The organism is Kitasatospora sp. NPDC004745, assembly GCF_042873275.1.
GTDB lineage: Bacteria > Actinomycetota > Actinomycetes > Streptomycetales > Streptomycetaceae > Kitasatospora.
Window position 1 is genome coordinate 359,567 of record NZ_JBIALK010000001.1, and the last position, 47,370, is coordinate 406,936.

Annotated in this window: 94 protein-coding genes and 2 pseudogenes (2 of these 96 only partly in view); 28 read left to right on the forward strand and 68 right to left on the reverse strand. The window is 69.9% G+C overall.

Features of this window, described 5'->3' with window-relative positions; translation table 11 throughout:
- The 17 genes and pseudogenes from ACFYUY_RS01415 to ACFYUY_RS01495 form a co-directional block, all read right to left on the reverse strand.
- Positions 1-90 carry the 5' end (the start) of a hypothetical protein gene (locus ACFYUY_RS01415; RefSeq protein ID WP_387896968.1) on the reverse strand. 246 nt of this gene lie to the left of the window's left edge, so the window shows 90 of its 336 coding nt (coding positions 1-90); its start codon is at positions 88-90; its stop codon lies off the left edge, out of view.
- Positions 91-110: 20 nt separating this feature from the next.
- A complete protein-coding gene (locus ACFYUY_RS01420) occupies positions 111-368 on the reverse strand; it encodes a hypothetical protein (RefSeq protein ID WP_387896969.1) in 258 nt (85 codons plus the stop codon).
- Between the two features lie 24 nt (positions 369-392).
- Positions 393-599 carry a hypothetical protein gene (locus tag ACFYUY_RS01425; protein ID WP_387896970.1) on the reverse strand — a complete coding sequence of 69 codons (207 nt, stop codon included), beginning with the start codon at positions 597-599 and terminating at the stop codon, positions 393-395.
- A 10-nt stretch (positions 600-609) separates the two neighbouring features.
- On the reverse strand, positions 610-1,200 hold the full coding sequence (locus ACFYUY_RS01430) for a hypothetical protein (RefSeq protein ID WP_387896971.1): 591 nt from the start codon (positions 1,198-1,200) through the stop codon (positions 610-612).
- Between the two features lie 84 nt (positions 1,201-1,284).
- A complete protein-coding gene (locus ACFYUY_RS01435; RefSeq protein ID WP_387896972.1) occupies positions 1,285-1,500 on the reverse strand; it encodes a hypothetical protein in 216 nt (71 codons plus the stop codon).
- Positions 1,501-1,540: 40 nt separating this feature from the next.
- Positions 1,541-2,002, reverse strand: a complete 462-nt coding sequence (locus ACFYUY_RS01440) for a hypothetical protein (RefSeq protein WP_387896973.1) — start codon at positions 2,000-2,002, stop codon at positions 1,541-1,543.
- 88 nt (positions 2,003-2,090) lie between these two features.
- On the reverse strand, positions 2,091-2,303 hold the full coding sequence (locus ACFYUY_RS01445; protein WP_387896974.1) for a hypothetical protein: 213 nt from the start codon (positions 2,301-2,303) through the stop codon (positions 2,091-2,093).
- An 11-nt stretch (positions 2,304-2,314) separates the two neighbouring features.
- On the reverse strand, positions 2,315-2,530 hold the full coding sequence (locus ACFYUY_RS01450) for a hypothetical protein (protein ID WP_387896976.1): 216 nt from the start codon (positions 2,528-2,530) through the stop codon (positions 2,315-2,317).
- Between the two features lie 49 nt (positions 2,531-2,579).
- Positions 2,580-2,879 (reverse strand): hypothetical protein, encoded by a 300-nt coding sequence (locus tag ACFYUY_RS01455; RefSeq protein WP_387896977.1) that lies wholly within the window; start codon positions 2,877-2,879, stop codon positions 2,580-2,582.
- Positions 2,880-3,074 (reverse strand): hypothetical protein, encoded by a 195-nt coding sequence (locus tag ACFYUY_RS01460; RefSeq protein ID WP_387896978.1) that lies wholly within the window; start codon positions 3,072-3,074, stop codon positions 2,880-2,882.
- Positions 3,074-3,259, reverse strand: a complete 186-nt coding sequence (locus tag ACFYUY_RS01465) for a hypothetical protein (protein WP_387896980.1) — start codon at positions 3,257-3,259, stop codon at positions 3,074-3,076. The genes ACFYUY_RS01460 and ACFYUY_RS01465 overlap by 1 nt, the downstream gene beginning before the upstream one ends.
- 26 nt (positions 3,260-3,285) lie before the next feature.
- Complete coding sequence (locus ACFYUY_RS01470) at positions 3,286-3,588, reverse strand: hypothetical protein (RefSeq protein WP_387896981.1); 303 nt, start codon at positions 3,586-3,588, stop codon at positions 3,286-3,288.
- Entirely contained in the window at positions 3,585-3,785 is a 201-nt protein-coding gene (locus tag ACFYUY_RS01475; RefSeq protein ID WP_387896983.1) for a hypothetical protein, read from the reverse strand. Before ACFYUY_RS01475 ends, ACFYUY_RS01470 begins: the two co-directional genes overlap by 4 nt.
- Complete coding sequence (locus tag ACFYUY_RS01480; protein ID WP_387896984.1) at positions 3,785-4,006, reverse strand: hypothetical protein; 222 nt, start codon at positions 4,004-4,006, stop codon at positions 3,785-3,787. Before ACFYUY_RS01480 ends, ACFYUY_RS01475 begins: the two co-directional genes overlap by 1 nt.
- Entirely contained in the window at positions 4,006-4,170 is a 165-nt protein-coding gene (locus ACFYUY_RS01485; protein ID WP_387896986.1) for a hypothetical protein, read from the reverse strand. The genes ACFYUY_RS01480 and ACFYUY_RS01485 overlap by 1 nt, the downstream gene beginning before the upstream one ends.
- A 205-nt stretch (positions 4,171-4,375) precedes the next feature.
- Entirely contained in the window at positions 4,376-4,603 is a 228-nt protein-coding gene (locus tag ACFYUY_RS01490) for a hypothetical protein (protein ID WP_387896987.1), read from the reverse strand.
- Positions 4,603-4,812: pseudogene (locus ACFYUY_RS01495) on the reverse strand (helix-turn-helix domain-containing protein); the annotation flags it as partial. The gene ACFYUY_RS01490 and the pseudogene ACFYUY_RS01495, both read right to left, overlap by 1 nt.
- Before the next feature lie 148 nt (positions 4,813-4,960).
- Between ACFYUY_RS01495 and ACFYUY_RS01500 the strand changes: the two are divergent.
- The 3 genes from ACFYUY_RS01500 (at position 4,961) to ACFYUY_RS01510 (ending at position 6,886) form a co-directional block, all read left to right on the forward strand.
- Positions 4,961-5,503, forward strand: a complete 543-nt coding sequence (locus ACFYUY_RS01500) for a GntR family transcriptional regulator (protein WP_387896988.1) — start codon at positions 4,961-4,963, stop codon at positions 5,501-5,503.
- A gap of 1 nt (position 5,504) precedes the next feature.
- Complete coding sequence (locus tag ACFYUY_RS01505) at positions 5,505-6,314, forward strand: GntR family transcriptional regulator (RefSeq protein ID WP_387896990.1); 810 nt, start codon at positions 5,505-5,507, stop codon at positions 6,312-6,314.
- Between the two features lie 149 nt (positions 6,315-6,463).
- On the forward strand, positions 6,464-6,886 hold the full coding sequence (locus ACFYUY_RS01510) for a hypothetical protein (protein ID WP_387896991.1): 423 nt from the start codon (positions 6,464-6,466) through the stop codon (positions 6,884-6,886).
- 52 nt (positions 6,887-6,938) lie between these two features.
- On the opposite strand, the gene ACFYUY_RS01515 is transcribed toward ACFYUY_RS01510, so the two are convergent.
- The 4 genes from ACFYUY_RS01515 to ACFYUY_RS01530 form a co-directional block, all read right to left on the reverse strand.
- Positions 6,939-7,406 (reverse strand): hypothetical protein, encoded by a 468-nt coding sequence (locus ACFYUY_RS01515; protein ID WP_387896993.1) that lies wholly within the window; start codon positions 7,404-7,406, stop codon positions 6,939-6,941.
- Positions 7,403-7,858: a Panacea domain-containing protein gene (locus tag ACFYUY_RS01520; protein ID WP_387896994.1), complete on the reverse strand. Its 456-nt coding sequence runs from the start codon at positions 7,856-7,858 to the stop codon at positions 7,403-7,405. The genes ACFYUY_RS01515 and ACFYUY_RS01520 overlap by 4 nt, the downstream gene beginning before the upstream one ends.
- A gap of 153 nt (positions 7,859-8,011) precedes the next feature.
- A complete protein-coding gene (locus ACFYUY_RS01525; protein WP_387896995.1) occupies positions 8,012-8,257 on the reverse strand; it encodes a hypothetical protein in 246 nt (81 codons plus the stop codon).
- Between the two features lie 128 nt (positions 8,258-8,385).
- Positions 8,386-8,670 (reverse strand): hypothetical protein, encoded by a 285-nt coding sequence (locus ACFYUY_RS01530; RefSeq protein ID WP_387896997.1) that lies wholly within the window; start codon positions 8,668-8,670, stop codon positions 8,386-8,388.
- Between the two features lie 358 nt (positions 8,671-9,028).
- Here ACFYUY_RS01530 and ACFYUY_RS01535 point away from each other — a divergent pair, with 358 nt between their 5' ends.
- From ACFYUY_RS01535 to ACFYUY_RS01580, 10 genes are all read left to right on the forward strand, one after another.
- The gene (locus tag ACFYUY_RS01535; RefSeq protein WP_387896999.1) at positions 9,029-9,223 is read left to right on the forward strand and encodes a hypothetical protein; all 195 of its coding nucleotides are present in this window, start codon (positions 9,029-9,031) and stop codon (positions 9,221-9,223) included.
- The gene (locus ACFYUY_RS01540) at positions 9,220-9,438 is read left to right on the forward strand and encodes a hypothetical protein (RefSeq protein ID WP_387897000.1); all 219 of its coding nucleotides are present in this window, start codon (positions 9,220-9,222) and stop codon (positions 9,436-9,438) included. Before ACFYUY_RS01535 ends, ACFYUY_RS01540 begins: the two co-directional genes overlap by 4 nt.
- Positions 9,435-9,632, forward strand: a complete 198-nt coding sequence (locus ACFYUY_RS01545; RefSeq protein WP_387897001.1) for a hypothetical protein — start codon at positions 9,435-9,437, stop codon at positions 9,630-9,632. Before ACFYUY_RS01540 ends, ACFYUY_RS01545 begins: the two co-directional genes overlap by 4 nt.
- 96 nt (positions 9,633-9,728) lie before the next feature.
- Positions 9,729-10,670 (forward strand): hypothetical protein, encoded by a 942-nt coding sequence (locus ACFYUY_RS01550; protein ID WP_387897002.1) that lies wholly within the window; start codon positions 9,729-9,731, stop codon positions 10,668-10,670.
- The gene (dnaB, locus tag ACFYUY_RS01555; protein WP_387897003.1) at positions 10,667-12,037 is read left to right on the forward strand and encodes a replicative DNA helicase; all 1,371 of its coding nucleotides are present in this window, start codon (positions 10,667-10,669) and stop codon (positions 12,035-12,037) included. Before ACFYUY_RS01550 ends, dnaB begins: the two co-directional genes overlap by 4 nt.
- Before the next feature lie 27 nt (positions 12,038-12,064).
- Positions 12,065-12,673 (forward strand): hypothetical protein, encoded by a 609-nt coding sequence (locus ACFYUY_RS01560; protein ID WP_387897005.1) that lies wholly within the window; start codon positions 12,065-12,067, stop codon positions 12,671-12,673.
- A gap of 104 nt (positions 12,674-12,777) precedes the next feature.
- Entirely contained in the window at positions 12,778-13,062 is a 285-nt protein-coding gene (locus ACFYUY_RS01565; protein ID WP_387897006.1) for a hypothetical protein, read from the forward strand.
- Positions 13,059-13,304, forward strand: a complete 246-nt coding sequence (locus ACFYUY_RS01570; protein ID WP_387897008.1) for a hypothetical protein — start codon at positions 13,059-13,061, stop codon at positions 13,302-13,304. Before ACFYUY_RS01565 ends, ACFYUY_RS01570 begins: the two co-directional genes overlap by 4 nt.
- Positions 13,305-13,621: 317 nt before the next feature.
- Positions 13,622-13,939 (forward strand): hypothetical protein, encoded by a 318-nt coding sequence (locus ACFYUY_RS01575; RefSeq protein WP_387897010.1) that lies wholly within the window; start codon positions 13,622-13,624, stop codon positions 13,937-13,939.
- Positions 13,936-14,364, forward strand: a complete 429-nt coding sequence (locus ACFYUY_RS01580) for a hypothetical protein (RefSeq protein WP_387897012.1) — start codon at positions 13,936-13,938, stop codon at positions 14,362-14,364. Before ACFYUY_RS01575 ends, ACFYUY_RS01580 begins: the two co-directional genes overlap by 4 nt.
- Positions 14,365-14,488: 124 nt before the next feature.
- On the opposite strand, the gene ACFYUY_RS01585 is transcribed toward ACFYUY_RS01580, so the two are convergent.
- Together ACFYUY_RS01585 and ACFYUY_RS01590 are read right to left on the reverse strand one after the other, a co-directional pair.
- Positions 14,489-14,959, reverse strand: a complete 471-nt coding sequence (locus tag ACFYUY_RS01585) for an endonuclease domain-containing protein (RefSeq protein WP_387897014.1) — start codon at positions 14,957-14,959, stop codon at positions 14,489-14,491.
- Entirely contained in the window at positions 14,956-15,177 is a 222-nt protein-coding gene (locus ACFYUY_RS01590; RefSeq protein ID WP_387897016.1) for a type II toxin-antitoxin system prevent-host-death family antitoxin, read from the reverse strand. The genes ACFYUY_RS01585 and ACFYUY_RS01590 overlap by 4 nt, the downstream gene beginning before the upstream one ends.
- An 89-nt stretch (positions 15,178-15,266) precedes the next feature.
- Here ACFYUY_RS01590 and ACFYUY_RS01595 point away from each other — a divergent pair, with 89 nt between their 5' ends.
- From ACFYUY_RS01595 to ACFYUY_RS01630, 8 genes are all read left to right on the forward strand, one after another.
- The gene (locus tag ACFYUY_RS01595; protein ID WP_387897017.1) at positions 15,267-15,809 is read left to right on the forward strand and encodes a hypothetical protein; all 543 of its coding nucleotides are present in this window, start codon (positions 15,267-15,269) and stop codon (positions 15,807-15,809) included.
- A gap of 66 nt (positions 15,810-15,875) precedes the next feature.
- Positions 15,876-16,142 carry a hypothetical protein gene (locus ACFYUY_RS01600; RefSeq protein WP_387897018.1) on the forward strand — a complete coding sequence of 89 codons (267 nt, stop codon included), beginning with the start codon at positions 15,876-15,878 and terminating at the stop codon, positions 16,140-16,142.
- 213 nt (positions 16,143-16,355) lie between these two features.
- Complete coding sequence (locus tag ACFYUY_RS01605; RefSeq protein ID WP_387897019.1) at positions 16,356-17,027, forward strand: HNH endonuclease family protein; 672 nt, start codon at positions 16,356-16,358, stop codon at positions 17,025-17,027.
- A complete protein-coding gene (locus ACFYUY_RS01610) occupies positions 17,024-17,266 on the forward strand; it encodes a hypothetical protein (protein WP_387897020.1) in 243 nt (80 codons plus the stop codon). Before ACFYUY_RS01605 ends, ACFYUY_RS01610 begins: the two co-directional genes overlap by 4 nt.
- A 477-nt stretch (positions 17,267-17,743) precedes the next feature.
- On the forward strand, positions 17,744-18,283 hold the full coding sequence (locus tag ACFYUY_RS01615) for a hypothetical protein (protein ID WP_387897021.1): 540 nt from the start codon (positions 17,744-17,746) through the stop codon (positions 18,281-18,283).
- 30 nt (positions 18,284-18,313) lie between these two features.
- On the forward strand, positions 18,314-19,102 hold the full coding sequence (locus ACFYUY_RS01620) for a hypothetical protein (protein ID WP_387897023.1): 789 nt from the start codon (positions 18,314-18,316) through the stop codon (positions 19,100-19,102).
- A complete protein-coding gene (locus ACFYUY_RS01625; protein ID WP_387897024.1) occupies positions 19,099-19,905 on the forward strand; it encodes a hypothetical protein in 807 nt (268 codons plus the stop codon). Before ACFYUY_RS01620 ends, ACFYUY_RS01625 begins: the two co-directional genes overlap by 4 nt.
- Positions 19,902-20,777 carry a hypothetical protein gene (locus ACFYUY_RS01630; RefSeq protein ID WP_387897026.1) on the forward strand — a complete coding sequence of 292 codons (876 nt, stop codon included), beginning with the start codon at positions 19,902-19,904 and terminating at the stop codon, positions 20,775-20,777. Before ACFYUY_RS01625 ends, ACFYUY_RS01630 begins: the two co-directional genes overlap by 4 nt.
- A 566-nt stretch (positions 20,778-21,343) precedes the next feature.
- Here ACFYUY_RS01630 and ACFYUY_RS01635 read toward each other — a convergent pair.
- Positions 21,344-21,634: a hypothetical protein gene (locus ACFYUY_RS01635; protein WP_387897028.1), complete on the reverse strand. Its 291-nt coding sequence runs from the start codon at positions 21,632-21,634 to the stop codon at positions 21,344-21,346.
- 116 nt (positions 21,635-21,750) lie between these two features.
- Here ACFYUY_RS01635 and ACFYUY_RS01640 point away from each other — a divergent pair, with 116 nt between their 5' ends.
- The gene (locus ACFYUY_RS01640; protein ID WP_387897030.1) at positions 21,751-22,089 is read left to right on the forward strand and encodes a hypothetical protein; all 339 of its coding nucleotides are present in this window, start codon (positions 21,751-21,753) and stop codon (positions 22,087-22,089) included.
- 27 nt (positions 22,090-22,116) lie between these two features.
- On the opposite strand, the gene ACFYUY_RS01645 is transcribed toward ACFYUY_RS01640, so the two are convergent.
- The 22 genes from ACFYUY_RS01645 to ACFYUY_RS01750 form a co-directional block, all read right to left on the reverse strand.
- Entirely contained in the window at positions 22,117-22,314 is a 198-nt protein-coding gene (locus ACFYUY_RS01645) for a hypothetical protein (protein WP_387897031.1), read from the reverse strand.
- 129 nt (positions 22,315-22,443) lie between these two features.
- Entirely contained in the window at positions 22,444-22,905 is a 462-nt protein-coding gene (locus ACFYUY_RS01650; RefSeq protein ID WP_387897033.1) for a hypothetical protein, read from the reverse strand.
- Entirely contained in the window at positions 22,902-23,234 is a 333-nt protein-coding gene (locus ACFYUY_RS01655; protein WP_387897035.1) for a response regulator transcription factor, read from the reverse strand. Before ACFYUY_RS01655 ends, ACFYUY_RS01650 begins: the two co-directional genes overlap by 4 nt.
- Positions 23,231-23,401: a hypothetical protein gene (locus ACFYUY_RS01660; RefSeq protein ID WP_387897036.1), complete on the reverse strand. Its 171-nt coding sequence runs from the start codon at positions 23,399-23,401 to the stop codon at positions 23,231-23,233. The genes ACFYUY_RS01655 and ACFYUY_RS01660 overlap by 4 nt, the downstream gene beginning before the upstream one ends.
- Positions 23,398-23,784 (reverse strand): hypothetical protein, encoded by a 387-nt coding sequence (locus tag ACFYUY_RS01665; protein WP_387897037.1) that lies wholly within the window; start codon positions 23,782-23,784, stop codon positions 23,398-23,400. The genes ACFYUY_RS01660 and ACFYUY_RS01665 overlap by 4 nt, the downstream gene beginning before the upstream one ends.
- Positions 23,781-24,017, reverse strand: a complete 237-nt coding sequence (locus tag ACFYUY_RS01670) for a hypothetical protein (RefSeq protein ID WP_387897039.1) — start codon at positions 24,015-24,017, stop codon at positions 23,781-23,783. The genes ACFYUY_RS01665 and ACFYUY_RS01670 overlap by 4 nt, the downstream gene beginning before the upstream one ends.
- A 214-nt stretch (positions 24,018-24,231) precedes the next feature.
- Entirely contained in the window at positions 24,232-24,549 is a 318-nt protein-coding gene (locus ACFYUY_RS01675) for a hypothetical protein (protein WP_387897040.1), read from the reverse strand.
- Between the two features lie 56 nt (positions 24,550-24,605).
- On the reverse strand, positions 24,606-24,791 hold the full coding sequence (locus ACFYUY_RS01680) for a hypothetical protein (RefSeq protein WP_387897042.1): 186 nt from the start codon (positions 24,789-24,791) through the stop codon (positions 24,606-24,608).
- Entirely contained in the window at positions 24,788-25,459 is a 672-nt protein-coding gene (locus ACFYUY_RS01685) for an SAM-dependent methyltransferase (protein WP_387897044.1), read from the reverse strand. The genes ACFYUY_RS01680 and ACFYUY_RS01685 overlap by 4 nt, the downstream gene beginning before the upstream one ends.
- Positions 25,460-25,471: 12 nt before the next feature.
- Complete coding sequence (locus ACFYUY_RS01690; protein ID WP_387897045.1) at positions 25,472-25,729, reverse strand: hypothetical protein; 258 nt, start codon at positions 25,727-25,729, stop codon at positions 25,472-25,474.
- On the reverse strand, positions 25,726-25,971 hold the full coding sequence (locus ACFYUY_RS01695) for a hypothetical protein (protein ID WP_387897047.1): 246 nt from the start codon (positions 25,969-25,971) through the stop codon (positions 25,726-25,728). The genes ACFYUY_RS01690 and ACFYUY_RS01695 overlap by 4 nt, the downstream gene beginning before the upstream one ends.
- 126 nt (positions 25,972-26,097) lie before the next feature.
- Positions 26,098-27,030 (reverse strand): hypothetical protein, encoded by a 933-nt coding sequence (locus ACFYUY_RS01700; RefSeq protein WP_387897049.1) that lies wholly within the window; start codon positions 27,028-27,030, stop codon positions 26,098-26,100.
- Complete coding sequence (locus ACFYUY_RS01705; protein ID WP_387897051.1) at positions 27,027-27,263, reverse strand: hypothetical protein; 237 nt, start codon at positions 27,261-27,263, stop codon at positions 27,027-27,029. Before ACFYUY_RS01705 ends, ACFYUY_RS01700 begins: the two co-directional genes overlap by 4 nt.
- On the reverse strand, positions 27,260-27,580 hold the full coding sequence (locus ACFYUY_RS01710; protein WP_387897053.1) for a hypothetical protein: 321 nt from the start codon (positions 27,578-27,580) through the stop codon (positions 27,260-27,262). Before ACFYUY_RS01710 ends, ACFYUY_RS01705 begins: the two co-directional genes overlap by 4 nt.
- Positions 27,577-27,783, reverse strand: coding sequence for a hypothetical protein (locus ACFYUY_RS01715; RefSeq protein ID WP_387897055.1), 207 nt, complete (start codon positions 27,781-27,783; stop codon positions 27,577-27,579). The genes ACFYUY_RS01710 and ACFYUY_RS01715 overlap by 4 nt, the downstream gene beginning before the upstream one ends.
- Entirely contained in the window at positions 27,780-27,965 is a 186-nt protein-coding gene (locus tag ACFYUY_RS01720; RefSeq protein ID WP_387897057.1) for a hypothetical protein, read from the reverse strand. The genes ACFYUY_RS01715 and ACFYUY_RS01720 overlap by 4 nt, the downstream gene beginning before the upstream one ends.
- Positions 27,962-28,417, reverse strand: a complete 456-nt coding sequence (locus tag ACFYUY_RS01725; protein ID WP_387897059.1) for a DUF4326 domain-containing protein — start codon at positions 28,415-28,417, stop codon at positions 27,962-27,964. The genes ACFYUY_RS01720 and ACFYUY_RS01725 overlap by 4 nt, the downstream gene beginning before the upstream one ends.
- A 10-nt stretch (positions 28,418-28,427) precedes the next feature.
- Complete coding sequence (gene dnaN / locus ACFYUY_RS01730) at positions 28,428-29,558, reverse strand: DNA polymerase III subunit beta (RefSeq protein ID WP_387897060.1); 1,131 nt, start codon at positions 29,556-29,558, stop codon at positions 28,428-28,430.
- Entirely contained in the window at positions 29,555-29,701 is a 147-nt protein-coding gene (locus tag ACFYUY_RS01735) for a hypothetical protein (RefSeq protein WP_387897062.1), read from the reverse strand. Before ACFYUY_RS01735 ends, dnaN begins: the two co-directional genes overlap by 4 nt.
- A gap of 70 nt (positions 29,702-29,771) precedes the next feature.
- A complete protein-coding gene (locus tag ACFYUY_RS01740) occupies positions 29,772-30,107 on the reverse strand; it encodes a hypothetical protein (protein ID WP_387897064.1) in 336 nt (111 codons plus the stop codon).
- A gap of 46 nt (positions 30,108-30,153) precedes the next feature.
- Positions 30,154-30,438 (reverse strand): hypothetical protein, encoded by a 285-nt coding sequence (locus tag ACFYUY_RS01745; RefSeq protein WP_387897065.1) that lies wholly within the window; start codon positions 30,436-30,438, stop codon positions 30,154-30,156.
- 9 nt (positions 30,439-30,447) lie between these two features.
- Positions 30,448-30,813 carry a hypothetical protein gene (locus ACFYUY_RS01750; protein ID WP_387897066.1) on the reverse strand — a complete coding sequence of 122 codons (366 nt, stop codon included), beginning with the start codon at positions 30,811-30,813 and terminating at the stop codon, positions 30,448-30,450.
- A 75-nt stretch (positions 30,814-30,888) separates the two neighbouring features.
- On the opposite strand from ACFYUY_RS01750, the gene ACFYUY_RS01755 reads away from it, so the two are divergent.
- Positions 30,889-31,260: a hypothetical protein gene (locus ACFYUY_RS01755; protein WP_387897068.1), complete on the forward strand. Its 372-nt coding sequence runs from the start codon at positions 30,889-30,891 to the stop codon at positions 31,258-31,260.
- Positions 31,261-31,319: 59 nt separating this feature from the next.
- Here the strand turns inward: ACFYUY_RS01755 and ACFYUY_RS01760 are convergent, their stop codons facing one another.
- From ACFYUY_RS01760 to ACFYUY_RS01860, 21 genes are all read right to left on the reverse strand, one after another.
- Positions 31,320-31,841, reverse strand: a complete 522-nt coding sequence (locus tag ACFYUY_RS01760) for an SLOG family protein (protein ID WP_387897069.1) — start codon at positions 31,839-31,841, stop codon at positions 31,320-31,322.
- Positions 31,766-32,050 (reverse strand): hypothetical protein, encoded by a 285-nt coding sequence (locus ACFYUY_RS01765; RefSeq protein WP_387897525.1) that lies wholly within the window; start codon positions 32,048-32,050, stop codon positions 31,766-31,768. The genes ACFYUY_RS01760 and ACFYUY_RS01765 overlap by 76 nt, the downstream gene beginning before the upstream one ends.
- A 20-nt stretch (positions 32,051-32,070) precedes the next feature.
- Positions 32,071-32,457 (reverse strand): hypothetical protein, encoded by a 387-nt coding sequence (locus ACFYUY_RS01770; RefSeq protein WP_387897070.1) that lies wholly within the window; start codon positions 32,455-32,457, stop codon positions 32,071-32,073.
- Between the two features lie 183 nt (positions 32,458-32,640).
- Positions 32,641-32,817: a hypothetical protein gene (locus ACFYUY_RS01775; RefSeq protein ID WP_387897071.1), complete on the reverse strand. Its 177-nt coding sequence runs from the start codon at positions 32,815-32,817 to the stop codon at positions 32,641-32,643.
- The gene (locus ACFYUY_RS01780) at positions 32,814-34,148 is read right to left on the reverse strand and encodes an AAA family ATPase (protein WP_387897073.1); all 1,335 of its coding nucleotides are present in this window, start codon (positions 34,146-34,148) and stop codon (positions 32,814-32,816) included. The genes ACFYUY_RS01775 and ACFYUY_RS01780 overlap by 4 nt, the downstream gene beginning before the upstream one ends.
- Positions 34,148-35,125: a hypothetical protein gene (locus ACFYUY_RS01785; RefSeq protein WP_387897075.1), complete on the reverse strand. Its 978-nt coding sequence runs from the start codon at positions 35,123-35,125 to the stop codon at positions 34,148-34,150. Before ACFYUY_RS01785 ends, ACFYUY_RS01780 begins: the two co-directional genes overlap by 1 nt.
- 12 nt (positions 35,126-35,137) lie before the next feature.
- Complete coding sequence (locus ACFYUY_RS01790; RefSeq protein ID WP_387897077.1) at positions 35,138-35,491, reverse strand: hypothetical protein; 354 nt, start codon at positions 35,489-35,491, stop codon at positions 35,138-35,140.
- A 45-nt stretch (positions 35,492-35,536) separates the two neighbouring features.
- The gene (locus ACFYUY_RS01795; RefSeq protein ID WP_387897079.1) at positions 35,537-36,010 is read right to left on the reverse strand and encodes a single-stranded DNA-binding protein; all 474 of its coding nucleotides are present in this window, start codon (positions 36,008-36,010) and stop codon (positions 35,537-35,539) included.
- A gap of 103 nt (positions 36,011-36,113) precedes the next feature.
- On the reverse strand, positions 36,114-36,389 hold the full coding sequence (locus ACFYUY_RS01800) for a WhiB family transcriptional regulator (protein WP_387897080.1): 276 nt from the start codon (positions 36,387-36,389) through the stop codon (positions 36,114-36,116).
- Positions 36,386-37,000, reverse strand: coding sequence for a hypothetical protein (locus ACFYUY_RS01805; protein WP_387897082.1), 615 nt, complete (start codon positions 36,998-37,000; stop codon positions 36,386-36,388). The genes ACFYUY_RS01800 and ACFYUY_RS01805 overlap by 4 nt, the downstream gene beginning before the upstream one ends.
- The gene (locus tag ACFYUY_RS01810; RefSeq protein WP_387897084.1) at positions 36,993-37,178 is read right to left on the reverse strand and encodes a hypothetical protein; all 186 of its coding nucleotides are present in this window, start codon (positions 37,176-37,178) and stop codon (positions 36,993-36,995) included. The genes ACFYUY_RS01805 and ACFYUY_RS01810 overlap by 8 nt, the downstream gene beginning before the upstream one ends.
- Entirely contained in the window at positions 37,175-37,624 is a 450-nt protein-coding gene (locus tag ACFYUY_RS01815; protein ID WP_387897086.1) for a hypothetical protein, read from the reverse strand. The genes ACFYUY_RS01810 and ACFYUY_RS01815 overlap by 4 nt, the downstream gene beginning before the upstream one ends.
- Positions 37,605-37,877 (reverse strand): hypothetical protein, encoded by a 273-nt coding sequence (locus tag ACFYUY_RS01820; RefSeq protein ID WP_387897088.1) that lies wholly within the window; start codon positions 37,875-37,877, stop codon positions 37,605-37,607. The genes ACFYUY_RS01815 and ACFYUY_RS01820 overlap by 20 nt, the downstream gene beginning before the upstream one ends.
- Complete coding sequence (locus ACFYUY_RS01825; RefSeq protein ID WP_387897090.1) at positions 37,874-38,623, reverse strand: exonuclease domain-containing protein; 750 nt, start codon at positions 38,621-38,623, stop codon at positions 37,874-37,876. The genes ACFYUY_RS01820 and ACFYUY_RS01825 overlap by 4 nt, the downstream gene beginning before the upstream one ends.
- A gap of 81 nt (positions 38,624-38,704) precedes the next feature.
- The gene (locus tag ACFYUY_RS01830) at positions 38,705-39,478 is read right to left on the reverse strand and encodes an ERF family protein (RefSeq protein WP_387897092.1); all 774 of its coding nucleotides are present in this window, start codon (positions 39,476-39,478) and stop codon (positions 38,705-38,707) included.
- The gene (locus ACFYUY_RS01835) at positions 39,475-40,509 is read right to left on the reverse strand and encodes a YqaJ viral recombinase family protein (protein ID WP_387897093.1); all 1,035 of its coding nucleotides are present in this window, start codon (positions 40,507-40,509) and stop codon (positions 39,475-39,477) included. Before ACFYUY_RS01835 ends, ACFYUY_RS01830 begins: the two co-directional genes overlap by 4 nt.
- Positions 40,506-40,826 carry a hypothetical protein gene (locus ACFYUY_RS01840; RefSeq protein ID WP_387897095.1) on the reverse strand — a complete coding sequence of 107 codons (321 nt, stop codon included), beginning with the start codon at positions 40,824-40,826 and terminating at the stop codon, positions 40,506-40,508. Before ACFYUY_RS01840 ends, ACFYUY_RS01835 begins: the two co-directional genes overlap by 4 nt.
- A gap of 79 nt (positions 40,827-40,905) precedes the next feature.
- Positions 40,906-41,349: a hypothetical protein gene (locus ACFYUY_RS01845; protein ID WP_387897097.1), complete on the reverse strand. Its 444-nt coding sequence runs from the start codon at positions 41,347-41,349 to the stop codon at positions 40,906-40,908.
- The gene (locus ACFYUY_RS01850; RefSeq protein ID WP_387897099.1) at positions 41,346-41,693 is read right to left on the reverse strand and encodes a hypothetical protein; all 348 of its coding nucleotides are present in this window, start codon (positions 41,691-41,693) and stop codon (positions 41,346-41,348) included. Before ACFYUY_RS01850 ends, ACFYUY_RS01845 begins: the two co-directional genes overlap by 4 nt.
- A gap of 87 nt (positions 41,694-41,780) precedes the next feature.
- A complete protein-coding gene (locus ACFYUY_RS01855) occupies positions 41,781-41,972 on the reverse strand; it encodes a hypothetical protein (protein WP_387897101.1) in 192 nt (63 codons plus the stop codon).
- Entirely contained in the window at positions 41,969-42,187 is a 219-nt protein-coding gene (locus tag ACFYUY_RS01860; protein ID WP_387897103.1) for a helix-turn-helix transcriptional regulator, read from the reverse strand. Before ACFYUY_RS01860 ends, ACFYUY_RS01855 begins: the two co-directional genes overlap by 4 nt.
- 228 nt (positions 42,188-42,415) lie before the next feature.
- On the opposite strand from ACFYUY_RS01860, the gene ACFYUY_RS01865 reads away from it, so the two are divergent.
- From ACFYUY_RS01865 to ACFYUY_RS01885, 5 genes and pseudogenes are all read left to right on the forward strand, one after another.
- Positions 42,416-42,847: a multiprotein-bridging factor 1 family protein gene (locus ACFYUY_RS01865; protein ID WP_387897105.1), complete on the forward strand. Its 432-nt coding sequence runs from the start codon at positions 42,416-42,418 to the stop codon at positions 42,845-42,847.
- A 12-nt stretch (positions 42,848-42,859) separates the two neighbouring features.
- The gene (locus ACFYUY_RS01870; protein ID WP_387897107.1) at positions 42,860-43,393 is read left to right on the forward strand and encodes a hypothetical protein; all 534 of its coding nucleotides are present in this window, start codon (positions 42,860-42,862) and stop codon (positions 43,391-43,393) included.
- A gap of 13 nt (positions 43,394-43,406) precedes the next feature.
- Positions 43,407-44,957 carry a recombinase family protein gene (locus ACFYUY_RS01875; protein ID WP_387897109.1) on the forward strand — a complete coding sequence of 517 codons (1,551 nt, stop codon included), beginning with the start codon at positions 43,407-43,409 and terminating at the stop codon, positions 44,955-44,957.
- A 27-nt stretch (positions 44,958-44,984) separates the two neighbouring features.
- A pseudogene (locus ACFYUY_RS01880) lies at positions 44,985-46,238 on the forward strand (NCS1 family nucleobase:cation symporter-1); the annotation flags it as partial.
- A 194-nt stretch (positions 46,239-46,432) separates the two neighbouring features.
- Complete coding sequence (locus ACFYUY_RS01885) at positions 46,433-47,050, forward strand: hypothetical protein (RefSeq protein WP_387897111.1); 618 nt, start codon at positions 46,433-46,435, stop codon at positions 47,048-47,050.
- Between the two features lie 92 nt (positions 47,051-47,142).
- Here the strand turns inward: ACFYUY_RS01885 and ACFYUY_RS01890 are convergent, their stop codons facing one another.
- Positions 47,143-47,370, reverse strand: the end of a protein-coding gene (locus tag ACFYUY_RS01890; RefSeq protein ID WP_387897113.1) for a glycosyltransferase. It continues 1,017 nt past the right edge of the window; the window shows 228 of its 1,245 coding nt (coding positions 1,018-1,245); its start codon lies off the right edge, out of view; its stop codon occupies positions 47,143-47,145.

Genomic DNA, 47,370 nt, shown 5'->3' on the forward strand with positions numbered 1-47,370 from the left:
CCCGGGGGTCTGGGTCGCGGCCAGGCTGGCGAAGGCCAGGCTGATGGTGGTGAGGGCCTGCTGTTCTGCTGGGGCGGCGGTGCGGGCCATGGCGGCCTCCGGCTGGTCGGTTACGGGCTGGTCAGGGCGTAGACAGCGGTGACGGTCAAGAGCAGGGCGAGCAGCGTGAATCCGGCGAGGGCCCAGGCTTCGCCGCGGGCGAGGGCGGTGGCGTAGGCGTCCTTGACGGCCTGGCTCGCGCTGGCCTCGCGATCTCCCGCGTCGGCGCCGATCGCGACCAGACGGCCGGCGGTGCCGATGCTGAGACCGAACTCGCGCTGCACCTGCTCGATCATCTGGCGGCGGTCGCGGGGCGTGCTGTCAGCCATGAGGGGCTTCGACTGCGGTCACGCCTACCGCTGGGTGATGACCAGGTCGACCACGTTCCCGGGCACGCGGTGCAGGGCGGCGAGGCCAGCGGCGAGCGAGCCGAGAGTGTGCGGGGAGGTGATCGTGTTGGTGGAGGTGTGGTTTCCACGGTCGGTGTGGAGGGTCGTCAGGTAGCGGCCGAGCGGGACGGGGGTGGAGGCTCCGTGGTGGAGCAGGGACATGGTGGACATGGTGTTCCTCTCAGGAGGTGGCTGCGGTGCGCAGCAGGTGGTGGACGTCGTGCTGGGTCCGGCCGGGGCTGTCGTTCCAGGTGTCGACCGGCACCGGGTGGCCAGCACGGCCGAGGGCGTTGCCGATCAGGAGGCGGGCCTGCCACGCGGTCGCCGGGGTGCCGTAGCCCGCGGCCAGCACCCGGACGTGGGCGCCGAGGATGCACACCGCGCCGTCGCCGTCCCACAGCCGGCCCTGCGTCCAGCCGTGGGCCGCGATGTAGCGGTCCATCAGATCCAGGTGCTGGCGGGCGGTGACCGGGGCGGTCGGGCGCCGACGCAGGATCCGGTCCGCCAGCGTGGGCGCGGGGGTGGGGTAGCCGTCCCACCAGGGTCCGGCCGGGACGGTGTCGGTGCGGTCAGGCGTCGGCGAGGTGACGTCGGCCTGGAGGTGCTGGGCGATGCGGTACCAGGCCGGTCCCGGCAGGGCGCCCGGCCGCGGTGCGGGGGACGGGGGCTGCCGGCGGGCGGCGGTGGCGAGGTAGGCCTCGACTTCGGCGACGAGGAGGGGGCCGAGCAGCTCGGCGAGGTCGACGTCGAGGGCGGCTGTCGTGGTGGGCATCTCGGCCTCCTTCCTGGTCAGCTGGTGTGCGAGAGGTGCGAGTGCTGCGGTGTCTCGCACGGCCCTGTGCTGTTGGGCTGGTGGTCAGCTCCCGTGGCGGTTGCAGCGGCGTACGGTGATCGGGCCGTAGCCGGGGGAGGAGGTGACGGTGCACCAGCAGGACTCGCAGACGGCTCCGGGGACCGGCAGAGTGTTGGTGGCGTGGGCGACGCGCGCGGACTGCCCGCAACAGACGAGGTTGTCGTAGCCGGTGGGCGGCAGCACCGCACCGTCGGTGAGCTGGGTGATGGTCTGGCTCATGTGTCCTCTTTCTCCTAGTTTGCGGGGCCTGTCTGCCGGGTCAGGCGGCCTGGAGCAGCTTCACGCTGGCCGGGTAGAGCCGCTCGGCCTCGTCGAGAACCTTCTGCGCGGTGAACCGGTCCCACGCAGCGGCCTGCAGGCCGGCGCCGAGCGACGCGGACAGCTCCTCGTCGCGGGCCCGCTGGTCGGCGTGCGTCCACTGCGCGGCCAGGGTCAGCGGACCCAGCTCCCACCACAGGCCCCAGGAGGCGGTGCCGCCGGCGGTCTCCAGCTGGCCGCGGTACCGACCGTGCTGGATGCGGCGGGTGAAGACGAACGCGGAATGGGTCGGGACCCCCGCGGAGATCCCCGACGTCGGGCGGGCGGTGTAGTACGTCGCGCCGAGCTTGGCGTCGGCGGCCCAGCGGGCGTGCTCCTCCTGCACCCGGTGCAGCAGCACCTGGCTGCGGCCGGCATCGACCGCGCGGGCGGCGGCGTTGTTCAGGGAGTCGAGAAGGCGCATGATGGGGATTCCTGTCTACTCGGATGGGTGGACGGGGCCCGGGGCGGCCGACTGTGCTTGGCGGCTGTGGCGGCCGCCCCGGGGGTACCTAGATGTCGCAGGCGGCGGCGTGGGCCTTCGCCTCGCGACGGACGACGTTGACCGTCTCGTTGTCCTCGCTGTGGCTCAGGTTCCGCCTCTTCGAGGACTCCTTGCAGTTGTCACACGTCCACCAGGTGTACTCGGGGCCGTAGTTCTGGTTCCGGTAGACCACGGTGCTCTTGCCCGGGCTGCCGGCGGTCGGGTATGCGGCGACGCTCATCTCGTGCCCCCCTACAGGTCGCAGGCCTCGGCGTGGCCCTTGGCTTCGCGGCGAATCTGGTTGACCGTCTCGTGGTCGTCGGGGCCCTTCATCGGGACCTGCCCGCTTCGCGCCTGGCAGTTCTGGCACCGCCAGGCGACGGTGCGGAGGTTCCCCTCCCGCTCCAGGTCGACGATCGTCTTCGCCGACGGGGTGCCGGCCGTGGGGTACTCGTAGCGCTGCTTCATCAGCCCTCCAGGTAGTTGATCTCTTGCGGAAAGTCGCGCCTGCAGGCGACTACGACCAGTGCCACACCGAGCCGGTACGGCCCGCCTCGGCCGCGGCTGCGCCCAGCTCCAGACAGGCCCGGCGCCACTGGCCGTCGGCGAACGGGGCGAGAGCCTTGAACGCCTCACCCATACGGCGGGCCCGCTCCGGCGGCACATCGAACGCGTCTCCGCCGGCCCGGCCGAACAGGACACTGATCGCCTCCCAGTCACGGCGGGCCGCAATCCGGGACAGGTGCTCGCCGAGCGCCGCGTGCGCGCTGTAGGAGCGGGTCCCGCCGCACTGGTTGTGATCCCAGGACCAGGCCACTCAGGCGGCCTTGAGCTGGTCGGGCCGGTAGGCGCGCTCCCCGAGCAGGAACTCGGTGAGGGGGTTGTCGAGGCCCTTGACGGAGACCAGCTGGTTGGTGTCGTCGGCCTGGACCACGGTGCCAGTGCGGCCGAGAGTCTTCAGGCTCTGCCCGTCGGTGTCGACGACGATGACCTTGTCACCTACGCGGAACATCAGGCGGCCTGCTCGCGGTACACGTCGACCTGCCCGGGCAGGTGCAGCTCCTGCGCGGCGAACGCCCGGATGGTGTCGTCGCTGATGTCGCCGTAGGTGTTGACCGGCTTGAGGACCGGGCCGCCGAACTCGGGGTGGCGGTGGATCAGGTGGGCGGGCTCGCCGAGAATGTCGCGGACCTTCATGACAGTTGTCCTTCCTGGAGGATGTACTAGCGGGTACGGGTCTCCTCGACGTGCCGGGACGCCAAGCCCCGGAAGTCGTCGAGAGCAGGGGTGAAGCGGGCCTGGCCGGCAGGGGTCCCGAAGTCGAAGCGCTCCGGCGAGACCGGGGCGCCACAGCTGCAGTCGAACCAGACGTCGACCATGCCGCTCGGCTGGTCGTCGTAGCGGACGACCGCGATGTGACTGCCAGACCCGTAGGCCTGGAACACGGCGCAGACCTTGCCGCGGTGGCCGGGCAGCGCCGCCGGATAGTGCCGCGGACTCATCTCGTGCGGGAAGAAGTCGGTCATGCCGCGGCCGGGTAGTGCTCGCCGGCGCCGAGGCGGTGCTGCAGCTCGGTGGCCCGGGCCTCGACGAGGTTGTCGTTCGCGTCGAGGACCGCGTTGATCGCGGCCTCACGTTCGGCGGGGGAGGCGTCCGGTCGCAGCCGGCCGAGCGCGATCTCGACGCTCGCGATGCCGTCGAAGCGTTCCTGCATGGTGGGCATCAGGTGGTCCTCCAATCGGGAGCGATCTCCCACGTCGCGGTGTAGCCGTTGTCCTGAGCGGTGGCGATCATCTGGTCGCGCTGCGCCTCGCTGTAGGCGCCGTAGCCCGTTGCAGCCGGGGCGCCGAGCCGTGCGAGGGACTTGCCGAGGGTGTCGAGGTACGGGCTGCCGTCGGGGTTGAACACCCGGACGATGTAGACCGTTCGGTCGGCGGCGGCCATCAGCCGGCGTCCATCGGGGCGGCCAGCGGGGTGTCGCGCCAGTCGGGGTTGTCGAAGCCAGCCTCACCGGGGAAGCCGACGTACAGGGAGTCATCCGCGGCGGGCGTGCCCGCCAGAACCTCAGCGAGCTCCCGCGCAGACAGAACCTGGCCGTCGATGCTCACAGCCACTCCTCCCTGATCACGTCATCGGGATTACCAAACCCGCAGGCCGAGCAAGCGTCGTAGTCGCCAGGGCTCTCAGCCCGGCACCGGAAGCACCGCCAGGCGCTGCCATCGGCCTTCGAACGGGCCAAGTGCGCGCGGAAGTCGTAGCTGCCAGACCTCGGCCGCGGAATCCTCGGGATCGCCGGCCGACTGTCCCAGCCACTCACTTCGACGACTGCGGACTCGGCAGCGGCGGCAACGGCTGGTGACCGTAGCCACCATTCGCCGAGTGATCACCCTTCGGGTCGTCCTGGTTGCGGAACATCGAGTCCTCCTTGAGGTGGCGCTGGCCAATGTCAGGCGCGCCATAGGCGGGAGTAGGGCGGGAAGGCTGCGGGCCGGGTTCGACGGGGTCGAGGCCGTCCCACAGGCGGTTGTCGGTGCCGGCCATCAGGCGGGCTGGCTGAGGCGGAAGTCGTCCTCAAGGGCAATCACGTGGGCTTCGTCGATTTCGATCGATCCACGCACGTTGCGCTTGGGCTTGACCGCGCTGGGCTTTTTCTTTCGGGTGGCCGGGAGAGCGCCGTCGTCGACCCACCGGTAGACGGTGGACGGGCTGACGCCGAGGCGGTCGGCCACCTCCTTGACGGTGAGCACAGATGTCTCCGGAGGGGTTGTTTGGTGCCTTCCAACGCTTGAACCTTACCGCCTTACCGCATTGGAAACAAGATGCTGTCGCTGTACTACTTTTCTTGAACGGATATAAGGCGCTACCGTGGAGCACCTAGACGAGGACTGGGGGTGCGGCGTGACCAGCGCAAACGGTCAATGGATCAGTGACTCCGCCAGCTACTTGCGACCGCAGACCGGGGCAGATGCTTGGACGCAAGAGGCCGATGCGAGGGGAGGTGTCGGCGGCCAGCGCCTCCTCGGCGCCGAGCTGACTCAGGCGCCGGTCTACGTAGCCCACGCGCTCCGCCTCGGCCTCGACGCCAGTGCAATCCGCCGACGTCGGCTGATCACCTTCAATGGGCGACCGGTAGAACTCGTCGACTCCTGGTATCCACCCGAGGTGGCTGCCGACACGCAGCTGGCTGAGTTCCGGAAGATCAAGGGGGGCGCCGTGACGCTCCTCGCGGAACTCGGGTACCGGACCGCTTCTGCGACCGAAGACGTCGAGAGCCGACTTGCCGAGCCAGCCGAATCGGCACTGCTGGAGCTAGGCAGAGGCGAACCAGTGCTCGTGCAGACTCGCACTGTATGCACTGCCGATGGAGTGCCATTTGAGGTTTGCGTGATGGTCACGCCCGGCAGTGAGCGCCGGCTTCGTTACGAAATGAAGGTCAACTGAGGTGGGATTGCGAAAGGCTCCTGGGGAGCGGAAGCGGGCTGTCGAAGGAGACCTGCGTGGAGCAGGTCAGCGCATCGCTGCGGATATCCGCGACCAGATCCTGTCCGGAGACATCAAACCGGGTGACGATCTCCCGTCCATCAGCGAACTCTGCGGGAAGTTTGGTGCATCCATCACCGCGGTGCAGAACGCCATGCGCGCGCTGAAGGAGGAAGGGCTCGTCGTCACCAGTAAGGGGAAGTCAACCCAGGCTAGGGAGGGCCGCATGCGAGTCATGCGGCCAGCAGACTTCTTCGCCCCAGCCGAGCCCGGCCAGCCCTACCGCTGGATCGCGGAAGCCCAACAGAAGGGCATGACCGCCGCGAGCGAACTGCTCGACGTCAAAGAGGTAGTTCCGCCAGCATCCGTCGCCGAAGCGCTAGGGATTGCGCAGGGTGAAACCGCCATGCTGCGCCGGCAACTGCTGAAGCTCGACGGTGAGCCAGCGGAGCTGGTGGAGAACTACTACCCGATCGACATCGCCCGAGGCACTCCCATTGCGGAAGGGGCGAAGGTCAAGGGGGGAGTGCCGACACTGCTTGCCGAGATGGGCTTCCCGTTCCGGCGGTCGGTCGACCGCGTCTCGGCCCGCACCCCCACGGCAGACCAGGGCGTGCACCTGAAGATGCCGGTCGGCGAGCTTCCCGTTCTGCGCACCTTCCGGACGGTCTACAGCGATGATGACCGCGTCATCGAGGTGACCGTAATGGCCAAGGCCGGCCACCTGTACGAGCTGCAGTACGAGATCACGAGCGACCAGCTGCCTCATTGAGTTCAGAGGGGGAGACGCGGTCGAGCCAGGCTTGGAACGTTCCCTGGCGTTGGGGGAGGCCACCAGCGGTGGCTCCGGGGGTGTCTGCCGGCCCGTAAGGCCGTTCCCGGTACGGTGGAGTAGCCCCCCGATCGAAGGAACGTTCCCCCATGCGCCCTGCCCGCTTTCAGCAGCTCCTCCTCGACGCCGCCGCCTCGCTGCCCGGCGCCGCGGCCAAGACTTTCGCGGACACCGGCAACACCCGGCACCCGTACGGTGTCGTCGTCGAGGCCGGCGGGCGGACCACCAACTGGCAGCTGATCATCATGAGCGCGCCGGGCGAGAAGTGGGGCGACCACCCGGATGCGGAGCCGGTGCTGGGGGAGAAGCCGGCCGGGCCCGCGATGCCGGCCGAGCTGAAGGATCTCGCCGCGGTCGAGCAGGGGCTCGTCGCCGCGCTGCTGGCCGCGGATCCGGGTGAGATCGCCGCCGTCGAGGTGTATTCGACTCTGGCGACGCCGCCGGCGGTCGGACACGGCGCCACGGTCGACCTGCGCGACGGATCCCGGGCCTTCATCAACCACGTCCGCTGAACGCACAGCTGCGCCCCACTCCGGGTATGCCGGGTAGGGCGCAGCGTCACGTTCAGGTGTTCTTCTTCGGAGACGGCCAGATCTCGTGCTCGGGATCCCACCAGACGACGTGGAAGACGTTGTCCACCAGGAACCCAAACAGCCGCTCCTTGCCCTTGAACCGTAGGCGGGAGATTCGGGTCATGTCGCTCAGCTGCAGTTCGACAAGCCGCTCTTGAGCGATCCTGTTCGGCAGGCTGTGCGCCTCGTAGTGCTTCCCCAGGTCGGCGCTCTGGTTGAAGATCTCCCGAACAGTCTGCTTCTCGACGTCGGCGAGCTTCTTCAGCAGGTATTCCATGTCGGCCGGCGAGAGCTTCGCCAGGCCCCACGGCCCATCGTGGTCGACGTGAGTGAAGCGCCAGCAGATTCGGTCCGCCGAGTTCCCGGAGTTCGGCAGCACCTTGCCGAGGTTGCCGACGGTCTTCTCAGGCTTGCGCTGGCCAGGGATCTTATTCGCGGCGATGCGCTTCTTGCTGCTCACTCGCTGGTCGCCACGAGCGCGCCGAAGTAGTCGGCGATGTCCTCGTCTCGCAGCTCTTCGTTGCTGCGTTCCAGGTCCCGCGCGCCGGCCCGGTCGCGGGCCATCTGCCACGGGCCATCCTTGTGGTGGCTGGCTTCGGACAACTGGTGTGCCGAGTAGTTCCCGAGGTTCTCTAGGACGACGTCGATCGACTCCTTCTCGTCCGTGGTGAGTGCCTCGGAGTCGCCGTCGATGTCGCCGGCCGACAGCGTGTACCGGCCGCGGTGGTCGGCGTACAGGGCTGGTGCGACGGGTCCGTTGGCCCAAGCTTCGAACGGCTCAGGGAACAGGCGCTCGTCCTCCCACGCCAGGTGGTAGCCGTACGAGAAGTAGGCGAGCTTCTGCAACTTCATCGCGGACATCGGGCCGTCCTTGAGCAGGATGTACGCGGCTACCTCGTGCACGCTTGCCATGTCTCGGCCTCCCCTTTGAATTCTGTCCACACCCTAGTCGACCACTCCCGGCAGGCTAAGGGCCCGGTCACGCCAGTATGGCGTACGGCACCGACACTGCCCGGACGCGGCTGTGCCCCGCCGAACCGGGCTCGGCGGGGCACAGCCGGCAGGTCAGCCCAGGTGCGTCACGCTCAGGAGCGTGATCATCCGGGTTTCGTCATTGACCAGAAGAACGACGACCGTTCGCGACAGCACCAGTGTTCGCGTGATCCCGTCGTCGATTCCGTAGGGCTGGGTCCCAGCCTTGGGGTCCACAAGGATGCCGTCCAGGGCCAGCTTCAGCTCGTCGGCGGCCGCCTGGGGCAGGCTTTCGCGCACTGCGCGAACGGTGCGGTCCTGGTGGAGGCGGTAGATCATGGTTCGTGATCCTGTCCTACGCTGCCGGGCCCGCCGGGGCGGGCACCTCCGGCCCGTGGCGGACCGGTCACGGTGTTGACACGGTCAGCCTAGTGACAACTCCGAGTGCATGTGCAAGAAACAGGGAGTCACGCTGCGCTGCGGGACTTCAGGATCTCCGCATCGGCCCTGACCTGCTCGGTCACGTCCTCCCACTCCCCCGGGATCGGCCGGCCTGCGGCCTGAGCAGCGACGATTTCACGCCCGCGATCAACGGCCGTGACCATCGACTCAGCAATCCCCTGCCACCTTGCGAACACGCCGAGGATCTGTGCCGCTGGCGCCCTGTTGATCTCGCCGAGGAACCGCTGCGTCAGTTCAGGGGACCCCAGCGCCTCGGTGATGCGCTCGATGGTCCACGGCTGGTCAGTCATTGAACACTTCTCCCGGTGGCGACGGGTGCTTGGCAGGGTCGGCCTGGTAGAGCCGTCCAGCGCCGCGGTGGCAGAAGCGGCGCCCTGTCACCGTAGCGCGTCAGTGCGCCAGAGTGCGGCACGGTGCCCGAATCTCCCCGGAAGGCTGACGGGAGTGTTCTCGCGTTCTCTCCTTGTATCCATTCCGGTAAGGCGGTAATGTCTGGGTTGCTTCAGAACACAAACGGCCCCGCCGAAGCGGGGCCGTCCCATCCATCGTGCGCGCCCCCTGGCCTGGTAACCAAAGCGCGCACTGATTGAAGGAGTCCATCATGGCAGCTTCTGTCAACTGCGTCGACGTCACCCCGGCGGTGGCTCGATGATCGCCGTCACCGTCGCCCGGCCGACCGAGAACCTCGCCGTCGCCCGAACGCCCCTGATCGAGCGCGGCAGCATGGCCGCCTACTGGCTGGCCCTGCGCGCGAAGGCTGCCGGTGACACGCACGGGGCGTTGCTGTTCGCGAAGCGCTACGTCCGTGCGGTGGCGAACGGCAACGTGGGGGAGGCGCTGTGACTGTCACCGCTACCGCCGAGGCCCCGCGGGTCACGGCCGGCCTGATCACCGTCACCCTGCCCGACGACGGGCCGGCGATGCGCGCCACGTGGATCACCCCGGACACCGTCATCGTCGGGTTCGACCCGCGGTACCTGACCGAAGACCTGGTCGTCATGGTGCTCCAGTCCGTGCACGGCGACGGCATCTCGTTCGTCGAGGGGGTGCCGCAGTGAAGCTGCTGCAGTCTCTCCACCGCGACCAGCGGGGCGCAGCTGAGCGGGTTGCTGCGACCGCTGAGGATGCCCGTTCGCTGGGCTTCTCCAACGTCGAGACGCACTACGAGCCGCAAACCGGTTTCCACACGGTGACTGGTGATCTGCCGGCGGCGACGGCGCAGCGCACGATCGACCGGATTCTCGGCCGCTGACGCCGTCTTGGGCCGCCCCGCCGTGGGGCGGCCCCCTTCTCGCTCCCCTTCACCGGCCGCTTCCAGTTCAGCGGCACCTGCACCCCGGAGCACAGCGTGAACTACGGACGAATCCGCCGTGGCCCGATGGCCGCGGACGCGTTCACTCAGATCCGCAACGCCCTCTTCCGTGACGCCCGACTGTCCTTCCGCGACAAGGGCGTCTTCGGGCTCATCTCGACCCATCGCGACGGCTTCGGCGTGAGTGCCGAGTCGATCGCCGCGATGTCGCCCAGTGACGGCCTCACCGCGGTGAAGTCGTCGCTGCGAAACCTGGAGAAGTGCGGCTACCTGCAGCGGACGCGGCAGCGGAACGCGAACGGCACGCTTGGCGGCGCCGTGTACTACATCACCGACCAGCCGGAAGCCTTCGAGGGGCCTTCTGAGCTGGAAAGTCCCAGCTCAGAGCCTGCGGTGGCTCAGCCAACGTTGGTTCAGCCTACGTTGGGTGGACCTACGTTGGCTGAACCAGCGGTGGTTTCGCCTACGTTGGCTGAACTGCCGCATAAGAACACCAATTCCAAGCACACCAAGTCGAAGAAGACTCTCCCTCCCTCCGGTCCCTCTCCGAAGCCGGCAGCAGACACGCCTGCCGCGGCCGGAAGCGAGAGAGAGACGACCTCGCGGGATGCGGAGACGGTTGTCGCCGCATACGCTGCCGCTCTCGCCCGTCCGGTCAGTCCGGCTACTCGGCGGAAGCTTGGCGCGCAGGCTGCTGAACTCGCGGATGCCGGCTTCCCCGTGTGGTGGCTGGTTGACCGGGCCCGGGAGCTTGCGGACCGCGGCTGGACGGACCTTGCCCAGCACTGCGACCGCTCCACAGTCCCCACGGCCCGCACGTCCGTCGACAGTCGCGCGGACTGGTGCGGCAACTGCCAGGACCCGGCTTACCGGATGCGCAAGGACCCGGCCCGGGACAACGAACTCGTCGCTTGCGATGACTGCCACCCGGCTGCGGTGGCCCGTCGGCGGCGCATTGAGACAGGAGCCGCGGCGTGAGCGTGTTCGACGACGACCCCGGGGGTGGTCCGGAGGTCATCGAACTGCATGAGCCGAACGACTTCGGCGCGGAACGCGGCATCCTGGCCTCGATGCTGTTCGACCGCCAGGCGATCGATGTCGTCAGCCAGATCGTCAAGGGCAAGCACTACTACAGGCCCGCCCACGAGAAGATCCACAACGTTATCGTCGACTTGAACGCGGCCGGTGGGATCGCCGACCCGATCACGGTCGCGAACGAGCTCAACCGCCGGGGCGAGCTGGAGAAGGTTGGCGGCCGCGGCTACATCCACGGCCTCGTCGCCGACGCCATCCGTGTGGGCAACGCCGAAACGTACGCCGAGATCGTCCGCGAGCGATTCGTGGCCCGGGACTTCGCGAAGGCCACCCGCCGTGCGACGCAGGCGCTCTTGGAGGGTCGTGAGGATGCGCAGGCGATCATTGCCGAGGTGCAGGCCCGGATCACTGAGACTGAGGCCGATCAGGCCGAGGACGGCCTGCACCTGCTGTCGGCGTCGATGGGGGACACTCTCGACCTGTTGGAGGAGATCGCCACCAACAAGGGCCGGCTCACCGGCGTCCCGACGGGATTCACGGACCTTGACGCTCTCACGCAGGGCTGGCAGGGCGGACAGTTCATCATCGTCGCGGGCCGGCCTGCGATGGGAAAGTCGACGTTGGCGGACGACTTCTTGCGGGCGTGCTCCATCAAGCACAGCCTTCCGAGCGTGATCTTCTCGCTGGAAATGGGCCGCAACGAGCTCAACATGCGGATTCTGTCCGCGGAGGCCCGGGTCGGGCTGCACCTGATGCGGTCCGGCAACCTCGACGAGGACGACTGGAACCGTATCGCCAGGTGCATGCCGTTGGTGACCGGGGCGCCGCTGTACATCGACGATTCGCCGAACCTCGACCTGGCGCAGATCCGCGCGAAGGCACGGCGGTTGAAGGAGCGCCAGGGCCTGCGACTGATCGTCATCGACTACCTGCAGCTCCTCGGATCGGGCACCAGTCGGCGCTTCGAGTCCCGGCAGGTAGAGGTCTCGTACATCTCCCGGAACCTGAAGCTCCTCGCGAAGGAGCTGGACGTGCCGATCATCGCCTTGGCGCAGCTGAACCGCGGCCCGGAGCAGCGCACGGAGAAGAAGCCCATGGTGTCGGACCTGCGCGAATCCGGGTCGCTGGAGCAGGACGCGGACCTGGTGATCCTGCTGCACCGCGAAGACGCGTACGAGAAGGAGTCGGCCCGGGCCGGCGAAGCAGACGTGATCGTCGGGAAGCACAGGAACGGGGCCACGGCGACGATCACCGTGGCGTCACAGCTGCACTACTCGCGATTCGTCGACATGACCCGTGACACCAACTAGCCACAGCCGATTCGAAAGGGAGCGATCATGCGTGAGACCTGGCACCACGACGTCGACCTCTTCGGCGAGCCCTACCCGACACGGCACCCAGTCCCGGAGCACTTCCGCACCGGCGATGTCGATGCCGGCGAGCTGATGCAGCTGACGACGGAGCAGCAACTCGCCGCGACCGCGGCACACGAGCTCGGGCATGCGCTCCTGTGGCTGGCCGGGGGCCTGCACGTGGAGCAGGTCAGCATCGTTCCGAGTGGCCGGCGTGGCGGGCATGCAACGGCCCGGCTGACCGGCATGCCCGACGCGCCCCGCCTGCTGGCGATCGGCACGGCCGGCGGGGAACGGGCCGAGGACCGGTGGCTGCGGGAAGCGGGACTGTGGACCCCGGACCGGGCGGCCGTCGTGGAACTGGGCGCACACGGGGACCGTGCCCGGCTGCTGGAGTGGACTTCTCCGCGCCCGGTGTTCGGCGGCGACGGTTTCGACTTCGCGGTGCTGCACGACATGGCGGACGAGGCGTTGGATCAGGTGTGGGGTCGGCTGTCAGTCGCGCATCCGGTTCTGGTTCGGCGGCAGGTCATGTCGGGCGAGCAGCTCGCAGAACGCGTCGGCCTGTCCCTGCCGGCGGCTGTTGCCCGGTAACGGGGGCACCGCGGGGCGCTGTTGAGCGCGTTTCGTCACGTCAGCGGGCTACCCGCACGCCCGCACCACTGGAACAATTCATCACACACCAGGAGGTAACGCCCATGGATCTCACCACCCCATCCGGCACCCGCGAGTTCCTGCTCCTCTGCCTCGACGGCCGGAAGAAGCGCACCGCCGCCCAGCTCGTCAAGGTGCTGGAGCTGCAGCCCACCTTCGCCGACGCGGTCGATGTCCACGCGCCCGATCTCGCCATGCTGCGTCGGCAGGTCGAGGAGGCCCGTACTGCCGAGGCGAAGGCGAAGGGGGCCGCTGACCGGGCCGAGAAGGTGTACGCCACGGCACTGGAGTCGTGGATCCGCACCCCGGCCGTCGGCGGTGCCCAGTGACGACCGTCCGGCAGATCCTCATCGACACCATCAAGAACGGCACCGCCGAGGCCGCGGACGCCGCGATCGACGCCTACCGTTCCGCGATCGTCGCCGAGAACTGGTGGCGGATTGTCGGGGCCTCGAAGGCGCGGCTCGACGAGATCGACGAGGACGACCTGCGCCCCAGCGACTGGGAGCGGCACGAGCAGTGGTGCGCCGCTGCCGACGTCCTCAAGGCTTCCGTCGGTGGTGTCTCGTGACGGCCCGTTCACTGCCCGTGCTGCCCGCCGTCCACCAGGGCGAGCCAGTCACCTGGGGCAGTTGGGAGTCCGCTGTGGCGGGCACGGTCGCCGCCTGCGGGCGCCCGCAGCAGCCGAACCCCTGTCGTGAGTGCGGGGCGGATGCGCGCTGGTACGTGGCGGGCCGGGTCGGCTGGCAGGCTCGGGTGCACGGCAACTTCTGTGCTGCCTGCGGGTGGTTGAAGTTGAGCTGCGTGCGGCCGCCGGCGGCTGGTTCGTGGCGGCCGGTCGTCGAGGTGATCGAGGCCGCCGTTCCCGCGTCGAGGGAGGGCTGACCGATGGCCGGGTCGAAGCGAACACCGCGCGAGCGGATCGAGCGCGCATTCCACGTCAGCTTCATGCTCCCCGAGCAGGCCGCCCAGCTCCTCGACGAGTACGCGGCGCAGGTTCGTGACGCCGCGTTCGCCGAGGGGGCCGAGTTGATCCAGGCGCTCCCGCCGGCTGCGCACACGGGGCCGGATCAGCACTGGTACCGCTTCGGCCAGAGCCGCGCCGCGAGCGCCCTGCTGGCCGCCCGGGAGCAGCGAAGGCCGCAGAAGGCCCCTACGAGCCCCGAACTCGCCGCCCCGGCCCCGGGGGAGGGGGAAGCCCCGTGAGGCCCTTCACGCCCCCGCCGGAGGGCATCTGCGGGCACTGTGAGCAGACCCTCTCCATCCGCAAGGACGGATGCCTCAAGCGTCACACCATCCCGTACGACCCCGAAGGCTCGATCCTCTACAGCAACTGCCCCGGCTCCGACCGGGCTCCGGCCATCCGGCTCGACATGACGTTCGCCCGCTGGCTCCACGCCCACGCGGCCCGCCGCGACTACCGAGACAACCCGGTCACGTTCCTCGCGCAGTGGATGTTCCGGCCCTGCTCACGCACCCGGAAGACCCCGGCCGACGTGACCTGGTCCAGCCCCGAGGAGCTCCATCTGGTGCTTCACGGCGCCGAAGACCCGTGCGGCTGGCAGTGCCGGTACATCGAGCAGGCCGCGGCCGGGTTCGCCGCGTACGACGACGCCCGCCGCGCATCCTGAATGCAGGAACGCCCCCGCCTGGCTGGCGAGGGCGCTCCGGTAGTGCACGCGGTCCGATTGTCGGCCGCGGGGCGCCCCCAGGCGGTTCGGCCACGGTACGCGCGTCGGGGCTGGTGGGGAAGGGTCAGGGGCCCTCGTGTTCGACGGGGGTGGGTGGCCGCTGGGAGGGCTCGACGCCCGGGCAGATCACATCGTGGGTAACCGTCGCGCGAGACCAGTGGCGGTGAAGCGAGCCGTTCGGGTAAACGGACGTTTCGCGGCCACAGGCGGGACACACGCGCTTTGGGCGAACGCGACCGGCCTTCGCTGCGCTGGTGGCCTGGCGCCTGTGCCAAGCGTTAGCCACATAGCGCCTCATGGCTGCCGTCATCGGACGCTGGCCGTGCTCTGCCAGCTTCATGTGCTGGTTGCACCGCTGGCACAGCAGTCCTCGCACGGCCCACGCTCCAAGGCCGTGGTCGTGGTCGATGGACAGCGTGGCCGTGGGTTCCCTGCAGATTTTGCAGCATCCCCGCGCCAGCCGGAGAAGGTCGTCGTACTCGGCGCAACTCAGCGAGTAGCCCGTGTGGTAGCAGCTCGTGTGGGTGCGCCTCACCCCTGGCTTCCCAGGTGCTGCCTGAGGATCTGCGTTGCGCGGTCGGGGCCGCCGGACTGTTCCACGAGTTCGCCGAGTTCGGCGGTGACGAGTGCAGCCTGACGTTTGCCGCGGCTGGTGAGGAAGTAGGAGCGGCGCAGGAGGCGTACAGAGGCGAGGAGTTCGGAGAGGTTGGCTCGTGCCTCGGCGATCGGCTGGTCGGCGCTGTTGGTGTCCATGGAGTCTAGGTTAGCAAGGCGTCTTGATGTACATAAAGACGCGATGTACCATTGAAGCGTTGAGTCTACCCACCCCTCGGAGGGCTCCCTTGTCGCACCGCTTTTGGCCCGCCCGCGAAGAATGGGCCGCCAAGGCCGAGCACTACGCCCGCTCCGCCTGCTACACCGACCAGCGCGTCAGCCGCTTCCCCCTCGACTGGCTCACCGTTGACCAGCTCGTCGAGGCCCGCCGCCTGGTCGCCGAGATCGTCAAGGCCACCCGCACCGCCATCAACCGCGCCGTCCGCTCCGCCGGCGACGACACTCAGCGCCAGGTCGCGCTCGACTGCCGCGCCCAGCTCAACTCGGCGAACAAGACCGCCACCGCGCTGTATCAGGAGGTCGGCATGCTCGCCCAGGCCTGGGCCCACATCGCCGGCGCGGCCCGTGTCATGGGCGCCGCTGGCCCTGCGACCGATCGCCTCGACGAGCTCGCCACCGAGATGCGAACCAAGCGCGACGCTGCCGCCCGGGCCGCGCTCGACGACGCCGTCAACCGCGAAATCGCCAGGCGCAACAGCGATGAAGGCTGGGCCGCGGAGCTGGAGCGCCGCGCCCGCATCGAAGCCGGCCCCGTCATCACTTACCACTGAACCCGAGGACCAGATGACCAACCTGCCCGCCATCATCGCCGCCTACGAACAGCGCAGGGAGCAGCAGTGAACCACGACCGGATTGAAATGGTGGCGGTCGTCGCAATGACCACCAGCGGCACCATCCACGCGGCTCAGGTTGGCATCCCCGCCGCCGACTACTACGGCAATCGCGAAGCGGCGATCAGTATCCGCGACGCTGCGAGCGAGCGGCTCGAAGCTACCCTCCGCGATGCCATGCCCACGGCCGATCACGATCAGATCCCCCTCCTCCTGAGCCGCGCCCTCATCACCACGCATCAGTACTGGGACACCCTCGCGGAGCAGCGATGACCGATGAAGACCAGGAGCCGGCGTACTGGTTCTGCAACTCCTGCGGCGAGGAAGTCGGCGACCAGTTCGACGAGTGCTGCGACGACGGCGAGATCGAACCCTCCTGGGACGAGTAGCCCCGCAGGGGCGCCAGCCTGACCGGACGGCGTGACCGGCGCCGCGACGTGATCGTTCTCCTGGGTGGCCGACCATCCGTCACCCGGGAGAACCCCCGTGCGCCTGCGCCCCGCCGCCATCACCCTCGCCGTCACCGCCCTCCTCGGCATCACCGCCGCCCCCGCCCACGCCGCGCCACACCGGGCCGCCGGCGACACCGTCACCACCACCCTCTACGCCGCCATCGACGACCTGCCCGTCGCCGACGAGAGCCGCGACGGCTACGTCCGCACCGCGTTCCGACACTGGACCGACGCCGACGGCAACGGCTGCGACACCCGCAAGGAAGTCCTGATCGCCGAAGCCGTCGACAAGCCCGCCGTCGGCCCCAAGTGCGCGCTGAGCGGCGGCATCTGGGTGTCGCCGTACGACGACCTCGTCCTCACCGACTCCAAGCTCCTCGACGTCGACCACGTCGTCCCGCTCGCCGAAGCCTGGGACAGCGGGGCCTCGAACTGGAGCGCGAAGCAGCGCGAGCAGTACGCCAACGACCTCGACGAGCCGCGCGCCCTGATCGCCGTCTCGGCGAAGAGCAACCGCTCGAAGGCCGACAAGGACCCGGCGGACTGGATGCCGCCGGCCGCCGGATACGCCTGCACCTACCTCGCCGACTGGACCGCGGTGAAGACCCGCTGGGGTCTGTCCGTCGACGCGCGCGAGGTCGACGCCCTGCACCGGATCGCCGCCGGCTGTGACGACGCAGAGCTTCAGGTGGTGCTCGCCCGGTGAGTGCCACGATCAGGGTCGTCGCCCCCGAGGTGACCGGAGTGCTGTTGGCCGACGGCTGGCACCAGGTCGACCGCGGGTCGTTTCGGCTCGGGCCGTACGCTCTCGTCTCCAGCGCCAGCGACTGGTACGACCAGTTCCTCGACGGCCTGGGCGAGAGCGAGCAGGGCTTCGCGTTCACGGATGAACAGGGGCGGACGTTCGCCGGCCCGATCGCCTCGATCCTCGCGACCCGCGCCTGACGGGCCGTGATCGAGCAGCTGCGCCCCACCCCGTCCGATACGGGGTGGGGCGCAGCGCCGTGGGAGGCACTGCCGGATCCAACTGGCTGGGAGCCTACGCCTGGGGTGGTGGCCGAACAAGGGGCGTGCCGTGCGAGTTCGCAGGTCATGCCGCACATGGCTGCGCCCTGCCGCACTTGGGGAGCGGCAGGGCGCAGCGGTCTCGGCGGTCTGGCGCGGCCGCCGGACAGGGCCCGGGCGGGGTGGCATACCCGGGTGACGACCCCTCTGTGGGCGGGAACGCTACGCCGCCGGAATGGAGTAGTCCAGATGTTGGGTCGGATTTCCGGTGGCGCTGGTTGTTCCGGCTGCCGGTTCGGCCTGGCGGTTGGTGGCTGCTGAGGTGGCAATTCGTCTTTGGTGTAACCCGATTGGGTGAAACCGCTTGAACTATGTCCGACCGTCAGACATAGTTGGTGGTGTCGAAAGGGGAGCCTGATGGCCACCGTCACCACCACCAACGCCGCCGCCCAGGCCGGAGTTACGGCCGACACCATCCGCACCTGGTGTCGCACCGGCGCCGTCGCCGCCATCAAGAAGGCCGGCCGCTGGGTGATCGACGCAGCCTCCCTCGCCTACCGCATCAAACTCCCCGCCCTCCTCCGCAAGACCCCCCGGCCGGTCAAGCTCACCGCCGAACTGGTCGTCGCCCTCGGCGGCCGCCGCTGGCAGAAGAACGGCATGGACCGCGTCTACCTGAACAACTGGGCCGAGTTCGCCGACCTCGACGTCGCGCACTACGGCACCGGCAACGTCAGCGGCGCCGCCCTCGGCGGCCGCGGTATCGCCAACGGTCGCGCCGCCCGCCTCCTCAGCGCCATCGAGAAGGTCTGGTTCGACACCGCCGACGGCAGGCTCCACGCCTACCACGACGGCGCCGACGCCATCGAAATCCGCTACCTCGACGGCGCCCGCGACACCGTCAACCTCCTCGCCCGAACCTTCAGCGGCATCAAGGCCGCTGCCGCTACTCTCTGACCCGTCCATCCCAGCCACAGGAGCACCGTCGTGTCCGTCACCGTCACCCCCAGCGATCTGCGAAGCCTCCGCGACAGCGGCGCCGAAGACCCCGTCCTGTACGTCAACTTCGACGTCGACGAGGAACCCGAGCTGGACGTGTGGGCCGGCGCCCACGTCGACAACGACCACGTCGTGATCACCCGCGCCGCCCTCGAAGACTGGCTCGGCGACGACTGGGCCGACGGCGACATTCGCGAGTACCTGCCGGAACTCCAGGAGACCGCCGACGGCATCATCGCTGAGCACTTCCCTGAGCCGCCCTCCACCCACTTCACTGTCTGGGTCGTCAACGACACCTCCAGCCTGGGGGGCGACAACTGCGAAGTCGAAGTGAAGGCCGATGCGCCCCACACCTACTACGAGGGCGACGAGAAGCGCATCAGCTGGGAGTCGACCGGCGACCCGCTGCTTCAGCACGTCACCAGCGTCGACGCCCGTGATGGCGACATCGATGACGCCATCCGCGAAGCCGAGGAACTGCTGGAAGCGGCCGGCTGGAGGATCGCCGGCCGCTGGGACGCCGTCGACACCGCCTACATCGCCGAGGTCGAACGCTCGGACCCCGACGAGACCTGGACTCTGCAGCAGGCCGCCGACCACATGGGCGCCGACCGCACCGACACCGCGTCCAAGGCCCTGCGCCGCCTCGGTGTCGAGGCCGTCGGCCGCGCTCCCGGCCGCGGCGGCCAGTCCATCTACAGCGCCGTCGAGGTCATGTACGCCCACGCCACCCGGCCCGGCCGCGGCGCCCGCACCGACCTCAAGGACGCCGAGTGACTGAGACCGGCAGTGTGCCAAGCGAGGCCGAGCAGGAGCTTGAAGGCGACCGCGCAAACAGGAACATCCGTTGGCAGGGAGCCTATCTGAAGGCCCTGATCGAGCACGACGGCTCGGTGGCCGAGGCCAGTCGGACGGTGGATCTGGGCTGCGGCCGGCTCGGCTATTGGCGGACGAACCCTGAGTTCCTGGCCGCCGAGGCAGCCCTCCGGACCTGGATCTCCACCAGGCCCGTAATCCCGTCGGCCCGCCGAGCGTCGCAATACCAGTTGAAACGCTTTCTGGAGCTCCTGGAGAACCCCAACATCAACATCGGGCTCGCAGCCCGATCCGCTGGCCTGAGCAGATCGCAGGTCATGTACTGGACAGAGAATGATGCCAAGTTCAAGGCACGGTTGGACTGGCTCAGGCCGGTAGGGAAAGGGGGGTGCCGGGGCCTCCCGGAAGAACCGATCCGACGCGATCGCGCCCCGCTGGCCGCCGCCCTCTTGTCGCACAAGACCGTGGGGGAGGCCGCCCGGGAGGTCGGCATCACGACCTTACTGGCCCGGCAGATCATCAATGAGGACAAGGAACTGCTCGAACTGGTCAAGATGCTGACAGCCCAAGGCCGGTTGCGCCGCACCGGCTACGAGCCGAAACCCATCGATGAAGCGTGGCTGAAGAAGAACTGGTTCCGTCCGGAACTGAGCACGAAGGAGCTGGCCCAGGCGGTCGGCATCACCGATGCACAGCTCCGCAACCGAGCCCGCAAACTCGGCCTTCCTTCAAACCGGAAGGCCGCGCTGAAGGAGATTCAATGAGGCCCTCCTCGCTACCGAAGGCCCGCGACCAGATTCTGCGTCACCTCACCGACCCGGCCATGCCCCTCCGGGCCAACACCGGCGACAGCAACGAAGCCGGCAGGCAGGCGGAGGTCAGCAAGCTCCGCGCCGCCGAGCTCTACTGGGCGTCCGCCGACATGACAGCCCTCGCCGTAGCCTCCGGGAGCCAGCTCGCCTCAGCACGGTGGGCATCCGCAGACCGCCCGTCCCCCTCCGGCCTGATCGTGTTCGACGGAGGCGTCGGCAACTTCCCTATGGACGGCGTCGAAGTACCTATCGAGGCTGTCACCTGGGGTGCCGTCGATGGAGAACTGGGCATCAGCATCTGGCTGACCAGAGCAACCCTGGACGCAGAGGTGAAACGCCGTGGCCGCTTCACGCGCCTTGTGATCGAACAGATCCCGCCGCTCGTACCAGTCCTCGGCCGGAGCATTCCGGTCGGAGCCGATCCGGTCCCGTTCGCGGCACTCGACCCCGACCTGCCGACCCTGGTCATGCAGACACTCGCCGCCGCCTGGCTCCTCATGGAACAACCCACACTCACCGAACGCCAGGCAGAGACCGCCGACAAGGCGACAGCCCGGGCGTACGGAAGGCGCCAGGAGGCCGTTCCACAGGTCACGCTCATCGACCTTCGCCGGACCTACATTCCGGGCCAGCGAGAGGAGACCGGCACAGACATTGCCGGCCGCCGCTACCGGCACCGCTGGGTCGTCCAAGGGCACTGGCGCGACCAGCCCTACGGCCCCGAGCGTGCGCTCCGCCGGAAGCAGTGGATCCCCGCCCACTTGAAGGGGCCGGATGGCGCGCCGATGCTGGCGACCGAGCGGGTCAACGTGTGGCGGCGCTAAAGATCCCCGTGTCTGGCCGGCGGCCGGACGGACCGCTCGTCTGGCTGCAGCTGGCAGTCCCGCCACAACGCGAACCACCGCCGCCACTCCCTCAGCTGCGCCCCACGGTCGAACCAGGTCCCCCCTTCCATCGGCGGGCCGCACTCCTCAACCTCGACACCAGGCGCCACGTTGCAGGCCGGCCGCTCCCGGCGGATCGCCGCATGCTCGATGCGCCTCGACTCCGGGCGGCCGCACGGCAGCCACTCGACGTCGGTGCGGGCAACCGCGGGCCACCAGCCGAACCACTTCGCGTGGTCTCGGAACCGACGCTGCGGATCCAGACTGGTTCCGATGTACAGCAGCCAGCCTGCCTCGTCGTAGCAGCGGTACAGGGCCGTCGGGCCGGCGGCGGCGCGTTGGCGGCGAAGCTCCAGTTGGGCTTCCCAGCAAGGCCGGCACCGGTCGAGAGGCCAGCGGCCGGGGGAGTGCTGGCCGCAGTCGCGGCAGGGGCCGGGGCCGTTGCTGCCGAGATCGACTCCATGCATGGAAGTAGGGTCCCAGCCGACACTGACAGGGGCCGGTTGTCAGTCCGGCAAGTCGTTGCGGGGGATGTACTGCCAGCCCTGCGCGGCGAGCCCCTCGTGCATCCACGCCAAGGTGAACTCCTTGAATAGGTCCGCGGGCCGGATGTCGTCGGGGAGCTCCATGGTGGCGAGTAGCCGGCCGCCGGCCGTGGCACCGGTGTCGCAGGTCCGGCACAGGTGTAGCTCGGCCGTGCCGTCGGGGAACGTGAAGCGGACGAGGAAGGCGAGGCGGCGGTCGCAGTGGGGGCAGGGCGGCAGGTCGCCGCCGGTGATCACCGTGACGTTGGGCATGCGAGTCCTCCCTAGAGGGGTGGCCAGGATCGACCCGCGATCATGCGGAGTCAAGGGCTCCGGCAGGGTGGGTGCAATCATGGAGTTCGAACAAAGATTCGATTAGCCTGATCTGCATGAACACGCTCCACCCCACCTGGTGCGACCCCGCCCACTGCGACGTCCCCGACCGGCAGGCCAGCCTCTTCGCCCGCGGCGGCGCCCACCGCTCCAAGCTCGTCCCCCTCAACCTGGAGACCGAAGCCCGCGGCGAGACCGGCTGGCTCTACGCCGGCCTCTCCCAATCCGCGAGGTCCCCCGCTGGCGTCTTCCTCAAGTGGATCATCAACGGGGAGATCGTCGGCCACATCCCCCTCGAACAAGCCGAACCCCTCGCCTGGCTCATCGCCGACGCCCTCGCCAACCTCCGCGGCGACGACCAGCCCGTCGAACACACGAAAGCGCCCGACCAATAGGCCGGGCGCAGCGAGGGCCGGAAGCGATCAGCTGGGCGTCGGCACCTCGAACGCGTGACAGGGGCTGGAGAACCGCATCACCTGGCCGTTCGAGAAGTCCAACTGGAACAGGTTGGTCCGGCCGCAGGTCGGGCACTTGGTCCTGTCGCCGAGGGGCTTGCCGTCCTCGTCGAAGAAGTTGCGGAGGTGTGCGGCGCTAACGGGAACGTACTTGGGGTTGCTCATAGGCCCTTTCTAGCGGCTCCGAAAATGCCCAACCAGAGCCCGAAAAGGTCACCCAGAATGGCCCGCCCAGTTGGAACTATCCAGGCCACCACGCGCGAGCGTCAGGCCGTCACGCTGGGGCAGCAGCGGCTACAGATCGCGGCCGGACCGCGGTGGCGGCCCGTCGAGGGCAGAGATGGTCGGGCAGGGCCACGGGGTGGCCATGTCCGCGGCGCCGCACGTGTCGCAGGCCGGGTCGACGCCGTCGTAGGTGCCGCTGTCGAGCCAGCCGGCGCGGTCGCTGACAGGCCGGTGGAGTGCCCGGGCGGCGGCGATGCGGGCCTCGGCCTGCTCGGCACGCTGGATCAGCTCCTCGATCGCGGGTGCGATGTCGGGCCATGCGTCGCCGTGGCCGCCCCAGGGCTCCAGCAGGTCTCGGGCGTGCTCCAGCAGGGCGGCCCGCTCACTGGCGGCGGCCTGGGCGGTGGCGAGTTGTTCGGTGAGCTCGGCGACTTGCCGCCGGCGTTGGCCGAGCTCGGTCTCCGCGGCGCGCCGTTCGGCGGCCGCCCGGTCGCGCTGCTTGATGAGGTCCTGGGTGTAGGCGCTGTTCATGCGGCGCTCCTGGATCTGTGTCGGATGGCTCGCTTGTAGGCGGTCTCGGCTGCGCGGCAGTCGGTGCAGGGGCGTTCGCCGCGGCTTTCGTGTTGGCGGAAGCCGGCGTGGTCGCCGTGTCGTCGCTTCTCGGCGGTGAGGATGCCGGCCTGGTAGCCACAATGGACGGCGTTGGCTCGTCCTCGGGCGTCGAGGGCAATCAGGAGCCGGGTGGTGCGCGTCTCGACGGCGCGAACGCTGATGCCGAGGCGCCGGGCGATCTCGGTGTTGGTGCAGCCCTCGGCGATGAGGAGGAGGACGTCGCGCTGCCGGTCGGTGAGGCGGCTCACAGTTGGTCCTCCTCGGCCTTGCAGGCGCAGTCGGGCGAGGTGCAGTCGCCGACCACTTCGCAGGTGCCGCCGCAGTGGGGGTCGGGGCAGGGGCCGTAGATGTGGCCGGCGACGCACAGGTGGTAGCCGCTCATGCTGTGGCCGCAGGGGCATTCAGCGGAGGTCACGGCTGGTTCTCCTCGGCGAGGTGGATCGTGGTGCCCAGGCGCTGGAACGCCTGTTGGATGTCGGCCGCTGTGGCGTCAGCGAGGGCTGCGGCGAGCCGGTCGGCAGTGCTGGGGCCGCCCCCTCCGGTGCCAGGGGGCGTGGCATCGGCGATGAGGTCACGGATCTGGTGGTCGCGGCCGAGCCAGACGAGGAGGCTGACGAGGGCGTGGGAGTGGAGGCCGATGTCGTCGCGGCGGAGGCGGCTGAAGAGGCTGCCGCTGGCGCATCCGGTGACGCGTGCGACGCCGCGCCAGGACAGTCCCTCAGCGCGCCGTTTGGCGTCGAGGGCGGCCCAGAGGGCGGGGCCGTGGATGCGGTGGCTGGTGCGCGGGGTGATGGTCACGGCTGCGGCTCCTCGTGGGTGGCGGCGGCGATGGCGGCCCAGGCGTTGGCGGGGGCCGCCTCGATCTCCGCGCCGCGGTACTCGGTGTCGGAGAGGCGAGTGAGGCGGTCGACGTCGAAGCGGGTGTTGTTCCTCGCGAGGGAGTCCCTGTAGGCGCTGTGCGCGCGGGTGTAGCAGCGGTGGGCGGACTCGGCCCACTCGACGGCTTTGGCGAGGGCTTCGGCGCGGGTCATGAGGCTCCTTGTCTGGGGATGAGGCCGCTGTGCTCGGCGGCGTGGCGTACGGGGTCGGGACGGCCTTCAGGGCTACCTGAACAAGATCCGCGCTGTTCGGGGGAGGAGGTGTTTCCCTGAATGCCGCGGCTGCGGGGTCGGAGGGTTGCGGTGAGGGTGGCTGCGAGGCCGGCGCTGTAGAGGGCGCCGGCCACGGCGAGCAGGTGCGGCGTGGTCACTCGGCGGGCTCAGCTTGGAGGCGGGCGATGCGTTCCAGCGCGGTGTCCGGGGTGAAGCCGTTGACGGACATGTGCGGGGCGGTTGCCTCGGCGATGGCGAGGGCATTGCCGAGGGTGAGCGGCCCGGCTCCCCACCGGGTGTCGTGCCAGATGCCGCAGGTGTCGAGGTACTGGTGGCCGTTGGTGATGGACCAGTAGCCGTCTCGTCCGAGCTCGACGTGGAGTGCCCAGGCATGTGCGTCCGGGCAGCTGTCGGGCGGCATGCAGTTGACGGTGTAGCGGGTGGCTTGGACGCGCGGCTCAGGGTCGGTCACGGGTCGCTCCTGGGTGGGTGGTGGGGCCTGCCGCGGGTGGCGGCAGGCCGGGCGGGTCAGCGGTGGCCGGCTGCCCAGCAGTCGGGGCAGATGTCCCGGCCGCCGGGGCGCTGGTGCCAGCCGTGCGGTCGGGTGTAGGCCCGGACGTCGGCGGCGCGGCTGGTGCCGAACGGGGTGCTGATCTCGGCACCGCACCGCAGGCCGCTGTTGCAGCGGATGACGATGATGCGGTGCGCGCTCACACGGCGGCTCCGGCGGGGACGGCGGCCAGGTGGGCAGCGAGCTGCCGGCCGATGAACTCGGTGTAGGCCGGCGGGATGGCCTGGTTGAGTTCGTCCTTGGTCATCCAGTCGATGCCCATGGCGTCAGCGGCCGCAGCCTTGCTGGAGTTGCCGCCGCCGGTGACGGAGACGAACGCGGTCCACTCGTCGAGCTGGCCGTAGTGCTTCTTGCGCTTGTCGAGGGTGTAGACGAGCGGGTGCCGCGGGTGGTCGCCGGGGGCCATGAGCTGCATGTTCGACTCGAACAGCCGGTGGCGGATGACGCGGAGGCCGGGGAACTGGGTGCCGCACAGGACGAGCGGGTCGATGAGCGGGGCACCTTCGACGTTCTCGATCACCCACGGGAGGCCGGTGGCCTGCAGCAGTGCGCGGGTCTCGGGGATGAAGTCCTCGTACTCGCGGCCGGTGCGGTGTTTGAGGTCGGAGTGGGCCCAGCAGGGCGGCGACGCGGTGACGGCGTCGAACTCGGCGGCGATCCACGCGGGGTCGAGGTCGCGGAGGTCGGCCTGGATGAACTCGTAGGGGTAGTGGGGCTGGGGTTCGCGGTCGATGCCGGTGACGGTGAACCCGGCGGCCGCGTAGCCGGCGGAGGCTCCTCCGGCCTTGCAGCAGATGTCGAGCAGGCGCATGGTGGCGGGTCCTCAGCTGGTCGTGTCGCGGGTGGCGAGGAGGTCGGTGAGCTTGCGCCCGAACAGCTCGGCGTGCCCGCGGGCCTCGGTGAGCTCGGCGCGGAGGCGGTCGATCTCGGCGTCGCGGCGGTCGAGTTCGGGCTGGACGACGGCCTGCACGGCGGCGGCCGCTTCGGGGATGACCGAGTCGGGGTCGGCCTGGGCGAAGTTGAGGCCTCGGCTGATGGCGTGTTCGATGCGCTCGGCGAGGCTGGGCTGCTGGCCGGTCACCGGGCACCGCTGGCGGGCTCGATGTCCTCGGGGGCCATCCACGCGGACAGGCGGTCCACGGAGTCGTCGAGCATCACCCCGTAGCCAGCGGCCATGGCCGGGTTGCGGTGCGACGGGTGGATGTGGTCGATGGTGCCGAGAGCGCCGGCCGGGATGTCGGGTTGCTCGGGTGCCCAGTCGGCGGAGGCGAGGTCGATGAGGGTGCGGACGCGGTCGCCGAGGTCGAACTGGCGCTTGGTCATGGTGGTCTCCGTGGTGTGTGGGGCGTGACGCCCCGTCTGGGGGCGTGTGGGCGGTCGGGTGGCGCTGGGTGCCGGGTGGGCCGTGCGCGGCCGCTGTGGGTCCGGTCCTGGCCGCGCACGGGGCCGTCAGGCCATCAGGCAGCTGGCGGGGTCGATGCCGTCGCAGTTGCCGCAGACGTGCGGGTGGCCGGTGAGGGCCTGCGCGAGCTGGTAGCGGGCACCGAGGGCCTCGACGCCGGGGTCGGTGTGGTCGCGGATCAGGTCGTCGAGGGAGGCGAGGGCTCGGCGGCCGGTGTCGGCGAGCCGCTCGTTCTCGGCGCGGAGCTGGTCCTGGCGGGTGATGGCGCGGTCGCGGAGGTCGGTCATGCCAGCCAGTTCGGGACGGAGCCGATCCGCCTCCGCGCGGGCCTCGTCGCGTTCGGTCTCGGCGCGGCGGCGCAGGTCGTGCGCGGTGGGTCGGTGTCGGCGCTGGACGGTGAGGGTGTACGAGTCCTCGGGGTGCTGGCCGTCCTGGAGGTCGAGGCTGACCTCCGGGGGAAACGTGGCCTCCGTGACGAGGTAGTTCTCGGCGCCAGCGTCGTCGAGCATCTCGCGCATCGAGGCGACGAGGATGAGGAGCATCTCGCGGGCGGGCTCGATCGACAGGCAGACGCGGCCGTCCTCGACGGTGAGGCCCTTCAGCATGGTCTGGGCGCTGATGCCCTCGGCGATCTCGGTGGCGAGTTCGTCGGCGTGCTTGGCCAGCCGCTCGTTCTCGGTCTCCAGCTGCCGGACCCGGGCGAGGAGGGCGGGGACGTCGGCGCGTGCGTGGGCGATGAACTCGGCGTCGGCCCGGTCCGGCCAGTACTCGGCGTACGGGGTCCCAGTCTTCGGGGCTTTGAGGATCTGGTGATTGAGGATCTGCTCGCCAATCTCCGGGACGCCGGAGGGGATGCGGGCGTGGACGCCGTGGAGGGTCCACACGCGGTCGTCCTCCTCGACCCACCACTCGCCTTCGGTGGCGGCGTCGGCGCGGGCCTGGATGGCGGCGAGGTCGAGAGGCGCATCGGGCTGGCTCATCGGGCGTCCTCGGGGTGGAGCGGGGACCAGAAGCCACTACCCGTCACGTCGAAGCGCTCCGGGGTGCCCCCGTCGACGGGCCAGCGGACGGCGGGTTCGACGGCGTCGCAGCGGTGGTGCGTCTCGTGGTGCCGGCGGGGGAGGCTGCACCGGGCGCTGGCGGCCGGCAGGGTCTCGGGGCAGCGGATCTGGTCGTCCCATTGCGGGGTGTCGACCGGCTGGGGCTGGCTCATCGGCTGGTCTCCTGGCTGGCGAGCTGGTGGTCGGGGCACTCCCAGTTCGAGGCGATGTGCTCGCGGTAGTGCGTCATGGTGATCAGCTCGACGGTCGCGCCCTGGCGGATCTCGCGGGCCCTGCTGTCCTTGCGGGGCGTGAAGTGCCGACGGGCCTGGTCGGGGGTGGTGATGGTCCATCCGCCGTCGCCGGTGACGTGGGCGAGGGTTGCGGCCCGGATGCAGCCGCAGGCCTGGCGGTAGAGCCATCCGCACTGGTCGAGGGGGACGTGCCGGCCGTCGAGCTCGATGCTGACTGTGGGCTGGGGCTGGCTCATCGGGCGGTCTCCTCGGTTGTGATGGTGCGGACGCAGGCACGGCAGGTGATCACCGTGCCGTCGGTCTTCAACTCGTCTCGGGGGCCGTTCATGTAGCCGCACGGCGTGAGGAGGGCGGTGGTGTCGTCCGGCAACCGAACGGGTCGGGCGGCATGCGTGTTGCGGCCGCCGCGGAGGCGGAGACGGTGCGGGTAGGCGCTCATCGGCTGGTCTCCTCGGTGGCGGTGCGTACGGCATCGACGTAGCCCTGGGCGCGGTCGGCGGGGTGATGGAGGTGGGCGATGGAGGCGATGCGCTGAGCCAAGCCGGGATCCGAGGCTGCAGTGCGCTCGCCTTCGGCGTATCCGGCCCTGTAGCCGGCCGACGCGAGGGGCTGGGTGCTCATCGGGTGGTCTCCTCGGGCTGGTTGGCGAGTTCGAGCAGGACGTCGGCGTGGCAGAGCTGGCCGATAGCGCACCGGCAGACGAGGTCGTGGCCGGCGAGGTCGGCGCGGGCGTCGGCGAGGGTGAGGTGCGGGTCGCCGTTCTGCCAGAGGCGGACCTCGCCGGCCGGGGCGACGAGAGCCTGCCGGTACAGGTCGACGCACTCCGCGCGGGTCATGTACCGGATCCAGTGCGGGGTGACGCGGCCGTCGCGCAGGTAGTGGTGCCAGCGGCCGGCGGAGCTGATGCGGGTCTCCAGCTCCCAGTCCGAGCCGTCGAGGGCGGGGACGCGGGCGAGGGCGTCGCGGGTGCGCCAGCGCCAGGGGTTGGCCCAGCGACTGCCGGGGCCGACGTAGATGGCGCCGACGGGGGGACGCCAGCCACGGACGGGCGGGCGATGCAGGCGGGCGGGCACGGTGGTCTCCTCAGGCGGCGGGGTGGGTGGTGGCGCCGGTGCTCCACGGATCCCGCACCGGCGTTGACAGGTAGCGGGCCGCTTCGTCGTTCACCGACGTGAACAGCACCGGAAGGATCGGATTCGTGATCGCGATCCGGATCGGCCCCGACATGGCCTGCAGGCCATCGGCCAGGTAGCGCGGGTTGAAGCACACCCGGATCCGGTCCGGACCTTCCATCTGGCAGTCCAGGCGGACACTGCCGCGGGCGAGATCACCGCTGGCCGCCGCGACCGTCAGCCGGTCCGCCGTGAACTCCATCCGCAGCGGCTTCTTCTCCTCGGTGACCAGATGGATCCGTCGGACCGCGGCGAGCAGCTCACCGGCATCGAGCTCGACCTCTGCCGCATATTTGACGGGGATGACCTTGTCGACCGGCGGATACGCCTCACCGATCACCCGGATGATGCTGGTGTGGCCACCGCTAGCGAAGCCGGCCAGCATCGACTCCGGTCCGGGCAGTGCCAGCTGAACGTCGGAGACCGCGCCCTTCACCGCCTCGGCCACGGCCTTCGCCGGGACGACTGCGGTCTCGAACGGCACACCTGTCGGCTTCCACGGAACCGTTCGGAACCCGACCCGGTACCGGTCCGTGGTTGCCAGCGTCAGCTTGTCGCCCTTCGCGGTGAAGCGGATGCCGGCCAGCGCCGGGATCGCACCGATATCCGGGTCGGCCAGGTGGGCGATGTCGGCGACGGCCTTCGCCAGAACGTCGCCGGCCACCGTTCCGGCCGGGGCGGGCATCTCGGGCAGCCGCGGGAAGTCGACGAGCGGCATCGTCGCGAGCTGGAAGTCGCCGCCCGGACTGTGGACGGCCATCACGCTGTCCTCCAGGGTCAGTTCGACGTCCCCGACAGGGAAGCTGCCGACGATCGCGGAGAACGTCTTGGCAGACACCACGGCCCGGCCCGATGACGCGATGTCCGCGGCGCAGCAGGCCATGGTGCTGGTCTCCCCGTCGAAGCCGGCCAGCGTCAGCTGCGTGCCGTCGGCGGTGAGCAGCAGGCCGGCACGGATCGGCTCCAGGAGGTTGCCGGGCACCTGCCGGGCGGCCCACGCGGCCGCCTCGGCAAGCGTCTTCTGGTCGGTGCGCAGCTTCACGCCGCTTCCTCGCCGGTGAACAGGTCCAGCTGGCCGGGGATGACGGTGAGCAGCGGCGCCTCGGTCAACTCGGGCTCCGGCTGCGCCTCGGACGGGGTGGCGTCGACGGTGAGGTCGGTGGCGGGGAACAGGGACATCTGCATGGCGATCTCCTCGCAGAGGCGGGAATCGTGATCTGTTGGCCGCGTCGGCGGCGCAGAAGGTGAAGGGCGGTCAGGCGGCGGTGCGGCGGGCAGCGGCACGCTGGCGGCGGTCCGCCCGGTACGCGTCCGCGCAGGCCCCGCATGCGGCCTCGCCGCGATAGCGATGGGCGTCGGCGCCGCCGGGGGTTCCGTGCTTGATCGGGCGCAGCCGGGTGTGCGGGCGTGTCCGGAGCTGCCGGCCGTACTCGCGGTTCGCGGTGGTGCAGGCCTCGCACGGCTTCTCGCCGTGGTCGAGGTGGCGGTGGTAGGCAGCCTGCGTGCCACAGGGCTTGAGCTGGCGGGGGAGTCGCAGACCGCACGCGGCGAGAAGGAATTCGATCTCGGCGTCGGACGGGTTCGGATTCATGCCGCTTCCTTGTCGGAGGTGTGGCGGTGGGGTACGTGAACTCGGTTCAGGCGCAGCACTCAAGGACGCTGCGCTCCTGGCCGGTCAGCAGCATCTGGACCGTTTCCCGAACGCGAGCTGTCTCGGCGCTTTCCACGTGCGTCCGGAGCCCCGCGTAAACGGCATCGAGTCGACCTTCTGCCTCGGCCAGCTCGAACATGTCGAACACGACGGCGCGCATCCCGTTGAATGCTCTCGGGGTCATGTCCGCGTTGCCGGCGGGCCAGCCCATTCGCTCGCAGATGAGTCCCGCGCAGACGGCGGCCAGGTGGAAGGTGCTCGGCTTGATCATGGCTGCCTCCTAGGCGGCGAGGGCGAGGCGGGCGAACAGCTCGGCGGCGGCCTTGTTCGTCTTCGGCCGGTACACGGCGAGCGCGGCGGTGATCTGGTCGGCGGTGAACGTCTTCGCCGAGACGCGGAGGACGACGAGCCGGCCGCTGGACTTCGAGCGGCGCAGCTTCAACACGGTGATGGTGTCGACGCCCGGGCCGGCGGTCTTCGAGAACGCGGAGGCGAAGCGGTCGGCGGTGGCGGCGTCGAGGCCGCGGGCGATGAGGGCGGTCTTCGCGGTGAGGGGGCCGCCGGTGCGCAGGGCCTGGGAGGTTTGGCGCTGGTTGTGGGTGCGGGCCTTGATGATCTGGCGGGCGGTGCGGGCGGCGGCGTTCACCGGAGTCTCCTCAATGGGGAGTTGGGCCGCTTTGCGCTGCCCTGACGACTCCAGTATGAGGCCAACATGTTGGCCATGCAAGAGGCCAACATGTTTGGCTGCAAGATCTTTTTGGAGACCAACGCCGTGGCCTTCCCGGTGGCCAACAAGCATGAGACCATGACGCGCATGACCAGCTACGAACCCGACCCCAGCGCCGCGAAGACCTTCGCCAGCTACAAGAAGGCCTACGAAGCCGAGCGTGACCTCAAGCCTCGGATGAAGGAGGTCGCCGAAGGAGCCATCCGCACCGGCGCCAGCAACCAAGAGCTCGCCGCGCTCACCGGCCTCACCCCCGAGTACTTCCGCAAGCTCGCCGCCGCCATCGGTGTCGACAACCGCCGACGCGCACCCACCGTCGGCCGCGAAGTCGAAGCCGCCCGCAAGGCCGCCGAAACCGCCCAGTAGCCCGCCCTGCCCCGTAGGCCGCCGGCCCGCTGCGCCGAGCGGCCCTCCGTGCTGCCCGCTCACAACCCCAGCCCAAGGTCGAGGACACGAATCCCTTCCGCCGCGGCCCGCCGCATGCAATCCCGCGTCCCCGTCGAACGCCCCAGCGGAAACGCCAAGCACACCGTCGCACCACGGTCGACCATCACCTGATTCCGGCGATGCCCAGCCAGCGGGCAGTAGTCGCCCCCACCCCGCCGAACCCGCCGATGCCCAGGCGGGCACCCAGGCACACACGGCCCCGCCCAATCCGCGGCAACCGCCTCGCAGGCAACGCCCCAGTCCCGCCGCCGCCACGCCCAGACATCCGCAAGCGAATCCGCCCCCGGCGCCGCCCCATGCACCACCACAACACCCGGCAAGCCGGCCTGCAGCACGTCGTACAAGGCATTCGTCAGCGGCTCCTCCACGGCAGCCGCATCCACCCACAGGCGCGACCCCGTCACCAGAATCCGCACAGGCCCGCTCACGACCACACCCCCACCGCCGCGCACCGGATGCACGAGAAACCCGCCGGCGGAAACCCGCGACAGCTCCCGCACGTCGGCTCCCCGCCGCCCTCGACCAGCAACACCAACTCCGGCGCCCACCCAAGCCACAGGAGCAAGCGCAACAGCAGATGCGCATCCGGTGCCCCACCCCGCGACATCCGCTTCAGCGCGCTCGCCGACGTCCCCAACGACACCGCCAGCAACTGCTGCGACAGGCCCAGCTGCGCCCGCCGCTGATCCACCAGCGCCAGCAGCCGCACCGGATCCAGCCGAACCCCGCTCACCGCACAACCCCCGCGGCCACCAGCCGCACCATGTGCAGCGTCCGCGGCACCACCACCCCACTCACCGGCCGACACCACACCCCCACCGCCGCACCGCACCGCCCGCAGTCCACGTCGAGACCCGGATGCCGCAACCGGAGCAGCCGGCGCGTGTGCTCGTCACGCTCCTGCTCGCCCTCGTCGATCAGGCGGCGCAGCTGCTCCCCGGCGGAGGCCAGGCAGGCCGTCAGGTGGGCGTAGGCCCGGGAAAGTTCGCCGGCTTCGACGGGGGTGAGGCGCCGCTGCTCGACGGCTTCGAGGAGCCGGGCGACGCGATGCGCCGGAGGGAGCGGCGCGGTGAGACGGCGGGGCGGTTCGGCAAGTGCGGCGGCTCTGTTCGCCATGATGGCCTCAAATCGGGGAGAGAAGGCGGCAAGGGGCGACGATCTGGGGTGGCCTGGACTGGTTGCCTAGGCGGGGGTTTTTCGGGGCTCTGGGGCGGCTCGTAGGGCTCGGCGCTCTCGAAGCGCAGTCGGTAAGCACCAAAGCGCCATGAGGTCATGACGTTCGCGACGGCTGCGCCACAGTCACGACCCGCCGTCCTCGAACCCCCCATCCGCATACGCATCCGCCAGGTACTCGGTCCGCCACTGCCGGAAGCAGCTGCCGCAGCGCCACGTCGTGCTCAGGTGCGTGCCGTCGTCACGCTGGTCGACGATCCGCGCCGCGGACAGGCACACGGGGCAGTGCTCGGAGAGGGTCATGAGAGCGCTCCAGTGGGGGAGTGACCGGTGAACCGGTCAGCGTCGATGGGCGTGTAGGTGCGCCAGGGCCACGAGCCTTCGGCGCCCTGACATACGAAGGCCGGCCAGTGACGCTCCTCGCGGGCCCCGCGCCACAGGACCACCCGGCGGGCCCGGTCCTCCTGGGCGGAGCGGGCGTCCTCGACCGGGCGCAGCCCCATCCCGTACTCGGGCCAGCGCAGCCACAGGCCGGAGCCGACGGGGGCGAGCGGGCGCGGCCCCTGGCCGTTGCCTTTCGCGGCGTGTGCCTCCAGGACCATCGCGGAGTCCGCGACGAGCCGGGCCTGGTCGAGGGCGACGGTGACCGCACGGGCGTGCCGTTCGTCGTTGGGGTCGCCTTCGTGCAGCCGGTAGATCGGTCCGACGACGAGGAGGTCTGGCTGCACGGCTTCGACGCGCCGCATCAGCCAGGCCCGGCCGGCAGCCCGGGTGAGGTCGACACCTTCGGGCCGCAGGTCGAAGGCGAACTGGCCGCGGCGTACCGCCATGCCCTGCTGCTCGGCGATCTCGAAGAGCCGGCTGTAGTGGCGGCGGGACTGGCGGACGTTGTTCTCGCAGTCCAGGACCAGCACTCTCTTCGGCCCGTGGGCGGCCGGCCGGCCGTCGAACGGAAGGATGCCGGCCGCGATGCACACGGCGATCTGTCGCAGCAGCACGGACTTGCCGCCACCCTCGCCCGCAGTCCAGATGCACCTTTCGCCGCGTTCCAGGTAGCCGGGGCTGACCCAGTCGTAGCCGGGGTCCGGGCCGTCGAGGAAGTCGAGCATGTCGACGACGGGTGCGTCTTCGGCGGCCCGGCCGGCGTCTCGGACTGTGCGGGTGAGGCCGACGGCCTTCTCGGCGAGGTCGCCGGCGTCGGCGTCGGTGTCGGGGATCCATCCGAGCTGGGCGATGCGCTGTCCGGTCTCGATCAGTGCCCGCCGCTGCGCGAGGTCGCGGATGCGCCAGGCGAGCCATTCGGCGTCGCCGCCGTAGTACGCGGCTTGTACGCACGTGGCGAGGTAGGCGCCCCCGCCGACTCGGCCGAGGGCCTTTCGGCTCTGGAGCTCGGCGGTGACCGTGTACAGGTCGATCGGTTCGCCGCGGTCGGCGACGGCGCCGATGGCGTCGTGGATCGTCTCGTGTGCGGGGTGGTAGAAGTCGGCGGCGGCCACGGGGTGGTCGCGAAGCAGGACGCGGGCGTTCGCCGTGGTGATGATGCGGCCGAGGTAGGCCTGCTCGGCTTCGGCATCGTGGGGCCGGGGCCGGTCGAGGTCGCCGAGCTGGTCGAGGTCCGGCGTGGTGACGGTCACTAGAAGACTCCCCGGTCTGCGTACGTCTGGTAGCTGCTGGGCTGCTGGCCTCGCTGCTGGGCTTGGGCGCGGAGCCGGATCGTCGGGTACTTCTGGCGGAGCTTCGGCATGGAGAGGATGTTCGAGCGCCAGAACTCGTCCGCTTGGGACCAGCGGATCGCGCCGAGAACGTCGGGGAGGGCGATGCCGTCTTTGTCGAGCATCAGGCGGGCGGCGTCGCGCCAGCCCTTGGTGATGTTCGGACGCTTGGTGCCGTTCTGGGCGACCAGGTCCGCGAGGAGCGTGCACGCCTCCTCTACGTCCGGCCGCTCCGAGCGGGCGGACCGGATGTCGACGACATCCGCGACGAAGAGAGAAGGGGAATGGGGTAGGGGTAGGGGAAAACGCCCGCGCGCGCGCGTTGAGCCTGCCTCCGCCCCTTCGGGAAGGGGTTCCGCAACCCCTTCCTCAACCCCTCCGGGAGCGGCCGCGGTAGGGGGCTTGGGGTCCGGCTCGTGGAACGCCGCGTGCAACGCCGCGATGTGCCTCGACACCTCCTGCAGCGGCGACAGGCCCTTGCGGCCCGGCTCGTCGCTCAGCTCCTCCAGCGGGATCCGCTCCACCTCCGCCAGAAGCGCTGCCCGCAACGGCCGGGACGAGATCTCCAACGCGCCCGACACCATCGCACCCATCACCTGCGGCTGCTTCCAGACGCCGTCGTTGCGCACGAACGAGCGCACCAGCAGCTCCTCCGTGTCCTCGTCGACCACCACGAACCGACTGGCCGAGAGTGCAGCGAGCTGACCACGCAGAACCTCCGGAGTCAGCCCTGCGGCCCGGGAGCTCCAACGCTTCAGCGTCAACGGCAGCAGACCGGCGTGATTCAGGTTCGGCTGGCTGATGAGGAACAGGTAGAGCCGCTGAACGTCACCGGGCAGGACGGTGAAGTCCGGGTCGTCCCAGATGCGGGTGAGAACCCGTCCGTGACCACGTGCCATGTCGGTTTCCGATCAAGATGAGATTGAGGTGGATTCGGTCTGCCGTCGAGCGCTGCGCTTGTTGAACAGCGGTTGCTCCGCAGCGATCGCCGCACGTTCGGCGGCGAGGGCGTCAACCTCGGTCGACCAGTGCTCCACAGACACGAAGTCGGCCTCCGACCACCAAGGCGCCTTCCTGCGGTGCTTCGGCCAGCGTTCGCGCAGCTGCCCCGAAACCCCCACGTACAGCAACCGCTTCCGAGCATCGAAGAACCGGTAGAGCGCGGTCTCCGGGAAGTAGCCGGGTTCCTCGGCCGCCATCGAAAGCCGAGGGCCCGGGGCGGTCCGGTCGAATGCACGAACAGCAAAGGTCCGCAGGGGTGGCATGAGGCTTCTCCTGAGAAGGTCTGTGACTGGTCTGACGTAACGGGTCTAGAACGGGGCGTCGGCCTTGCCCTGCGACGCCCCCCATCCGCCCGCCGAGGCCTCGGGCTTCGACCACGGGTCATCGGAGCGGTTCGCCGACTGCGCTCCGCCCTGGCCGCGGTTCGCCCGGGTGACCTTCGCCGTGGCGCTGCGCAGGCTGGGGCCGACCTCCTCGACGTCGACCTCGAACACGGTCCGCTTCTGGCCGTCCTTCTCGTACGAGCGCTGGTTGAGCCGGCCCTGCACGATGACGCGCATGCCGCGCTGCAGTGACTCGGCGACGTTCTCCGCCGGCTGCCGCCACACGGTGCACGTGAGGAAGAGGCTCTCGCCGTCCTTCCACTCGTTGCTCTGGCGGTCGAAGGTGCGGGGCGTCGACGCGATGCGGAACTTGGCGACCGCGACGCCCGACGGGGTGAAGCGCAGCTCGGGGTCGTCGACCAGGTTGCCGACAAGGGTGATCAGGGTCTCTCCGGCCATGGCCGTCCTTCGGTTGAGGGTGGGCGGCGGCCTCCGCTGTGAGGATGCGTGGGGCCGCCGCAGTGCTGTGGATGGACCTTGGTCCGGAGTGCCGGGGGAGCGGTCAGGCCGCGGTGATGAGCTTCCGCCGCTTCCTGCTGAGGGCGGCCCGCTGGCCCGGGGTGAGGCCGCCCCGGACTCCGTAGCGGCCCTTCGCCTCTCGGTTGCCCTCCTCGTCGAGGACCTCTTCCAGGCAGGCTGTCGCGACGGGGCACCGATTGCAGTAGGACCGCGCGGTTTCAATCTGCTGACGGCTTGTCGGGCCCACGAACGAGATCGGGAAGAAGACGTTCGTGTCGACCTCTTCGGCGCGGCATACCGCGCGCTCACGCCAGTTCACCGCGCAGCTCCCATCGTGCGGATCCCGTCGGGCCACACGGCCTTGGTCAACGCCGCCCTGTTCGCGGCCGGCATCACGGCGATCGGGTGGTCGAGATAGTCCCGGCCAGCGGCCATCAGGACGACGGCGTCGGCCTGGTTGTCGTCGCCACCAGTCGTCCAGGCAGGCCAGCGGCGGGCGGCGGCATCGACCACGGCGGACTTGGTGGCGGAGCCCTTGCCAGTGGCGTACAGCATGCGCTGTGACGGGGCCATCAGCGCGACGGGAATCTCGTGGGCGGTCAGGCTGCGATAGACCTCCCACCACAGCCACGCGCGTTCGTGTCCGCCTCCGCCGAGAGAGGCCAGCGAGGGGCTTTCGAGGACGACGAGGTCGGGGTTGCCGACGGCGAGGATGACGTCGCCGAGGACGCCGAGGAGGGACTGGAGCCGCTGGACGTGCGGCTGCGTGGTGATCGCGTCTTTCTTGTGGTGGGGTTTGTAGCCGACGGACTCGCACCAGCCGAGCGACGAAGCGATGCCGGTGGCGGTGAGGCTGGTGTCGAGGCCGATGACGGTGGGGCCGTGGGTGAGGGTGCCTCCCGGGGGAGGGAGGAGTGTGGTGTCAGTCACGGGTGCTCCAGGCGGTGACGGCGTACGTGATGAGGGCGAGGGCGGTGCCGGCCAGGAAGGCCAGGGCGAGCGCGTATCGGGTGAGCACGGGTCGTTTCTGGGCGAGGTGGTGGTAGGCCTGGACGGTGCTGACCCCGGTGTGGGTGCACCACAGCAGGGCCAGCCAGAAGGCGCTCAAGCGGCGATCTGTGTGGTCGGGGTCGCGGAGATGCGGTAGTGGTTCTCGTTGGCGGCCTGGAGGTCGTGCAGCCGGTCTTCGAGTGCGATCTGCCGTTCGGCGAAGTCCCGGCGGGCCGCCTGGGCCTCGCGGCGCAGCCTCTCGTTGTCTGCCCGGTAGCGGGCGCAGGCCCGCAGTGCCCGGCCGAGACGTTCGGCGTGGTCGACCGCCGTGTCAGCCCACTCGTTCGCCTTGACGATCAGCGCGGCGTTCTCGGTCCGCGTCGCAGCCAGCTTCTTTTCGACGGCGATGATGTGGTCGGCGAACCGTTCGGACTGGCGGAAGCTCACCAGTTCCTCGTTGCTGCTGATGCGGAGCGCCTTGTTGAGCTGGGCCACCCGGGCGTCAAGCCGGGCGATGCGTTCGGCCTGCTCAGCTATGCGGCGTCTACCGAACAGGTCCATCATGTCCTCCGGTGTGGGTGGCGGTGCTGGTGGCGACATCAGCCGGGATCAGGCCCAGGCCGATGGCGAGCGCGACGGCGTGTGCGGCGTTGTGGGCCCCGAGTCGTTCGAAGAGGCTTCGGCCGATCAGGCGGGCGGCGTACACGGTGATGCCCATGTCGCGGGCGATCTGCGGGAAGTCGCAGCCACGGGCTTTGCGCGTCATGAAGTCGGTTTCGACATCCGTGAGCGCGGTGATCGGGGTTCGCGCGGTCACGAGGCCACCGCCACAGGCAGTCGCAGGAGAGGCCATGACCCGTCGATGACCTTGTCCGGCGCCCCGCCTTGCTCCGGCGTCGCCCGCGTCCTGAACCACTCCTGCAAGCCGGCCTGCTGCTCGGCCCTCCACCCTTGCTGCGCGCCGTAGAGGCCGGCCGGGCCGAGCGCGTTCAGCCACGCGTACTTCTGGAACTGGGCCTCGGCGATGAAGAGAGCGGCGAGCGCGTCCGCCTCGGCGGTGTGCCAGTCCGTGAGACGCACACCGTAGATCTCGGCCGTCGGCTTCAACTTCCGCCGCCCGCTGCCCTTCCGGAAGCGGTCGACGTGCTTGTCAATGACGTGCGGGTCGATGAGCGCCGGGTGGGTGGCGGCGATGCGCTCACTCATCGGGGCGAGGTCATGGCGCCGCAGTTCGTGTGCGAGGACGGTCCAGTCGAACGACAGGTTGAACGCGACGATCGGCACCCCGGCGTTGATCGCGTCGGCTAGCTGGACGGCGATCTCCTCCAGCGCGGCCTTCGGTTCCTGCCCTTCGGCCTTGACCTGCTCGGTGGTGATGCCGTGGACGGTGGTGGCCTCGTCGGGGATCGGCACACCGGGGTTGATCAGCCAGGTGCGCTTCTCGTTGGCCTGGTTGTGGCCGCCACGTAGTACGAGGGCCGCGGAGACGATGCGCGCCTCTTCGGGGAGGGGACCGGTGGTCTCGGTGTCGAATCCGCCGCGGCGGACCTTGAGGAAGTGCATGGAATCCTCCGCTGGAAAGTAGGGGATGCTGGGAGGACGGGGCCGCGCCTGTTACGAGCGGGCGCGGCCCCGCCGTCCGTCTCAGCCAGACGTGCGCTCTTTGCCGATTCGGACGACCATCGCGCCGATCGGTTCCTCGTCGCCGACTTCGTTGGTGACCAACGTCTGGGCCTGGCGGCCCTGCTGGAGCTCGTGGTGGATCTGGCGGAGCCGGCCGACACTCGTCGCCGGATTGGTGATCTCGTCCAGGTAGGCGGCGGCCGGTCGCACTGGCGCTTCGCCGCGCTCCATGTGGGATGAATCCGGATCGGGATCCGACGTGGGCGTGAGTCCAAGGGTCAGGAGGATGACGCGCAGCGCGACTGACTGGGCCTTCGCTGTGGCCTTGTCCGCCGAGTCGAGAGCCTCGCCGGCCGACTGGACCGGCGGCAGGCTGTCACCCGCCGGCCCCATTAGCTGCCATGTCACGAGGACCGTGCACTCGTGCATCTTCTTGTTGTTCGCCGAGGTCGCGTCCCGGTAGGTGGCCTCGACCTTGAGCGGTAGGAGGTTGAGGCCGTGCGAGAGGGTGACCGGGCCGAAGGTGTTCACCGTGGTGTCGACGCCGCGGAAGTTGAAGCGGGTGCCGCCGCCGTTGTACTGCTCCCCCTTGCTGATCGCCCGAACGTCGCGGCGGGCGCGGAGCCACGCGATGTGGACGGGGACCATCTCGGGGTCGCCTTCCCGAGGCTCGTAGGCGCCGAGGTCCGGGATGACGTCGACGACGGGGGCGGCCGTGTCGTCCGCCTGGGGCGGGGTGGTCTCATCCCGGCCGGCCTTCTCGGCGGCCCGCTCGGCGAGGGTGGGCTGAGTCATGCGGCGTACCTCTTCCGGACGTCGTTAGGGATGCTGATCTGGTCGTACGCGCGGTCCTCGACGCAGTCCGCGAACGCCTCCGGCCAGCGCTCGGCGAGCCGGGCGAGATCGGCATGCTGCTTGGACCGCCGGTCGACGGAGTAGGCAGGGCGGTCACCCAGAACAGCCATCTCGGTGCCGCCCAGGGCCGCATACAGCCGGGCCTGGGCGCCCTTCCGGCGCTTCTCCGCCGCCGCCTTCTCCGCCACCGCCGCGAGGTAGTCGACGAGGGCGTCCTGGGCGTCGTCGTCGCGGTCGATGTGCACCACGCCGGAACGCTCTGGGTGCAGCCGCCGGTACAGGTCGAGCAGCGGATCCGGATCCGCGTCGGCATCGAGGACGGGCGGCCGGCCGTCCAGGATTCGCTGCCACAGGGCCCCCGCGGCGGCCCGCAGGTCCAGCACCAGCTGCTCATGCTCGGCGACGCGGACGGTGAACTGCCGGTAGTCGTTGCCGCCGATCTTCACCGCGACGTGCATGTGCGCGAACCCGCACACGTCGGCCTGGTGCAGGGTCTGCGCGAGAACGTCGTCCGGGCAGCCACGTCGCCACATCGGCGCCTTCATCTTGTCCCGGCACTTGATCTCCAGCGCACACTGCGCGCCGGGCTCGATCGGGCAGGCGTTGACGCGCCGGTCGAGAGTGCACATCTGCCACGGCCGGTCGACGTTGGCAACCAGGCCGACCCGGCGCACCGAACTGCGATTGCTGGCGGCCCACCGACGGGCGACACCTTCCTCGTCGACGCGACCCCAGTACGCGGGCTCCGAGTCGTCCGACTCCAGCGGGAGTTCGCCGCGCTTGTCGTAGTAGACGGAGAGCTCATTGCCGAACGTGGACAGGCCGAGCATGGCGGCGATGTCACTGGAGCCGATGCCGCGGCGGCGCGCTGTGAGCCAGGGCTCGCGGTCGGCGTCGGCGGAGAGGACGAGCCGGGCGGTCGGCGTGACGCGCCGCCCGGCCGCCGGGGCTTCCGGCAAGGTCGCGGTCACTGGCCTTCACCTTCCGGGACGACGGTGTAGTAGATGCGCGGGGTGCCGTCGCCGTGGCGGATGAGGTGGCCCTCGGCAACGAGCCGGTTGAAGTGGCGGCGGATCGTCGAGCGGTAGCTGTGCGACTGCCAGAAGCGGCGGAAGACCGGCTTCGCGCGGCCGACGGTCCACTCGCCCCGCTCGCGGCGAACGGTGTCGAGGAAGTACCGCTGGAAGGCCAGGCGCTGCTGGTGCGGCGCGGCCAGCGGGGGCCGGAGCGACCACGGGTGCCGCCCGGCGGCCGGGGTAGTCGGCCCCGGCAGCTTGGTCACGGTCATCGCGTGGTCACCGCCCCCGCGTCCAGCATCGCGATCTCCGCAGCGTTCTCAGCCTGCGCGCGACGGGAGATCCACGCCATCACGCCACCTCCGGTCGCTGCTGCGGAATGTGAGGGCCGGCGGCGGCGTGCAGGCGGTCCGCGAGATCCCGGGTGTCCGCCGTCGCGAGGAGCATGTTCGCGCCGCCCAGCCGCTCCAGCAGCCGCAGCACCCGCTCGTCGCGCTCCGGGCCCGACGCCGCGTACAGGTCGGCCAGCTCCTGGCCGATGCCCTCCGGGTCTTCCGCCGCCTCGGCGGCGAGCGACAGCACCAGCGCGGACACCAGCGACGTCACGTCCAGCTCCACGCCGATCGACCGGCGGCGCACCCACACCGGGAAGGCTGCGTTGATCCGGTTCGCCGCCTGGGCCAGCAGGCCCTCCCCGTCGAGCAGGGCCGTGACGTTGCGGGCGAGCGGAGAGCCGTAGCGCTCGGCCAGGAGCCGGGCCGTTCGCCGGGCGACAGGGTTCGTGAAGTCGGTCATCGCGCCATCCCCTCCAGAGAGGCCGCCGCGGCGGCCTCACGGTCCTGCAGCGCCCACTGGCGCGGCATCCACTCGCAGAGCGCCCGGACCAGCCTGGTCCGCGGTAGCACTTCGAATTCGTCGGACCCGGTCGTCAGCTCCAGCTGAACGCCCTGCAGGGGCGGCAGCCTCAGGGACCAGGCCAGGCCGCCGGTCGCGCGGCTCGCGACCGCGCCGGATGCCCGGCCGGCCAGGTCGTACCAGGCCGACAGCGCGGCCACGGAGGGGACTTCGAGCGAGATGACCTGCCTGTCCGGCGTCGCCTGCTCGCTGGGGTTGGGAGGTTGGGTAGGCTCTCTGTTCACGGCCTTCCCTCCTTTTCTGTGTGGTGTGAGGGCCGTAGGGCTGCGGGTGGTCTAGCCACCACCGGCAGCCCGGCCCCGGGCCGCGTGTCACGCCGCTTGAAGCTGAGCCGCTGCCCGTTGTCGGATGATCAGCTCTTCGATGGCCTCGACGGTCTGGAGGCGGTGGCCCGGATACCAGGCGGCCTGTGCTGCCGCCCGGGGCGAGAGGGCGTCACGTTCGCGGCGGGCTACAGCGAGGATTCGGCCAGCCTGTTGGATGGCCTCGTCGCGCCTGGTCATGCTGCGGAGCGGACGTCAGCGGTCATCAGCTCATCGAGGCTGATGCCGTAGGCCCGCCGGATCTTTGCCTGAGTCGCGGCACTCGGGTTGCACTTGCCGTTGATCAGGCGGGACATCGTCGACTGGCTGACGTTGAGGCGCCTTGCGATGTTGTAGGCGGTGTTGTCGCCTGCCTGAGCTGCGGCTTTTCGGAGGTACTCGACGTTGAGTCGCACGGTCTCTCCTGGTCAGCAGGATGCTTCCGAATCTGGCAGTAATGCCGGATGTGGAAGTAAAGCTAGCCCCGTGGCGCCGACTGTGCAAGTACTTCCGCATGTGCAAGTTGTGGAGCGTCTGGGGTTGGCGATGGCCGGATCGGCCCCACCTCGTATATTCCACTTATGGAACTACTGCCGGACGTGCTAGCCGCTCGGCTATCCTCCGGACCGGGAGAAGGTGAGGGCATGACACTTTCAGAGCAGTACGCAGCCTGGCTGCGCGACGCGATGCGCGCCGCCGGCCTCGACATCGACAGGCAGCGGGGCGGCGGTCGCCAGGCCCTGGCGCAGGCCGTCAACGTCTCCGCCAGCACCGTAGGCCGATGGCTCAACGGGACCGCACTGCCGAGCCCGGAGAACTTCGAGCCGATCGCCGACACTGTCGGCGTGCCCGTCGTGCAGATGCTTGTTGATAGTGGAATCATTTCGGCCGCATCTCTGACATTCAGCCAGTCAACAGACGTACGATTTCACCCCATCACCCCCGCACAGGCGGCCGATGAGCTTGGCCTCACCGACCCCACAGAACGCGCGCTGTTCATGAGAGACCTGGCTCAGAAGAACCGTCGCCACCTGCGAGCCGCCGACGAGGGGGACGGTGATGCTGTGGCCCAATAACGGGGAGGATGCATGACCACGAGGACAATCACCGCGGCGCTGGCCTGCGCGGCAACCCTCATAGGGATCGCGGCTGCCAGTGCCGCCATCATCGACCATGATGCAGTCGTCGCCGTCATCGGCTTCACATTCGTCATCATCGGCGCCGGAAGCGCAGCCCTTCGCGTCGTGTACGCAGCCATCACCGACACCGCGATGGAGCGAAGCCGCCTCCAGCTCGCAGAAGAGCGCGCAACGTCCGAGTACACGCGCTACATAGCCGCCAGGGCCATCGTGGACGCCGACGCCGAGAGGCTCTGTCGAGAAGCAGCAGGCATCGAGGCTCGAGCCGAGCACCACCTCGCCGAAGAGCGGGAAAAGCTGCTCGTTGAACTCGAGGGCCAGCGCTCAGCCCTGAAGCTCGCCGCCTACAGGCTCGGCTTCAACCACGCCCTGCGCGGTGTCGCCGAGGCCGGCGCCCCGGCGGACCACCTGGCGACCGTCATCCCCATCTCCGCGCTCGCCGTAGGATCCGACTCGACCGTAGGCAGCGGCCAATCATCCTGACCCTGGGGGGTCCGTGTCGAACCCGTCCCATGACGAGCGCATCCCGGCCATCGGCTATATCCGTGTCAGTATGGCCCGCGAAGAGATGATCTCCCCCGAGATCCAGCGAGCCTCGATCGAAGCATGGGCGGAGCGTCGGCGCCGACGCATCATCCACTGGGTCGTCGATCTGGACGCCACGGGCCGCAACTTCCGTCGCAAGATCATGAAGGCCATCGGCTACATCGAGGACGGAACCGCCAAGGAGATCGCCGCCTGGAAGTACAGCCGCTTCGGGCGCCAGCGGCACGGTAACGCCATCAACCTCGAGCGTCTCGAGCGCGCGGGCGGCCAACTCGTCTCCGCCACAGAGGAAGTCGACGCCCGCACGGCCGTCGGGCGTTTCCAGCGCGGGATGCTCCTCGAGGTCGCCAGCTTCGAGAGCGACCGCGCCGGCGAACAGTGGAAGGAGACCCATGAGTGGCGCCGCGCACAGGGGCTCCCCGCCGGAGGCGGGAAACGCTTCGGCTACGTCTGGTACCCCCGCAAACTCCCCAACCTGGACGGGACGTTCACCATCCAGCGGGAGCGCTACGAGCTCGACCCGGCGACCGCGCCCGCAGTCGCCGAGATGTATGAGCAGTACGTCAACGGAGGCGCGGGATTCGACAGACTCGCGCAGCAGCTCAACACGGCCGGGATCTACACCACGCGGAACATGGAATGGTGGGGCCAGACCGTCAAAAACTACATGGACTCCGGCTTCGCCGCAGGCTACCTGCGGGTCCACTCGCCGGACTGCCACTGCGACCCCTACCTCAGCGGATGCCCGAACCACCAGCACCTCAAGGTCGCCGACGACACCGTCCTGCCGCCGATCATCTCGGAGGACACTTGGACGGCCTACCTGGCAAAACGCCAGCTGATCAAGTCGACCCCACCGCGGGCCCGGAAGCCGTCATCACCGTTCTCCAGGCTAGCCCGCTGCGACCTGTGCGGCGGGGCCATGACCCGAGACGTCGTCGGTATCTACACCTACACGCGCTGCAACGTACGGCGCCGGCACGGGACATCCCGATGCGCGGGTACGAGCCTCTCCTACCCGACGCTCGAGCAGGCCGTGCTCGACTGGCTAGGCGAAATCGCCAACGGTATCGACGCCGAGGCAGCCCGGCGGCCGTCGACGCCGGGGATCCTTGACGCCGACTCTGATGACAAGCGTGTCGATGAGCTGACGCGCCTTATCGAGAAGCTCGAGCGGGCAGTCGTACGACACATGCGCAGCTATGCGCTCCTCGAGGACGACGACGCTCAGCTCGAGGCTGAGTACAAGCAGACTCTCTCCAACCTTCGCCAGGAGAAGAGCGACGCGGTCGCCGAACTGGCGGAGCTGAACGGCAAGGGCGCTGCGGATGCGAGCCGGCAATCCGCTCGCGGGAGTGCGCCCGGGGTCGCCGCCGGCCTGCTGGCGGAGTGGGACTCGCTGTCTCCGGAGCGCCTCAACGGGCTTCTGCACAAGGTGATTCGAGAGATCCGAGTGACGGCCGATCGTCGCGTTCTCGTGGTCCCGACCTGGGAGACCTGAGCGGCTCCAGCGTTTAGGCCATTACAACTACTGTCGAACGGGCACGTGGGAACGAAGTACGGGATCCCGTTCCCGGTGTTCGCCCGCGCCGCGTTCGGACTGCGCGGCGCCAACCTGCCCGCGCTCCTGCGGGCGGCGGTGGCCTGCGCCTGGTTCGGCATCCAGACCTGGATCGGCGGCGAGGGGATCTTCCTGCTCGCCGGCAAACTGCTCGGCTCGTCCTGGAGCACCGCGGCGCAGTTCGGCGGCTACCCGTGGACGCAGTGGCTCTCGTTCCTCCTCTTCTGGCTCCTGGAGATGGCCATCATCGCCCGCGGGATGGACACCCTGCGGCGGTTCGAGAACTGGGCGGCGCCGTTCGTGATCGTCGGCGCGCTGGCGCTGCTGGTGTGGATGACGGTCAAGGCGGGCGGGTTCGGGCCGCTGCTCGACCAGCCCTCCCAGCTGGGCTGGGGGCGCGAGTTCTGGAAGGTCTTCTTCCCCGCGCTGATGGGCATGATCGGGTTCTGGTCGACCCTCGCGCTCAACATCCCCGACTTCACCCGCTTCGGCGGCAGCCAGCGCGCCCAGATCCGCGGGCAGGCACTCGGCCTGCCGACCACCATGACCCTCTTCGCGCTGCTGTCGGTCCTGGTCACCTCCGGCTCGCAGGCCGTCTACGGCGAACCCGTGTGGGACCCGATCGAGCTCGCCGCGAAGATGCAGAACCCGGCCGGCCTGCTGTTCGCCCTGCTGACCGTCCTGGTCGCGACCCTGTCGGTGAACATCGCCGCCAACGTCGTCTCGCCGGCCTACGACCTCGCCAACCTGCTGCCCCGGCTCGTCGACTTCCGCACCGGGGCACTGATCACCGGGGTCGTGGGGATCGCGATCTTCCCGTGGAAGCTGATCTCCGACCCGCACGTGTACATCTTCACCTGGCTCGGCGTGGTCGGCGGCATGCTCGGGACGGTGGCCGGGGTCCTGATCGCCGACTACTGGGTGCTGCGCGGCACCCGGCTGCGGCTGGCCGAGCTCTACCGGCCGGGCGGGGCGTACTGGTACGCGGGCGGATGGAACTGGCGGGGGGTGCTCGCCCTGCTGGTCGGGGCCGTCCTCGCGGTCGGCGGCTCGCACGGCGGACCGTTCCCGGCGGACGGGCTGCTGCCCGCGCTCGAACCGCTGGCCGACTACGGCTGGGCGGTCGGCTTCGCGGCGGCCTTCGGGTTGTACCTGCTGCTCTGCGCGCTCCCGGGCGGCCGTCCGGCGGGAACGGACGGTGCCGAGGAGGGCCGCCGTTGAGGGCCGCCGCTGGGGGCTGCCGTTGAGGGCCGTTGAGGGTCGGTGCCGAGGGGGTCGCCGCTGACGGCCCCCTCGGCTCGGTGCCCAGGTGCGTCCAGGTCCCGAGGCGGTCACGGAGGTGTCAACTCGCCTGCACGGCCGGCGGTGCGTCGATACGGTCCGCTCAACACCCGCACCACGTACCAGAGGACACCATGCGTCGCACCCTCCCGATCCTGGTCGCCGGCGGATTCCTCGCCGCCACCGCGGCCTGCGGCAGCAGCGCCGACAGTCGGTCGGCCGCTGCTCCGCCCGCCGTTCCGTCGACCGCTTCGCCGACCGTTCCGCCCGCTGCTCCGTCCGCCGTTCCGTCCGCTTCGGCGGCGGGTGGCGCCGCGTCGGCTGCCGCGCCGTCCGCCGGCGGCCCTGCCGCGGTCGGTGCGCCCCCGAAGGAGGTGGACGCGGCGGCCGCGCTCGGCAAGCTGGCGACGGCCGTGCCGTCGCTGAAGATCGTCAAGCAGTACACCGCCGAGGACGACCCGAACCACCTGCTGGGCCGCCCGGGCCAGTACGTGTCGAAGGTGTCGTTCTCCGACTCGCGGATCAAGCCGGCCGACGTGGAGGGCGAGAGCGCGGACTCGGTGGCCCGCGGCGGGGCCGTCGAGGTGTTCGCGACCGAGGCCGATGCGAGGAAGAGGTCCGAGTACATCCAGGCGATCGTCAAGGGCATGCCCGCGCTGCTGGAGTACGACTACGTGCGCGGCGCGGTCCTGATCCGGGTGTCGAAGCACCTCACGCCGGACCAGGCGAAGGCCCTGCAGTCCGCCGTGTGAGGCGGCGGCGCCGGCGCGCCCCCGTGGGCGCCCGGGCAGCGGTTTCCACCGTGTGACGGGGCCCCGGCCGGAGCGGCCTCCTCCGGGAGCGGTCACCCGCGCGGCCCGGCGCGTTCGACGGCGGCCAGCACCTTGGCGGTGCCGTCCTCGCCGGCGAGGACGTCGGCCACCGATCTGGCGCGGCTGCGGTAGCGGGGGTCGCCGACGGCCCGGCGGAGGGCGGCCGCGAGGCGGGGGGCGGTGAGGGCGTGCAGCGGCACCGGGCCGGGGGAGACCCCGAGCCTGGCCAGCCGGTCGGACCAGAACGGCGCGTCGAGCTG

What these genes read in the sequence shown, in the direction of transcription:
- ACFYUY_RS01420 (WP_387896969.1), bottom strand. Translation starts at nt 368, where the DNA reads ATGGCTGACAGCACGCCCCGCGACCGCCGCCAGATGATCGAGCAGGTG.
- ACFYUY_RS01440 (WP_387896973.1), bottom strand. Translation starts at nt 2,002, where the DNA reads ATGCGCCTTCTCGACTCCCTGAACAACGCCGCCGCCCGCGCGGTCGAT.
- ACFYUY_RS01575 (WP_387897010.1), top strand. Translation starts at nt 13,622, where the DNA reads ATGGCCGGGTCGAAGCGAACACCGCGCGAGCGGATCGAGCGCGCATTC.
- ACFYUY_RS01470 (WP_387896981.1), bottom strand. Translation starts at nt 3,588, where the DNA reads ATGACCGACTTCTTCCCGCACGAGATGAGTCCGCGGCACTATCCGGCG.
- ACFYUY_RS01560 (WP_387897005.1), top strand. Translation starts at nt 12,065, where the DNA reads ATGCGTGAGACCTGGCACCACGACGTCGACCTCTTCGGCGAGCCCTAC.
- ACFYUY_RS01525 (WP_387896995.1), bottom strand. Translation starts at nt 8,257, where the DNA reads ATGATCTACCGCCTCCACCAGGACCGCACCGTTCGCGCAGTGCGCGAA.
- ACFYUY_RS01695 (WP_387897047.1), bottom strand. Translation starts at nt 25,971, where the DNA reads ATGACCAAGCGCCAGTTCGACCTCGGCGACCGCGTCCGCACCCTCATC.
- ACFYUY_RS01640 (WP_387897030.1), top strand. Translation starts at nt 21,751, where the DNA reads ATGAACACGCTCCACCCCACCTGGTGCGACCCCGCCCACTGCGACGTC.
- ACFYUY_RS01590 (WP_387897016.1), bottom strand. Translation starts at nt 15,177, where the DNA reads ATGGACACCAACAGCGCCGACCAGCCGATCGCCGAGGCACGAGCCAAC.
- ACFYUY_RS01785 (WP_387897075.1), bottom strand. Translation starts at nt 35,125, where the DNA reads ATGGCACGTGGTCACGGACGGGTTCTCACCCGCATCTGGGACGACCCG.
- ACFYUY_RS01480 (WP_387896984.1), bottom strand. Translation starts at nt 4,006, where the DNA reads ATGGCCGCCGCCGACCGAACGGTCTACATCGTCCGGGTGTTCAACCCC.
- ACFYUY_RS01885 (WP_387897111.1), top strand. Translation starts at nt 46,433, where the DNA reads ATGCGTCGCACCCTCCCGATCCTGGTCGCCGGCGGATTCCTCGCCGCC.
- ACFYUY_RS01790 (WP_387897077.1), bottom strand. Translation starts at nt 35,491, where the DNA reads ATGCCACCCCTGCGGACCTTTGCTGTTCGTGCATTCGACCGGACCGCC.
- ACFYUY_RS01520 (WP_387896994.1), bottom strand. Translation starts at nt 7,858, where the DNA reads ATGGCAAGCGTGCACGAGGTAGCCGCGTACATCCTGCTCAAGGACGGC.
- ACFYUY_RS01645 (WP_387897031.1), bottom strand. Translation starts at nt 22,314, where the DNA reads ATGAGCAACCCCAAGTACGTTCCCGTTAGCGCCGCACACCTCCGCAAC.
- ACFYUY_RS01715 (WP_387897055.1), bottom strand. Translation starts at nt 27,783, where the DNA reads ATGAGCGCCTACCCGCACCGTCTCCGCCTCCGCGGCGGCCGCAACACG.
- ACFYUY_RS01430 (WP_387896971.1), bottom strand. Translation starts at nt 1,200, where the DNA reads ATGCCCACCACGACAGCCGCCCTCGACGTCGACCTCGCCGAGCTGCTC.
- ACFYUY_RS01845 (WP_387897097.1), bottom strand. Translation starts at nt 41,349, where the DNA reads ATGACCGACTTCACGAACCCTGTCGCCCGGCGAACGGCCCGGCTCCTG.
- ACFYUY_RS01745 (WP_387897065.1), bottom strand. Translation starts at nt 30,438, where the DNA reads ATGATCAAGCCGAGCACCTTCCACCTGGCCGCCGTCTGCGCGGGACTC.
- ACFYUY_RS01865 (WP_387897105.1), top strand. Translation starts at nt 42,416, where the DNA reads ATGACACTTTCAGAGCAGTACGCAGCCTGGCTGCGCGACGCGATGCGC.
- ACFYUY_RS01465 (WP_387896980.1), bottom strand. Translation starts at nt 3,259, where the DNA reads ATGAAGGTCCGCGACATTCTCGGCGAGCCCGCCCACCTGATCCACCGC.
- ACFYUY_RS01825 (WP_387897090.1), bottom strand. Translation starts at nt 38,623, where the DNA reads ATGCACTTCCTCAAGGTCCGCCGCGGCGGATTCGACACCGAGACCACC.
- ACFYUY_RS01685 (WP_387897044.1), bottom strand. Translation starts at nt 25,459, where the DNA reads ATGCGCCTGCTCGACATCTGCTGCAAGGCCGGAGGAGCCTCCGCCGGC.
- ACFYUY_RS01635 (WP_387897028.1), bottom strand. Translation starts at nt 21,634, where the DNA reads ATGCCCAACGTCACGGTGATCACCGGCGGCGACCTGCCGCCCTGCCCC.
- ACFYUY_RS01795 (WP_387897079.1), bottom strand. Translation starts at nt 36,010, where the DNA reads ATGGCCGGAGAGACCCTGATCACCCTTGTCGGCAACCTGGTCGACGAC.
- ACFYUY_RS01615 (WP_387897021.1), top strand. Translation starts at nt 17,744, where the DNA reads ATGGCCACCGTCACCACCACCAACGCCGCCGCCCAGGCCGGAGTTACG.
- ACFYUY_RS01770 (WP_387897070.1), bottom strand. Translation starts at nt 32,457, where the DNA reads ATGGCGAACAGAGCCGCCGCACTTGCCGAACCGCCCCGCCGTCTCACC.
- ACFYUY_RS01490 (WP_387896987.1), bottom strand. Translation starts at nt 4,603, where the DNA reads ATGGCCGGCACCGACAACCGCCTGTGGGACGGCCTCGACCCCGTCGAA.
- ACFYUY_RS01870 (WP_387897107.1), top strand. Translation starts at nt 42,860, where the DNA reads ATGACCACGAGGACAATCACCGCGGCGCTGGCCTGCGCGGCAACCCTC.
- ACFYUY_RS01630 (WP_387897026.1), top strand. Translation starts at nt 19,902, where the DNA reads ATGAGGCCCTCCTCGCTACCGAAGGCCCGCGACCAGATTCTGCGTCAC.
- ACFYUY_RS01740 (WP_387897064.1), bottom strand. Translation starts at nt 30,107, where the DNA reads ATGAATCCGAACCCGTCCGACGCCGAGATCGAATTCCTTCTCGCCGCG.
- ACFYUY_RS01510 (WP_387896991.1), top strand. Translation starts at nt 6,464, where the DNA reads ATGCGCCCTGCCCGCTTTCAGCAGCTCCTCCTCGACGCCGCCGCCTCG.
- ACFYUY_RS01460 (WP_387896978.1), bottom strand. Translation starts at nt 3,074, where the DNA reads ATGTTCCGCGTAGGTGACAAGGTCATCGTCGTCGACACCGACGGGCAG.
- ACFYUY_RS01830 (WP_387897092.1), bottom strand. Translation starts at nt 39,478, where the DNA reads ATGACTCAGCCCACCCTCGCCGAGCGGGCCGCCGAGAAGGCCGGCCGG.
- ACFYUY_RS01720 (WP_387897057.1), bottom strand. Translation starts at nt 27,965, where the DNA reads ATGAGCACCCAGCCCCTCGCGTCGGCCGGCTACAGGGCCGGATACGCC.
- ACFYUY_RS01475 (WP_387896983.1), bottom strand. Translation starts at nt 3,785, where the DNA reads ATGCCCACCATGCAGGAACGCTTCGACGGCATCGCGAGCGTCGAGATC.
- ACFYUY_RS01755 (WP_387897068.1), top strand. Translation starts at nt 30,889, where the DNA reads ATGCAAGAGGCCAACATGTTTGGCTGCAAGATCTTTTTGGAGACCAAC.
- ACFYUY_RS01670 (WP_387897039.1), bottom strand. Translation starts at nt 24,017, where the DNA reads ATGACCCGCGCCGAAGCCCTCGCCAAAGCCGTCGAGTGGGCCGAGTCC.
- ACFYUY_RS01565 (WP_387897006.1), top strand. Translation starts at nt 12,778, where the DNA reads ATGGATCTCACCACCCCATCCGGCACCCGCGAGTTCCTGCTCCTCTGC.
- ACFYUY_RS01650 (WP_387897033.1), bottom strand. Translation starts at nt 22,905, where the DNA reads ATGAACAGCGCCTACACCCAGGACCTCATCAAGCAGCGCGACCGGGCG.
- ACFYUY_RS01840 (WP_387897095.1), bottom strand. Translation starts at nt 40,826, where the DNA reads ATGACCGTGACCAAGCTGCCGGGGCCGACTACCCCGGCCGCCGGGCGG.
- ACFYUY_RS01735 (WP_387897062.1), bottom strand. Translation starts at nt 29,701, where the DNA reads ATGCAGATGTCCCTGTTCCCCGCCACCGACCTCACCGTCGACGCCACC.
- ACFYUY_RS01445 (WP_387896974.1), bottom strand. Translation starts at nt 2,303, where the DNA reads ATGAGCGTCGCCGCATACCCGACCGCCGGCAGCCCGGGCAAGAGCACC.
- ACFYUY_RS01435 (WP_387896972.1), bottom strand. Translation starts at nt 1,500, where the DNA reads ATGAGCCAGACCATCACCCAGCTCACCGACGGTGCGGTGCTGCCGCCC.
- ACFYUY_RS01535 (WP_387896999.1), top strand. Translation starts at nt 9,029, where the DNA reads ATGATCGCCGTCACCGTCGCCCGGCCGACCGAGAACCTCGCCGTCGCC.
- ACFYUY_RS01775 (WP_387897071.1), bottom strand. Translation starts at nt 32,817, where the DNA reads ATGACCCTCTCCGAGCACTGCCCCGTGTGCCTGTCCGCGGCGCGGATC.
- ACFYUY_RS01815 (WP_387897086.1), bottom strand. Translation starts at nt 37,624, where the DNA reads ATGATGGACCTGTTCGGTAGACGCCGCATAGCTGAGCAGGCCGAACGC.
- ACFYUY_RS01705 (WP_387897051.1), bottom strand. Translation starts at nt 27,263, where the DNA reads ATGAGCCAGCCCCAGCCGGTCGACACCCCGCAATGGGACGACCAGATC.
- ACFYUY_RS01700 (WP_387897049.1), bottom strand. Translation starts at nt 27,030, where the DNA reads ATGAGCCAGCCCGATGCGCCTCTCGACCTCGCCGCCATCCAGGCCCGC.
- ACFYUY_RS01530 (WP_387896997.1), bottom strand. Translation starts at nt 8,670, where the DNA reads ATGACTGACCAGCCGTGGACCATCGAGCGCATCACCGAGGCGCTGGGG.
- ACFYUY_RS01425 (WP_387896970.1), bottom strand. Translation starts at nt 599, where the DNA reads ATGTCCACCATGTCCCTGCTCCACCACGGAGCCTCCACCCCCGTCCCG.
- ACFYUY_RS01855 (WP_387897101.1), bottom strand. Translation starts at nt 41,972, where the DNA reads ATGACCAGGCGCGACGAGGCCATCCAACAGGCTGGCCGAATCCTCGCT.
- ACFYUY_RS01450 (WP_387896976.1), bottom strand. Translation starts at nt 2,530, where the DNA reads ATGAAGCAGCGCTACGAGTACCCCACGGCCGGCACCCCGTCGGCGAAG.
- ACFYUY_RS01710 (WP_387897053.1), bottom strand. Translation starts at nt 27,580, where the DNA reads ATGAGCCAGCCCCAGCCCACAGTCAGCATCGAGCTCGACGGCCGGCAC.